Source organism: Providencia sp. (assembly GCF_003533305.1).
In the GTDB taxonomy this organism is placed as follows: domain Bacteria; phylum Pseudomonadota; class Gammaproteobacteria; order Enterobacterales; family Enterobacteriaceae; genus Providencia.
In genome coordinates this window covers 36491-94161 of record NZ_DOEH01000001.1, presented here as the reverse complement: position 1 = coordinate 94161, position 57671 = coordinate 36491, and the positions used below count along the sequence as shown (strand labels likewise).

Here is a 57671-nt window from a genome sequence, read left to right as displayed (position 1 = left end):
TATGCAGAAGATTGGTTAACACTGGAAAAAGCGAAATTAGCACGTTTAACATTATCAAATAAACACGTTGATTCTAATTATCCGGTATTAACTTCTGAATTAGTTTTGTTAGATAGTACAGTGGCGAGTAAAGATGAGGCTATCAAATTACTAACGGATAATTTAGAGGTAAATCATCGTACAGATTTAGGTACAGATGTTGAACACGCTATTTGGCAACGTGAAGAGGTTTTCAGTACGGCGTTAGGTTTTTCTATTGCGATCCCACATTGTAAATCACTTGCTGTTAAGCACAGCAGTATTTCCGTTATGCGGTTATTAAAGGATTTATCTTGGGGGGATAATGTTGATGTTAGATTAATTATTATGTTAACTATTAATGAGAATGAAGAAAATCAACATATGCGAATTTTTTCGGTTCTTGCTCGTAAGTTAATGCATGAATCTTTTCGTGAAAAAATAATGAGTGCAAAGAATCCTAATGCAATCGTTGAACTATTAAAATATGAATTAGGATTATAAAAAACATTTAAATTAAATATTATTGTTTGATTTAGAAAATTAACAATATTAGTCCGTAATGTAAATTCTTTAAATTTAAAGGATAGGAATAACTTTGCTTAAAATTGCACTGGTTATTCTTATTTAAATGAAAACAATTGAATGGAGGCTGTCCTAACTAACGAGTAATAATTAAAACACATAAATGAAAATTAAATATAACAACACACATAAATATAGGAAAAATTAATGAAACATTTTACTTTAGCTATCTCTACACTTATTTTTTGTTCTGCTGCTAATGCAACATATGTAGATTATCGTCATGAATGGTTAGGTGATGAACATCGCCACGAAGATAGAATTAAAATTGGGCATAGTTTACAAAATGGCACTTATTTTAGCCTTGAAGGTAAATGGAGAAGTAAAGATGGCGGCTTTATGGAAAATTTATCTTCAAAAGGTAATGAGGTTGAAGCGGGTTATAAATATAAAGTAACTAAAGATTTTGTATTAACACCTTCTTTTGCTTTAGATTCTGGGGAAAAAGATACTGCATATAAATTTAGTGTTAAAGCAGCCTATAACCTGACGGATGATTTTAATGTTGGAACACGTTTACGTTACGGTGTTAGACATTTTGATAATTCAAATAAACCTGCAAAGGATAATCAACATTATTGGCAAAGTAATTTTTATTTAGGTTATAAAATACAAGATGTTTCTTTGAGTTATGATTTTGAATATAAATTCGATACAGATTACCCTGCCTATAAAGGTAAAGAAAAAGATTACGCACATAACTTAAATGTTTCGTGGATTGGTAATAAAACATGGGTGCCTTACTTCGAGTTAGGTTATGTCTCTTATGATGATGGTTCTTATGTGAAAGATGGAAAAACCTATCGCGATGCATGGCAAATGCGTTATCGCGTTGGCATTGCATATAATTTCTGATAGAAATAGGTCACTATAAAAGGGAATAAACATGAACAATAAAATTAAATACGGTCTTGCCCTTGCATTAATTTCGACAGGAAATATGGCGATTGCAACGACCACCGATAATAAAGCCTATAATTATACCGTTGCATTTATGCCTGATATTCATTTTCATGATGTTTATGGGCAATTTTCTGATGGTTCGTTTGATGGTTTGAAAAATAGTAAAAGCGGTCAGAATGCGGTTATTCGGTCGATGTACGCGCAGTTGACATCGACCCGTTTATTTAACGAAAACTATTTTGCACTACGTGCCGCCCTTGAAGATGCCGGCAGCAAAGGAATAAAGTTGATCGCATTACCGGGGGATTTTACGGATGATGGTCAGCCAATTCATTTACGTGGTTTAGTTAAAGTTTTACAAGAGTACGAACAAAAATATGGCATGCGCTTTTTTGCTACGCCAGGGAATCATGATCCTAACCGTCCATTTGATATGCCCGCAGGAAAAGAGGACTTTTTGGGTGTAGAGGGGAAAACTCAGCGTATCTTTAGTTTAGGTGCTAGCGAGTGTACGGGGTATCAAGGTAAAACAGCAGTTATTGATACAGGTGCTGAATTACCAACTATCTGTAGCGAAGAAATGGTTTACAGTGGCTATGGTAATGTAATGGATGCCATGAAATCTTTTGGCATCAATCCATTGCCAGCCGATATCTATTGGGAAACTCCTTATTCTGATTATGGCTCAAAAGGTTATAGTTATGACGCTGCTGTAAAAGCCAGTGATTTTAGCCAAAGACAGTATGAAATTTGTACACAAGGAACTGGTGGTGAATATAAGCAAGCAGGTTATGGTCCTTGCTTTAATGTCGCTGATAGCAGCTATCTTGTTGAACCTGTTCCCGGTCTTTGGTTGATGGCTGTTGATGCAAATGTGTATGTGCCTTCTGAAAAAGCAGATATTAATAACCCAAAGGCTGCCAAGAATTTTGCAGGTTCAGGAAACGCGGGCTACAACAAAATGCTAACGCATAAACAGCAAACTGTAGAGTGGATGACTTCAGTTGCAAAACGTGCAAAAGAGCAAAATAAAACGTTGATTACATTTAGCCATTTCCCAATGGTGGAGTTTGATAATGGTGCTGCGGATGACCTTGAAACTATTTTTGGTAAAGGTAAATTCCAATTAGAAAGAGCGCCAAAAGAAGATACCAGTCATGCAATGGCTAAAACCGGTATTGGTGTGCATGTTGGCGGTCACATGCATTTTAATGATACTGGTGTGCGCAAATATCCCGATGGTAGCTTATTGTTTAATATCCAAGCTCCATCAATGGCAGCGTATGTTCCGGCATATAAGATTCTGAATTTTAAAAATGCCAATGAAATCGATGTGCAAACTGTAATTATTGATAATGTGCCGCGTTTTGATGAATTATTCGAGCACTATCAACAAGAGTGGGATCATTTAAAACAAACCAATTCTCCACATCTTTGGAATAGCGATATTCTTAAAGCAGATAATTATTATGATTTTACTAACTGGCATATTACGGAATTAACACGTTTACGTTTTCTGCCAGAAGAGTGGCCATGTGAAATTCGCCAAATGTTATTTAGTATGAATGGCGAAGAGATGTTGATACTCAGCCAGTTAGAAAGCCAAAGTGCTTATAATGAAGTATTAACGGCACCGTTAAGTCAAAATCATGAAATATGTGCTAAAGGTGTGAACCCTGAGAACATCGATATCACGCAGGTTTATTTAAATAAAAATGCAGATGCATGGAAAAAGGCTAGCCAAAAAGCGGCATTAGTTGCTAATAAAGCCGGTTTTAAATTAAATGATTTTGCGAAATGGAATGGGTTCGACCTTGCAGTTGATTTTTACCGGTTACGTAATGCCGATGAGTTGGCGTTGCAGGATATTCCTGCGGAGCGATTGAACCAGTATCAGTTACTGACGGGAACATTATTAGCGTCATTACCGAGCTCAACGAATAAGATTAATGCAGATAGTACGTTTGAAAATATTTTTAAATTACGTTTTGGTAGTATTTTCACTGTAATAGATAAATATTTGCAAGGTAATCCTAGCCGTGATTTTTATATCAATGTTGAAACTGGTGAGATCACGCCGCTTAATTTGGGTAAAGTTAAGAAGTGATTAAAAATAAATAGCTTAACGCATTGATAAGTAAAATTAAATATGTAATTAAATCATCGGTTGCAATACGTAGCCGATGATTTTTTTTAGCCGTTTATTTATGATATTTTTAAAGTAGAATAGTCATTAAGCAATAAAATATTATCAAAATTTAATTTAAGGATTATTTTATGGAAACCCCTTTATTAAAGCGACCACAAATTGCTGATTGTGATGTGTTTTGAACGTGAATACATCACCATAGATAGCGTTCTTCTATGGTACTACTAAAGTTATTAAAAGGTTTGTTACCATGAATAAAAAGCATTGGTCGAAATACGAATTACTGCATGAAGTTGTACAAAATCCGAATATCCATATTAAAGGGCAACATAGCTATTATAGTGATTGCTGGGATGATGGTTTTGAACAATCAGTGGTTCGCTATTTACAAGGTGACGAGCAAAGTCGAGATTGGCAACTTGCATGGGATGTCGATCAACTTTATATCGGCGACTATGTCTGTATTGGCAGTGAAGCGGTCATTTTAATGGGCGGCAATCATACCCATCGTATGGATTGGTTTTGTTTATATCCATTTTTAGAGCATATTGAAGAGGCTTACATTGGCAAGGGCGATACCGTGATTGGTGACGGCGCTTGGATTGGTATGCGCGCTTTTATTATGCCAGGTATTAAAATTGGCGAAGGTGCGGTTATTGCTGCCAATAGTGTGGTTGTTAAAGATGTCGAGCCATACAGTATTGTGGGGGGAAACCCTGCTAAGCCGATTAATTATCGTTTTTCTGCCGACGTTATTGGCGAATTATTGCAGCTCAAAATTTATGATTGGCCTGAAGCGAAGTTTACTGCGTTAAAACCGTTTATTTGTAGCTCAGATTTTATAGCATTAAAAACGGCCAGCCTTGAATATGATAAAAAACTCAATCTGTAAGTTGTTTTAGTTTATTTTTTAAAGGGTTATTTTTAATAACCCTGAGGTTGTTGACAAAGCGGGATAAAAACGTGGTTTTTCCCGCTTTGTGTTATCAGCCGAAAATCAATGAATTGATTTTCCTAATTTATTTTCAAAACCTATTAGACTTGCCGCCAAATAAAATATGTTCGACAGTAGTCTGAGGGTTATTTTTAATAACCGTAAATTATGCTTCTTCAGTACGAATAAAATTAACCAGCGTTGGTGATGCAATTCTTTGGTAATCTTCTGTATTTAAAATTACAGAGCGTTCTAATGTGCCAGCGTTGAAAGCGAGTTCATCAAAACGACCAAATAAATGCGGGTCTGCAATAAGTAACAAAGAAGGGTGGAAGCTAAACGGCGGTATTGCGCCGAAAACACATTGTGTTAACTCATCCACTTCTTTGGGGCTGGCTAATGACGCTCTTGTTCCACCGATTGCTATCGCGATCTTACTTAGGTCAGCCTGCTTATCTGCGGGTAAAACGGCTAGGACGTGCTGACGTATGCCATTACCTTTTACATGACAAACCAATCCTTTTGCACCTTGTCCTAGTTGTGTACCACGAATTTTAGCCACTTCTTCTGATTTGCCTGCCGTCGGGTGTTCCATCACACGATATCGAGCACTATTTTTATCGAGTAACTGAGTTAATTGCATAAAAATTGAATTTTCTGACACGACTATTTCCTTTGAAATCGACATCCTATAATTGGAATGATACCAATTTCAATTTGATATACAACTTGATAGAAAGTGATGGCAAAGGTTGAGTAAGTGAGACTTGAAAATTAAAAAGTAGAAGATAAAAATAATGACAATGAACTAGCAGGTATTTGCAAAATAAATGAATGCGGTAGATTGGTGTATACGTTCATTGAAATAGTCAAAATAAAACTCAAAGTGGGAAACATTAGCGTCATCCCACTGAGTCAATAAGCTTAGGCTACCAATATTAGGCAGCCGAGTGATTATTGATGGCGCTCTTTTAAGCGTTTAATAATTGCGCTTAAATCAAGATCTTGATCTTGTAATAAAACCATTAAGTGATACATCAAATCTGCGGCTTCATTAGTTAACTCTGCGCGGTCATTAACGGTAGCAGCCAATGCGGTTTCCACACCTTCTTCACCGACTTTTTGGGCGATACGTTTAGTTCCACTAGCGTAAAGACGGGCAGTGTAAGAGCTCTCAGGATCAGCCGTTTTACGCTCTTTGAGTATGTTTTCAAGCTCAAAGAGAAATCCCCAGCCACTTTGCGCTGGAGCGAAGCAGCTTTGGGTTCCATTGTGACAAGTTGGACCATCGGGTAGCGCCAACGCTAGCAATGTGTCGCTGTCACAATCGGCGACAATATCGACTAAATTGAGGAAATTATTCGAGGTTTCACCTTTTGTCCATAAGCGCTGCTTGCTTCTGGAAAAAAATGTCACTTTACGACTGTCTAAGGTGACTTGTAGCGCTTCACGGGTCATATAGCCCAACATCAATACATCACCGGAAGTTGCGTGTTGTACGACAACAGGCATCAATTCATCGACTTTTTGCCAAGCAAGTTGGCTGCATTGTTCTGTAGTTAACATACTCTAATTTGAACTCCATTTTCGGCTAGGTATTGTTTTAAGTCACCGATATTGATGATCTGTTTGTGGAAAACGGAAGCGGCTAAAGCGCCATCGACACCTGCATTGGTAAAGGCATCAAGGAAATGCACTTTTTCCCCTGCGCCCCCAGAGGCGATTAATGGTACTTGGCAAACTTCACGAACTTTTTTCAGTTGTACCAGATCATAACCTTGGCGTACACCGTCTTGGTTCATCATATTTAAAACAATTTCACCCGCGCCACGTTGTTGTGCTTCTTTTACCCAATCTAACGTTTTCCAACGGGTCTGTGCTGTGCGTTTTTCATCACCAGTGAATTGGTAAACGAGGTATTCGTTAGTGGCTTCATCAAACCAGGTGTCGATACCGACAACAATGCACTGCACGCCAAAGCGATCGGCTAAGCGAGTGATCAATGTGGGGTCAGAAAGCGCAGGAGAGTTGATAGAAATTTTATCTGCACCAAAGGAGAGAATTTGTGCGGCATCTTCAACACTTTTAATACCACCTGCAACACAGAATGGAATATCAATCACTTCTGACACTTTAGCGACCCAGCTTTTATCAACGACTCGGCCATCAGAGGATGCTGTAATATCATAAAATACTAGTTCATCCGCACCTTCCTTTGCATAACGCTGGGCAAGGGGAACGATATCACCTATGATTTCGTGATTGCGAAACTGAACACCTTTGACGACTTGTCCATCGCGGACATCCAAACAAGGAATTATGCGTTTTGCCAACATTCGATTGCCTCCGCAACAGTAAATTTACCTTCAAGTAAGGCTCGCCCAACAATCACGCCTGCTGCACCCGATGGAGGGATTGCTGCGATATCAGCTAAATTACCAATACCACCTGAAGCTTGAATTTGGATATCTGGAAACTTTTGGCTAATTTCTTGGTATAAATCCACGTTAGAACCACTTAAGGTGCCATCTTTGGATATATCGGTACACAGGACATGTTTTAACCCATAAGGACGATATATTTCAATGGCGTCTTCAAGGGTTAAATTTGAGTTTTCCTGCCAGCCGCTAATCGCAATTTCTTTTATGCCCTTATCATTTATGCGGACATCCAGCGCCAAAACGATAGCTTCACCGCCATAACGTTCAAACCATGTTTTGACCAGTTCGGGTTGAGTTACTGCGGTCGAACCAATGACGACACGTGTTGCTCCTGCGTTTAGTAATGCTTTTACGTCATCTTCAGTACGAATACCGCCGCCGACTTGCACAGGTACGGAAACACCGGCTAATAATTTCTTTAATAATGCAATTTGGCGTTTTTGCGGATCTTTAGCACCAGTTAAATCAACCAAATGCAGTAGTTTTGCGCCTTCTTTTTCATATTGCTGTAAGCGAGGCAGTGGGTCAGTGCCATAATCGGTTTGTTTGGCGTAATCCCCCTGATGCAATCGAACGACAGTGCCATCAATTAAATCTAATGCAGGTATGATCATGAAAATTACATCTCCAAAAAGTTTTGAATCAAGCGTGAGCCAGCGGCACCTGAACGTTCTGGGTGAAATTGCACACCGTAGAAATTATCTTGATTTACAGCACTGCTAAACGGGTTGCCATATAAGGTTTGCGCAATAGTATTCGCTGAAATAGGCATCGAATAACTGTGTACAAAATAAAAATACGCGTCGTCATTGATGCCTTTAAACAAAGGATGGCCTGCTAATGCTTTTACTTGGTTCCAGCCGCTATGGGGGACGGGTAAACCATTGGCATCCATTTTTTGTACTGGGCTATCAATTAAACCGAGCAACGGGATTTCCGTTTTTCCTTCTTCACTGACACTACCCATTAATTGCATCCCTAAGCAAATGCCTAAAACCGGTTGAGTGAGTGCTCTGATTAATGGAATTAATTCACGTTCAACGAGTTTTTCCATTGCGGCACTTGCAGTACCAACACCCGGTAAAAAGACTTTATCGGCTTGTAAAATCGTGTTGGTATCACGACTGACAATCGGATTGTAGCCTAAGCGTTTTACCGCATAAGCGACAGAGGCTAAATTGGCACAACCCGTATCAAGGATGACCACGTTCATTAAAGCACCCCTTTAGAGCTTGGTAAGGTATTCCCTTCAACACGGATAGCTTGGCGTAAGGTACGGCCAAACACTTTGAATAGGCTTTCTGCTTTGTGGTGATCGTTTTTACCCTTGGTTTTCAAGTGTAAGGTACAGCCCATCGCATAAGAGAGTGAACTAAAGAAATGTTCAATCATTTCAGTGCTTAAATCACCCACACGTTGATATTTAAATTCGGCTTTATATTCGAGGTGTGGGCGACCTGAAATGTCTAATGCGCAGCGCGCTTGGCATTCATCCATAGGTAAGACAAAACCAAAGCGAGCGATACCACGTTTATCACCAAGCGCTACTCTTAATGCTTCACCTAAAGCAAGGCCCGTATCTTCTACACTGTGGTGGTCATCGATAAATAAGTCACCATTGACCTTAACATTTAAGCGAAAACCGCCGTGGGTAGCGATTTGATCTAGCATGTGGTCAAAGAAGCCAACGCCAGTACTGATTTCGCTGCCACCTTCTTGATCTAACCATACTTCAACCACGATATTGGTTTCTTTCGTGGTACGCTCAACGCGTGCATAGCGGTTAGGTTTAGTCAGCTGATTCGCGATGGCTGTCCAATCAAGTTCGGCTGCATTATAACGTAGCCCTTTGATCCCCATATTTTTAGCAAGTTGAATATCTGTTTCGCGATCGCCAATCACATAACTATTTTCGGTATCTAAAATGGCTTCGGCTAAATATTTCTCAACAAGTTGCAGTTTAGGTTTGCGACACGCGCAATTATCCGCAGGTTTATGTGGGCAAATCAGCACTTCATCAAATTGAATACCTTGTGATTCAAAAACCTGCATCATTAAGTTATGAGGCGGCTCGAAGTCAGCAGTTGGAAAACTTTCAGTTCCTAGTCCGTCTTGATTGGTGATCATCACCAAGCGGTAATTGGCTTTTTGTAGCGCGAGTAAACTTGGAATAACTGCTTTTTCAAAGGCCAGTTTACTGAGGCTATCGACTTGAAAATCGGTAGGTGGCTCAGTAATTAATGTCCCATCACGGTCGATAAAAAGAATTTTCTGGTTCATGAGTTATTCCTAATTAACAAAGTGCTTCAATAGCTTCAATAACACGGACATTTTCTGTCTCTGTCCCGATAGTAATACGCAGGCAATTAACTAGCCCCGGTTGTTTACTTTGATCGCGTAAAATAATGCCTTTATCCCAAAGCGCTTTAAACACTTTCGCGCCATCGATAAAGCGCACCAGAATATAGTTGGTTTCGCTTGGATAGACTTTTTCAACGACTGGTAAATCGCGTAGGGCTTCAGATAGCGCGATTCGATTTTGTGAGATAATGGCTACGCGGCTTTTCATGGTATTGATACCATCACTATCTAAAGCTTTCGCTGCTATCATCGCTACAGGCGTTGATAATGGGTACGGGGCTATCACTTTGAGTAAGATCTCGATTACTTCTGGAGCGGCTAAGGTGAAGCCACAGCGTAAGCCTGCTAAGGCAAATGCTTTTGATAAAGTTCTTAAAATCACTAAATTTGGATAATTAGCTAACCAGCTAGTCACACTATATTGAGGACAAAATTCGATATAAGCCTCATCAACGACCACTAAAGCGCGTCCTGCTGTCATTTCTAATACTTCGAGTAGCGCTTTATTATCGATGATATTGCCCGTCGGGTTATTTGGGCTACAAATATAAATTAATTTAGTATTGGGTAAATTTTCACGGATGGCATCCACATTTAAAGACCAATCGGGCAGCGCCATTATTTTCTTTTGCTCAACGCCAAATGTTTCTGCACTTACGCTGTACATGCCGTAGGTCGGAGGGCAATACATCATGGCATCTTTACCCGGCTCGCAAAATGCACGAATGAGTAATTCGATAGATTCATCGGCTCCACGGCAGACCAAAACTTGCTCTGGGGTTAAACCGGTGTAAGCCGCATAGTTTTGGATCACCGCAGCAGGTTGGCATTCTGGATAGCGGTTCAGATTACGCTCATTAAATTGAAAATCAGGCGCGGTTGGATATTCGTTAGCGTTGAGCCACACATCACCATTCCCCCCAAGACGGCGGGCCGACATGTATGGCGTCATGACTTTGACATTTTCGCGAGCAAGGCTGGCGGCATTAAAATTTTGGCTCATCACTTATTCCTTATTTTGTTTTTTTAGTTCGGTGACTCGTAAGGTAACGGCATTTTTGTGAGCCGTGAGTTGCTCCGCTTGTGCTAGTGTTTCTATCGTTGTTGCTAACCCTAATAAACCTTGAGCTGAAAGTTTTTGTACTGTCATTCGTTTCATGAAATCAGCCAATCCAAGGCTTGAATAGGTTGAGGTATAACCATAAGTTGGCAGTACGTGGTTTGTGCCTGACGCATAATCTCCGGCGGATTCAGGCGACCAATCACCCACGAAAACTGACCCTGCATTAGTGATAGAATCGACTAAGTCATCAGCATTACGTGTTTGTAATATCAAATGTTCAGGACCATAACGATTGCTGATTTCAACACATTGCTCAATTGAATCCGCAATAATCACTCGACTAGCGCTAAGAGCTTCTCTGGCAATCGCAGCGCGAGAAAGCTGAGCTAATTGTTTTTCTGTTTCGTCGATAACACGTTGCGCGAAATTTTCATCATCGGTAAGTAATATCACTTGTGAATCAGGGCCATGCTCCGCTTGTGATAATAAATCTGATGCGGTAAAGGCTGGATTCGCTTGGCTATCTGCGATAACTAAGACCTCTGAAGGACCTGCTGGCATATCAATGGCAGCGCCGTCATGGCTTTGGCTAACTTGGCGTTTTGCTTCAGTCACATAAGCATTTCCTGGACCGAAAATTTTATCCACGGCTGGAATGCTTTGGGTTCCGAACGCCATTGCAGCAATGGCCTGCGCGCCACCCACATGGAAAATTTCGGTGATGCCACACAATTTTGCAGCATATAAAATTTCATCGGCAATCGGTGGCGGCGAGCAAAGAATAATTTTACGGCATCCTGCAATATTGGCGGGTGTACCAAGCATCATAACGGTAGATAATAAGGGGGCAGAACCACCGGGAATGTATAATCCAACAGAATCAATAGGACGAGTGACTTGTTGGCAAACGACTCCTGGTTGCGTTTCAACCGTAATTGGGGACGGTATTTGCGCTTCATGAAAACGGCGAATATTATTGATTGCCGTTTTCATAGCGACTTTAATTTCATCACCAAGGCGTGTTTGGGCTTCGTCAACGGCTTCTTGCGTCACACGAACAGTCGAAATATCTGTTTTATCAAAGCGTCGGCTAAGTTCTTGTAGGGCGATATCACCCTCTTTGCGTACTTGGTCAATTATCTGGCTAACTGCCGCACTGATGCTGCCTGATGCGGCAATAGCTGGGCGCATTAGCAGGGTGCTTTGCTGTTTTTCGCTGCAAGTTGACCAGCGGATTGGTTGATTGAATCCCAGTTCCATGGCGTGTTTACTCCATCATCTTTTCAATTGGTAACACAAGAATCGAGCTTGCCCCTAATGATTTGAGTTTTTCCATTGTTTCCCAGAACAAAGTTTCCGAGCTAACCATGTGCATAGCAACACGATTTTTGTCACCCGCCAGCGGCAAAATAGTTGGGCGTTCAGCGCCAGGTAGTAAAGCAATGATGTCATCGAGTGTTTCACTTGGCGCGTGCAACATAATGTATTTAGATTCACGTGCTTGGATAACACCTTGAATACGTGTCATCATGCGGTCGATAAGCTGTTGTTTATCTGCTGACATTTCACCATCACGCTGGATTAAGCAGGCTTTTGAACGATAAATCACTTCAACTTCTTTTAAACCGTTTGCTTCAAGAGTCGCCCCTGTGGAAACAAGGTCACAGATAGCATCTGAAAGGCCTGCACGAGGTGCAACTTCCACTGAGCCGTTGAGTAGGCAAGATTTAAATTGAATTCCTTTTCCGTCAAAGTAACGTTTTAACAGGTGTGGATAAGAGGTAGCTACGCGAGAACCATTTAAACATTCAGCTCCGGTATAGTTGAAATCTAATGGAGCGGCTAATGATAAGCGGCAAGCGCCAAAATCAAGACGGCGTAATGTTTTATACTGTGGGTTATCACCCTGTGCACGGCGGTTGAGTAATTCTTCTTCAAGTACGTTTTCACCGATAATACCGAGGTCAACAACACCATCCATGACTAAGCCTGGGATATCATCATCACGAACACGCAGTAAATCAATAGGCATATTTTCTGCATAAGCAATCAAACGTTGTTGTTGTAAATTAATTTTGATCCCGCAGCGTGACAATAACTCTCTTGATTCTTCACTAAGACGGCCTGATTTTTGAATTGCAATTCTTAAACGTGTTTTATCCAACATAATTACACCCTAAATCCCTTAAATATCTTTTTGATTAATAATAAAAAAACCCTCGGAAGATTATCTTCCGAGGGTTTTCTATTTTCGCATTTCAGCCACCGGAAGAGTCGTTGATCGTCTTCCAGCACACATCGCCTAAAAGACTAATCAGGATGATGGTGATGATGGTGGTTGCGTGAAATACGAGTCATAATAGCTTCCGTTATATAATTAGTTAACTGCTTAAAAATTCAGTCGAGTTAAATACTCATTGGTATTCAACCTATCCGATTTTAGCCTATGAATGCAACTCTTTTTTTTAAAATAACCAATAATAGTTATATAAAGTACTTTTATAGTGATTAATCTCATAGAAAATAGGTTCGGAAGTTTAATGATTTTCAGCTAACCTAGTAAATAAACGTAGTGTCATTATTAGCCGATTTAGGGGCAACTAAATGAAAAAAGTAACGATAATTGGTTTAGGTTGGTTAGGTTTGCCTTTGGCAAATGCATTATTAGCGCAAGGTGTTTGCGTTTCAGGAACCAAAACAACCTCAGATGGGGTTGATGCGGCGCGTGCTGTCGGTGTTGATTGTTATGCTTTAAAATTAACGCCTAACTTAGAATGTGATACTGAAGATTTAGAACAATTGATGGCACAAAGTGATGCTGTTGTTATTTTATTGCCCCCTTCTAAGGTGAATACTGCAACCTATATTGAGGCAATAGAACAGCTTGTTGATAGTGCAATTGCGTTTCATGTGCCCCGTATTATTTTTACCTCATCGACTTCCGTTTATGGAGATGTACAAGGGCTAATTGATGAAGATTCACCACTTGAAGGCGAAACTGAGTCGGCAAAGGCATTAGTAGGCGTGGAGCAATGGCTGCATGATTTACCTCATATTTCTGTAGATATTTTGCGTTTAGCGGGGCTTGTGGGGGAAAATCGTCATGCAGGGCGTTTTTTAGCGGGTAAAAAAGGATTAAAAGGCGCAAACCAACCTGTGAATATCGTTCATCAAGATGATGTGATTGCGGCAATTTTGTTGTTGCTTCAGCAGCCGACAGGTGGACATATTTATAATCTTTGTGCGCCAGTTCATCCAAGTCGGTCTGATTTTTATTCCCAAGCAGCTCAGTCACTTGGATTAGAATCACCTGAATTTATTATGGAAGATAATGAGCCAGAAGGTAAGGTTATTAATGGTCATCGAATTTGCGAGGAACTGGGTTTTGAGTATCAATATCAAAACCCAAGCACGATGAATATGACGCTATAATTAATTACTTAATCGGTACCATGACAATTTTTTGGAATAGTGGGCGAGTGGTCAACTGCTGATACCAACGTTCCAAATTGTTGAAGGCAGGGCGCTCAGTGACAATTTCGTGCCACGGATAAAACAGTGGCGCGATAGCAATATCCGCAATACCAAATTTTTGGCCGCTGAAATAAGGTTGAGTAGCTAACGCATCATCTGCTATTTGTAATAATCGATTAATGTTTGCATGAATGATTTTTGCTTGCTCAGGGTCTCTATCTGCCTCTGGGACACGCACAATTTTATTCATCATCTGTTTGATATGATCAAATAAATTCACACCAGCCCAATCCATCCACTGATCAGCTGCTGCTTTTTCTTGTATATCTTGAGACAACAATAAGTGAGCGCGATCAAACTTTTCCGTAAGATAACGTAAAATTGCATTGGATTCCCACAGCGTAAAGCCATCATCCTGTAGAGTCGGAATAGTGCTGTTTGGATTCATTTTTTTATATTCAGGTGTCTCTAGCCCGCCAAATGGGCCACCTACATCTTTTTGATTATAAGCAATATTGAGCTCTTCTAAACACCAAAGTACTTTTTTGACGTTTGATGAGTTAGTGCGACCCCATACAGTTAACATGTCATTCTCCCTTAATTTTATTTTGTCATTTACCTTACCTAAGATAGATGAAATTCCATTATAGGAACAATCTTTATTTGTTGCTGATGGTCAGAGAATGCGGAAAGCTTTACTATTAGAAAGAAATTTATAATTGTTGGAATAATTTGATTTAGTAAGCTTATTTTATCGCAGCGAAGTTTTTATCGTTTAGTGATTTCCAGCAATAGTGTTTAACTGATTAAAATTCGTAAAGGAATAACCGATGAGTAGAGAAATATTGTCCCTTAAAACCCGTTATGCAAGGGTTGGGTTTGGTCTTTTAGTTGCTGTGAGTGGCAGTGTATATGCGGCTCAGGCTCCGGTTGCTCCACAAGTTGATGTAAAAGCGTTTGTATTGATGGACTACAATAGCGGTAAAATTTTAGCGTCTAGTAATCCTGATCAACGTTTAGATCCGGCAAGTTTGACGAAGATAATGACTAGTTACGTCATTGGTCAGGCGGTTAAAGCTGGGAAAATCACACCTCAAGATATGGTAACAGTAGGGGAAGATGCATGGGCGACGGGTAATCCTGTGCTAAAAGGTTCCTCTTTAATGTTTCTTAAGCCAAAAGACCGTGTTTCAGTACTTGATTTGAACAAAGGTATTGTTATTCAGTCGGGTAATGACGCGAGTATTGCACTGGCTGATTATGTTGCAGGTAGCCAAGATTCATTTGTGAGTTTGATGAATCAATATGTTCAGCAAATAGGATTGAAAAACACACACTTTAAAACAGTACATGGCCTTGATTCTGAAGGACAATACAGTACTGCACGTGATATGGCGTTGCTAACCCAAGCGATGATCCGTGATGTGCCAGACGAATATATCCTGCATAAAGAAAAAGAGTTTACCTTTAATAAAATTAAGCAACCAAATCGTAACCGTTTGTTATGGAACCAAAACTTAAATGTTGATGGTGTAAAAACAGGCCATACTAATGGGGCTGGTCACAATTTAGTGGCTTCGGCGACGGATGGACCGATGCGTTTGATTTCCGTTGTACTTGGCGCACCGAGTGACCGAGTTCGTTTTTCCGAAAGTGAAAAGTTACTGACATGGGGTTTTCGCTTCTTTGAAACAGTCACACCAATTAAAGCTGACGCCACACTAAAAACACAAAGAGTTTGGTTTGGTGATAAATCTGAAGTGGAACTTGGTGTTGAAAGTGATGTGTCCATCACTATTCCGAAAGGGCAGTTACAAAACCTTAAAGTTGATATCAAACTTAACAATGATTCTTTAGAAGCGCCATTGGCTAAAAACCAAGCGGTGGGAACAATTAATTTTATTTTAAATGATGAAATTGTTGAGCAGCATCCTTTAGTGGCTAAAGAAGCCGTTGAAGAAGCCGGTTTCTTCGGTCGTATGTGGGATTTTGTGATGAAAACCATTAGTGGCTGGTGGAGTGCTATTTTTGGGTAATGACTGATTTTGAGTTTTAGCTCAGTAAAGCGAATAAAAAATGCCTATAATATTGAAATGAATTCAAATTGTTATAGGCATTTTATTGTTAGATAACTGAATATCTTATTACTCGCAGAATGCTAACTTGATAGCTAAGCCACCTTGTGATGTTTCACGATATTTAGCATTAATATCTTTACCTGTTTCATACATGGTTTCGATAACTTTATCGAGGCAAACACGTGGGTCGCTGACACGACGTATCGCCATACGTGCTGCATTCACAGCTTTAACCGCTGCAATTGCATTGCGTTCAATACAAGGCACTTGTACTTGCCCGCCAACAGGGTCACAGGTTAAACCTAGGTTATGTTCCATACCAATTTCTGCGGCAATACAAACTTGTTCAGGGCTTCCCCCCATCAATTCTGCAAGACCCGCAGCGGCCATTGAACAAGCGACGCCTACCTCGCCTTGGCAGCCCACTTCAGCACCTGAAATTGACGCATTCATTTTATATAATGAACCAATCACCCCAGTGACTAAAAAGTAACGCGTCAATGAATTTTCATTTACTGGACGGATAAATTTGTCGTAGTAAGCCAGTACGGCAGGAACAATTCCGCAAGCGCCATTGGTTGGCGCGGTGACAACTCGTCCCCCTGCCGCATTCTCTTCATTGACGGCGAGAGCGTACATGTTGATCCAATCAATAACAGCCATTGGGTCGGTATTAGTGCTATCGCTAGTTACTAATTGGCGACGCAAAGCAGCTGCGCGGCGAGGAACACGAAGAGGACCGGGTAGTAAACCTTCAGTCGTCACGCCACGCTCTATGCCTGCTTTCATTACATCCCAAACAGCAGATAAATATTGATGAATGTCGTCTTTACTATGCAATGCGAGCTCATTTTGCATCACAAGAGCTGATAGTGATAAACCCGTTTCTTTACAGTGTTTTTGTAGGTCAGCCGCATATTGGTAGGGATAGGGAACCTGTACGGCATTATCATCTGTTTTACCAAAGTGATCTTCATCTACAATAAAACCACCCCCTATAGAGTAGTAGTTCTTTGTATATAAAATGTTATCACCACTAAACGCGGTAATTGTCATCGCGTTTTCGTGTAACGGTAAGTTAGTTGAATGAAAATTCATTCCACCGGAAATTGGAAAATCGACTTCATGTTGCCCTTGGGCGAGTTGAAGTTTACCAGTTTGTTCTACATTACGCATAAATGCAGGTATGGCATCAATATCAACGGTGTCAGGTAGGTTGCCAGCAAGGCCCATAATAATTGCCATATCCGTGGCATGACCTCGACCTGTTAAAGATAAAGAGCCATAAACATCGACAGCAACACGAGAAGTTTTTGTGAGTAAGTTTTGTTGAATTAAATCTTCTACAAATTGTTTGCCCGCTTTCATTGGGCCAACAGTATGGGAGCTTGAAGGGCCGATACCGATTTTGAAAATGTCAAATACGCTGATCATGGTACGTATTCCTATGCTGTGAATCTGTAGTTAAGTATCCCCGTGATACTTGAGTTACAGGGGCGGCTTAGCAAAGCTAGATAAGAAATGTGAGAATATTTGTGGCTTAGATTAGTTCTGCCTGCCGTGCCGGCCTACACTTCAATTATCTAATTGCTATTAGATGCTTAAGATGTAGGCGGCAGGTTTGGTTCAAATACTGCTAAATTCTTTAATTAGAAAAACAGTTTGTAAATCGCAGCTGAGATAGCCACACAACCCATAATGACGATAAATACATTACTAATTTTGCCTGCATATTTACGCATTGCAGGTATTTTATGGATAGCATACATCGGCATTAGGAACAGTAGGATTGCGATAACAGGGCCACCAAGGCTTTCGATGATATCAAGTACGCCAGGATTCAGTGTTGCCACTATCCATGTAGTGACGAGCATGAAGATTGCTGTGCCGCGGTTTAATTTACGGATATCAATGGTTTTACCTTTTGCACGATAAGCGCGTTCAACTAAGCCATTAAAACCTTCTCTAGCACCTAAATAATGGCCAAGGAATGATTTAATGATAGCGATGAATGCAATAATCGCAGCGGCAAATTTAATGAATGGTTGATCAAAGTAGCCTGACAAGTAGTCAAGAATACTAATGTTTTGTGCTTTTGCTTGTGCAAGGTCCGCTGAAGATAACGTAAATACGCAACTGATGACGAAGAACATGACTGTCATCACCATAAGTATGTGCGCAGAAGCAAGAATACGTGAGCTTTTTTGTTCAGCGTAATCACCGTATTCTTCACGTTTAGCTACAGAGAATGCAGAGATAATTGGTGAATGGTTAAATGCGAATACCATGACAGGGATTGTCAGCCAGATAGTGATCCAAATACTTTGGGCGCCCGTATGTTTAGCTGCTTCTGCAATACCTTCAAATGTCAGGGTATCAAGTACCGCGCCATTCCAATATGGGATCATATACAAAGAGAAGGCAACTAAAACAGCAATGAATGGGAAAACTAACATGCTCATGACTTTAACGATATATTTTTCGCCAAAGGACACGATAGCCATGATCCCACCAACTAAAATTAATGCTAATAACCAACGTGGTGGTGCGGTAACACCTAATAATTCAGTTAGGAATTTGTGCACGTTATTGGTAATTGATACACCATAAACAAGCAAAATAGGATAAATAGCGAAGAAGTAAAGTAAGGTAATCCAGTTACCAGCAGTACGGCCAAAGTGCTCTTCAACAACTTCAGTAATATCGCCGTCTGGTTTTGAGCCAGAAAGAACAAAACGGGTTAAACCACGGTGAGCAAAGAAAGTCATTGGGAAAGCTAAAACTAACATAACCAAAACAGGGATTAATCCACTCATACCCGCATTGATAGGCAGGAACAGTACACCAGCACCGATAGCTGTACCGTATAAACCAAGCATCCATACAGTATCCGTTTTACGCCAAGCGCGAGGATCTCCAGAAGCTTTTGTATCGATGGAACCAACTTTAGTTGTATCCATTATAGTCTCCAAAATAAAAGTCAAAAATAGTTTTTATGTCTAACGATGTATCATCGCAAGAATGTTTTAATCTTTTGGTTCGAACAATTAATCGCCAAATTAAAAGTAGATTTTTCTACATAACAATCTGATTGAAAATAAAACTGAAAAAGAAACTAAATTCATTTTCAATCAGTTTTGTAATTTTATCAGTAAAGTTTAAATCTGGTTTTTGAGGGTGTGAATCTACATTTTACCAGAATAAAATGCCGTGATCACTATCTCAGAAGAGAAATATACCCCATGTTTACAGACTTACATTATATTTTATAAAAATGTTAATGAAATTTAACTTATGTGTTTTTTTAAGACGTTTTTATATTTAGTTAGCAGTTAGGAAATTGGATATTTATTAATAGAATTAAATTCTGTTTGAGAAATGTTCTTATATTAATGACTTTAGTTATAGTGTTTAAATTATCATCTATTTATATGGAAATACTTATTTTTACTTACCAAAAGCGATTAAATTTAATTTTAAATTAAATTTAACATATTGATTTAAAAGTAAAATAATAGTGTTTAAATAATGATTTAGTGAGTGATTAATTAGTTCAGTACATTATGCTGTCATTAGTATATGTTAATTATTTACTCGTCTTGGGATAACAATAAAGATGACTTTCTTCGCGTCGAAAAAAATAATTAAAAAGAGTAACAAAATATTTGTTAATAAAATGTTTCAATAATTTATTTAATGAATTGATTTTTTTTCAGATGAAGAATAAAAAGAAAAGAAAAGTTTGATTTAGCGCAATATTAAAAACATTGAAAGTACTGGTAACAGATACCTACCAGTACCTTCAATTTAATCATTAAGGTTGGAACCAACCTTTACGTATTAATGTGCTAAATATTAGACGGTAGAGATTTGTCAGTGGTGCTTGGATTTTATAACCGCCAATTGACCAAACAATTTGAGCTAATCCGCAAGCAATAATAGCTAGAATAAACGCGCCAACCATATCAAGTGGCCAGTGAACACCTAAGTAGATCCTTGCCCACGCAATTACGATTGCAGGAATAAGCATGACGAGTCCGACCCATGTTCTTAGCCAAAATAAGAAGGCTAAAGCGAAAGTAAACACAATGGTACCGTGATTACTCGGAAAAGAAGGGGTTGAGTCATGAGCTAAGAAGTTAGTGCCAAATCCCATGACAAATGGACGATCATGGGGAGCGATAAAGCCGGCAATCCAAGAAACTACCAAGCCAATGACGATAGCAAAAGCGGCTTTACAAGCAAAAGCCCGCTGGCGAGTCATATTTTGTTGGGCACCCCAAAACCAGCAGGCGGCAGTAAAGAGTGGGAATATGAGGATTAAGCGTTTAGCGATAACCGTAGCGATGGCAATCGTGCCGCTTGCTGCCTCTGGTGTGGCATTGATCAGATTAAAAAGATCCAGATTTATTTGTTCTAGCACGGTTCAGTACCTCGGGCTATAAATAGATAGTAAGACATTGGTGTGATGTACAGTATAGGTGCGAAAGATTAAAGATTCTGACATGCTAGGTAAAGCACCTTTATCCTAATATTAGCAATTAATGGCAATACATTGATGTTTTGTTCAGGATCTACTCAATTAATATTTATTCAATATTCTCAATTTACAAGGAAAAGCCTGTGTGGTGGCAAAAATCAATACAATTAAGTGCAAAAGAAAGAGGATTTCATTTGATAACCGATGAAATTCTAGCTCAGTTATCTGAGCTCAAATCGGTCAACATTGGACTTCTCCATATTTTTATTCAGCACACATCCGCATCGTTAACCATTAATGAAAATGCAGATCATACCGTTAGGCAAGATTTTGAGTGTTTTTTTAATCAAGCGGTGCCTGAAAATGAACCTTATTACAAACACGACTATGAAGGCAGCGATGATATGCCTGCTCACTTAAAAAGTAGTCTGTTAGGGGCTAGTTTGACAATTCCGATTACTCAAGGCCAGTTAAACATGGGAACTTGGCAAGGAATATACTTGTGTGAACATCGTAATTTTGGGGGGAAACGAAGGCTAATAGTTACGTTGCAAGGAGAGTAGAAGGGGAAATTTATTAATAGAAATAAAAAACCCGATAGCATTAAACATAGAGTTGGCTATCGGGCTCGTCAATATGGGGACATTAAAGAAAAGCAGTGGCATAAATTAGGACTCCATCTAAAAAGGAAAGTTCTCACCAAAGTGAAATAAAAATGAAATTAGTTATTGAAATAGGATAAATAGCACAAAAAGAACAAAAAAAGTCACCGTAGCTATCAAATAGCGAGTATGACTTTTTTTGTTGGGTAGAAAATTAAGCGATTAGTCGTGATAATTATTTGTACAGATCGAGATGTTCTTTTGCATAAGCTTCGAAATCTGTGTAGCCACCGATAGGTGTTTCATCGATGAAAATTTGAGGAACGGTTTCTACTGGTTTACCGACGCTTTTAGACAAGTCTTCTTTAGAAATACCTTCAGCTTGAATATCCACATAGCGGTAATCAAAATCTTCGCGCTCATTTTTGAGTTTTTCAGCCAGTTCTTTCGCACGAACACAATATGGGCAGCCAGGGCGACCAAAAATGACAGTGTACATAATATCTCCTTTGTATTTTGGACTCAGATTTTAATCGTAACGGCTAATACTATGCCTACATCAGTTAAGAAATAAAAGTCGAATTTTCCTTTCATACCGATAGGGATTACATATAATTCAAGAGTAAACTGAGGATTACTGAAAATAACGCCCTGTAAAGTCTAAAAAGGAGGGGAAATGAGTAAGAAGCCCCAAAATATGATGCGCTCGTTAGCTGACATGCCAAAACCCGTTATTGTGCTAGAGGCTGTGGGGATTATTTTGTTAATTATTGTTTTATTGGTGACCAATGATTATATCACTTTGCCTGAGCCGATGATGCAACAAGGGGCTATTGTGACTTTGATTATGGTTGGTGTTGGTTGTTTAATTCCGGCAATGATTAATATAATTTGGCGCGCTGTGCATGGATTAAGCTTTCTTGGCATTGATAATCAGTCATCTTCAAAGACTCATTTGAAAAATACAATGATAAATGATGAAAAAAAGGATGAAAACGGTAAGTAGTGCTCGTTTTGCTAGCGTTTAAAGGGGGGATGTGTGAAAATTATCCGCTTTTCTGTTGGCACTTGCGGTATCATAGTTAGCAGATAAATATTACATCAGTTTTTACTTTGAGTTGAAGAAGGTTATTTCCCATGGATTCTATTTGTTACCCAGACATCTCACAGCTTCGTGCATGGCTAGACGAGCTCAAAACGTCTTATTTTGAGTGTGATTCGTGTTCTGCGTTACATTTACCGCACATGCAAAATATCGAAGGTATATTTGATGCGAAGCTAGATATTTTAAATAATGTTCTTATTTTATCAGCTTTAGCGGAATTAAAACCTACTGCTATCATCACGTTAGTGGCTAATATTAGCCAAATTAACGCAAGTTCGCTGACTGCTAAAGTTTTTCTTGAAATTAACAACGAAAACCTACCAAAATTAGTTGTTAGCCAATCATTTTCTCTTGAGCCTGGTATGACTTACCGTCAATTTTGTCATTTCTTACAACAAGCGGAAGATCAAATTGCTGCGATTGTCTTTGAAATTTTCAGCAATAATCTGTTGTATTCAAATCATGATGAATTTGAAGAAGAAGATAATGGGGAAAATGAAAGCTTAGAACCTGATCTTGACGATAAACCTTCGGTTATTATTCACTAAGTGTGATTGTGTTATTTTTGATACGGCTTGTTTATGACCGCTTGTTTATAATGCTGCCATTTTGCTGAAAACTAAACCTTGTAAATTTTTGCACCTACAAATAATTTGCCATTAATATTATACATTGTGAAAAATATGTACTGTGAAAAATACATGGCAAGAGAATGTCGTTCATGCCAATGGCTCGAGTTATCGCCGGAACAACAAATTGCCCAAAAACAAGATAATCTGCAGAATTTACTGCCGTACCTCGGGCCATCTATTTTTCTACCTCCAGTTGTAGGCTTACAAGAACGATTTCGTAATAAAGCTAAAATGGTGGTGAGTGGTAGCGTTGAAAAACCAATTTTAGGTATTGTTAATCGAGAAGGTAAAGCGGTAAGTTTAATTGACTGCCCTTTGTATCCGAAAGAATTCACGGCTATTTTTTCATTGCTCACGTCTTTTATTCTTCGTGCGGGTTTGACGCCCTATAATATTGAGCGTAAGCGTGGAGAATTAAAATATCTTCTTCTTACGCAAAGTTGGCATACGGGTCAATTTATGTTGCGTTTTGTTTTGCGGTCAGAAAAAAAATTAGCCCAACTTAAAAATGCGTTGCCTTGGTTGCAGGAACAACTCCCTGAATTATCGGTGATCACCGTTAATGTTCAACCTGTTCATATGGCGATACTGGAAGGTGAGCAAGAAATTATGCTCACCGAACAACATGTTCTACGTGAAGAATTCAATCAAGTTCCATTGTTTATTCGCCCACAAAGTTTTTTCCAAACCAATCCTGTTGTTGCTGCAAAGCTTTATCAAACGGCAAGAGAGTGGGTTAGGGAATTAAAAATTACCAGCTTATGGGATCTATTTTGTGGTGTGGGCGGTTTTGGTCTGCATTGTGCAGACAAAGAAACTAAATTAACAGGGATTGAAATTAGTGCGCCAGCCATTGCTTGTGCGCGCCAATCAGCTGCTGAATTAGGTTTACAACATGTTGAATTTCAGGCGCTTGATTCGACTAATTTTGCGACGAATCGTCAAGATATCCCACAATTAGTTTTAGTTAATCCCCCAAGGCGAGGGATTGGTAAAGCGTTATGTGATTATCTATCCCATATGCAGCCTGAATATATTCTTTATTCAAGCTGCAATCCACAAACGATGGCTCAAGATCTCGAACATCTTACGGGCTATCAGGTATGTAAAGTACAATTATTTGATATGTTTCCACACACGGCACATTATGAAGTGCTGACGTTATTAAAAAAAACAAATTAACCAATATCTAAAGACTATTGGCTATTAATAAAAAATCATATGGCAGTTTCTAGCGGAATTCTAATTTTAGTCACTGTGTTTTTTGTTGTATGAATAAAGCTATCGGCTGGGTTTTTATTATAACTTTTCTTTAAAATATTTTTTAATTTTATTACTTTTTTGCTAAAAGTATTTTTTTCTAATTCATAATTGCTATTAATTAATAGTGCGTTAGTTTTAACATTAATTTTAGCTATATTTTTATTGATTATTGTTACCATTCTATCAATATTCATGTCTTTAGACGTGATTTTTATATTGTGATTGAATCCATAAATTACACCTTTAATTATGTTTTTTTCTAGGTCATGGCGGGTTAATTGTAGTTTATAATTTTCTGATAAATCTAATTTTGCTTTATCTTTGATTAATGTTTTTTTATGTGATGTTGAACATCTTTAAGGTTTACTTTTGAAGGTGTTATTCGATTATTACTTCCTGATTTTGATTCTATTTCTTGTACATATACGACTGGCTCATCTAGGTCATTTTTATAAGCCTTACCTTCCTTATTAAAGTTATTTAAAACTCTCTCAAGAATCTTAATAAATTTTCCCTCATCATTAGTAGTGATAATTCCTTCATTAGGTTCAAAGAAATTATATATTGGCTTATTATATTTATCAAAATTTACAGATATTGCCATGCAGTGTTCTTTAACTTCAAATAAACAATAGTATTTTTTATTGTTACTTATCTTTCTTTCTATGTTTTCTTTTATTTTTGATATGGATATACACTCACCAGTATAAGAATTATTATTTTTATGATTAATTGGTTTAGTATCATCATTTATCAGTCCAGCATTTAGTTTCTTAGATGCCATTTTCAAATCAATGTATTGAGCGATAGCTTGATAAGCTATTTTTAAAAAACATTTTATTTCATCATTTGTTAGTATTTCATTTTTTTTTATTTTATTTTGAATTTCATTTTCGACTCTAATTTCAGGTAAGTGATTGAATTGTGAACTTCTTGATGATTCAATATATTCACCATATTTAGTAGATTTAGGGTTAGTCACACTGTCGAAGAAAAAATAAATATAATCGATTACTTCACTTTCATCAATTAAATGAATAGGGTTATTATAAGTATCTTTTATTTTGTTTTCTGTTATTATTTTTTTGATGAAATCAAAATTAGATTGATTTTTAGTTCTTATAGGTAAATTAAATTTATTCACATCTTCATACATTTCGTTGAAATAGTAAGATTTATCATAATCACTTTGATTATTTATACTTGTTGATATTAACTGGTCAAAATTAGCGTTACTAAATAATTTTATAGAATCTAGATAGTATTTTCTAAAAGTGTTTTTATTTTCATTTATACTATTTATGCAATTAAAAGAACCATTTATTTCATTGATATAATCTTTACCCTTGTTATTGTTTTCATACATAATAAAAGCATTTGATAATCCATGGCAAATGCCACGGGTTATGATACTTATATTGGCTATATTTGTGATTTTATGTGAAAACCGATGCGGAATTTCCTTTGCGATATAATTAATAACAGGGGCCTGACGAAAAGGTATATTGTACTTTAATATATTATTCATAATAATTATTCTCGGGATATATAATAATTATCTAATGTTACTTATAATCAATAAGTAATCTTTCAAAAAACAATGAAGTCATTCAAAATGAAAATTATTAATTTAATTTAGAGTTAAAGTTATATAAAATAAAAAAGCTCAGTTTTTACACCAAGCTTTCTGTTAATTTAATATACTATGTTAGCGGCTAATTGCGCTGTTCAAAGGCGAGGGCTTTGCGTTCAATAATACGCATTACAATAGTTAAGAGTGCATTCACCACCAGATAAATAATACCAGCGGCAACAAAAGCGGTGACATCCCACGTTTGACCAAATACTTGGCTACTGTAGCCCATGATATCAAGCATGGTGATCGTACTGGCTAATGACGTGCTCTTGAATATCAGTACCACTTCATTTGAATAGGATGATAGCGAACGCTTAAATGCATAAGGTAGGATAATACGCATTGTTTGCAGTTTACTCATCCCTAGAGCTTGGCAAGATTGCCATTGTCCTGAAGGGATAGCTTTAACCGCACCATGAAACAGTAATGTGGAATAAGCTGCACTGTTTAAGGCAAGTGCAACCATCGCACAAACCCAAGGGGTTGAAATAAAGTCCCATAACATTGGGTAATTCTGCAAAGATTTAAATTGGCTTGGGCCATTATAAATTAAGAAGAATTGAACCAGTAACGGTGTTCCCGTAAATAAGGTGATATACACTTTAACAGCTTGGGAAACAACGGGTGTTTTAAGGGATAAAATTAATGTGAACAGTATTGCCAATAAAAATGCGACAAATAGCGCACTAAATGTTAGTGATAAACTCGTCGGCAATCCCGGTAGAATTTTAATAATCAAATCTATCATTTCGATTCACTCCGCTCAAAACGAGTTGTGCGCAGTTCAATACGTTTTAGGACTAACTGGCTAACAATAGTAATTGCAAGATAAATAAGCCCAACAATCGCATACCAAGTAAAAGGTTCATTGGTACGATTAACGATAGTTTTGGTTTGTAACATTAAATCGTTAACACTAATCAGTGAAACTAAAGCGGTATCTTTAAGCAATACAAGCCATTGGTTACCAAGCCCCGGAAGGGCATGACGCCACATTTGCGGCATAATAAAGCGGAAAAATATGGTGCGTTTATTGAGACCAAGTGCAAGCCCCGCTTCCCATTGACCATAAGGAACTGCTTTTAAAGCCCCCCTTAGCGTTTGTGAAGCATATGACGCATATAGCAAGGCTAGAGCAATAACGCCACAAGCAAATGGGGTATAGTCGAAGTTACCACTATCAGCAAAGAAAATACTGGGATCAACTTGCAGAGTTGTTTGCCAAAAGCCGAGGTTAATCGCGATGCCATCGCCTAATAGGTTGATTAGTTGTAAGGTACCGAAATACACAAATAGCACGACTAATAATTCAGGTAAACCACGGATCAATGTGACTGTACAAGTGCCTAAAAATGCAACAGGCTTAAATCGTACAGATTCCCATGCAGTAAATAGCATAGCTAGGATTAATCCAAGTACCAAGGCAGAAACAGCAAGGCCGACGGTTATTCCGGCGGCGCTTGTTAAAAATAGAAAGTTGCTCATTAATAATTATCGATTATTGCTCAAACCATTTTTTATAAATAACGTCATAAGTGCCATCAGCTTTCACTTCTGCTAATGCCTTATTCATTTTGTCTAGTAGCTCTTTGTTGCCCTTACGGACGGCAATACCTAAGCCAATACCAAAGTATTGTGGATCTGTCACTTTATCGCCCACAGCCGCTAAGTTTTCATTGCCTTTTGTTTTAAGCCATTCATCAGCAACAGCAGTATCACCAAATACAGCATCAATACGACCATTTTGCAGGTCAGAAACTGCGGATTGGTAGTTATCATAAGGAACGGTTGTCATGCCTTTGTGTTGTTCCATGATGTATTTTTGATGGGTAGTCCCATTTTGTACACCAATTTTCTTATCTTTAAGCTGATCAACGGTTGAGATCTTTTCTTTTACGGCAATAAATTCCGCAGAGTTCGGGTAGTAAGTATCAGTAAAATCAACTTGTTGTTGACGCTCTGGTGTAATATCGATACCTGCCATTAACGCTTCAAAACGACGGAATTTCAAGCTTGGGATCAAACTATCAAAAGCTTGGTGTGTGAAGGTACAGTTGGCATTCATTTTTGCACATACGGCATTTGCAAGGTCAACATCAAAGCCAACGATTTGATTTTTGTCATTAAACATTTCAAAAGGTGCATAAGTTGCTTCAGTTGCAAAGCGGATAGTTTCTTTTTCCGCAGCAGTTGCAGATAGGGTTACAGCGCCTAGCAGCGCAGCTAATATAATTTTTTTCATCGCTTAATCCTAAATCTATTAGTGAGACAGATAGTTTGCAAATGCTTGAGTTTGAGGCGCCGTAAAATGGCTTGCATCCCCTTGTTCAACGATATGGCCGTTTTCCATATACACCACACGGCTAGCGGTTTTACGGGCAATCTCCACTTCATGAGTGACGATAACCTGTGTAATACCTGTTGCAGATAATTCACGTATAATATCAACAACTTGCGCTGTAATTTCTGGGTCAAGCGCCGCAGTTGGTTCATCAAACAATAATACTTGAGGTTCCATCATCAAGGCTCTAGCAATCGCAACACGTTGTTGTTGACCGCCCGATAAATGAAGTGGGAATCGCTCAGAAAATTGGGTCAAACGTAGGCGCTCTAGCAATTTATTTGCTTTAGCTTGTGCTTCTTGTTTGGATAGTTTCAATACACGACATGGCGCTTCAATTAGGTTATCCATTACGCTTAGGTGCGGCCACAGGTTGTATTGCTGAAAAACCATGCCGACATTTTGACGTAGTTCGCGGATAGCTTTTGCATCTGGCGCGGATGTAAAGTCGAAATGTTGCCCCACAATGTTCAAGTTACCTGAACGTGGCATTTCTAATAAATTCAATACGCGCAGCAAGGAGCTTTTACCAGCGCCACTGGGTCCGAGTAATACCATGGTTTCACCTGCTGAGCACTCAAGATTAATATCAAAGAGTGCCTGATGTGAACCATAGAAACAGTTTATGTTTTTTAATTGAATGCTCATGCTTACCAATAATATCCTTTTAAACTAGTTGAGATATTAATCCTGTAAGCATATTTATGCAATATTTTATGCATAAAAATTTAATTTTTACGCTGAAATTAGTCTTGCTTTGCGGTTAAATTCTCTATTTGTTGCTGCGCTGCAAGTTGTTTGTCCCGTTCGTAGGCAAGTTCACTAATACGTTGAGCCATTCCTTTAAAAATAAATAAATGGGCTGGCATCATGGCAAACCAATATAATAGGCCACAGAATCCAGCAGGGTGCCACCATGCTCTGACATCAATAGAGCGTCGACTTCCGCTATCATGAATTGTAAAAGTTAGACGACCTAATCCGGGGGCTTTCATACCAAATAAGAGACTTAACTGCTTATTTGGCTCGAGGTGGATCACTCGCCAACCATCAACTTCATCACCTAATTGTAAGTTTTCACGGTCAGGACGGCCATATTTGACTTTATTCAGCATCATGTCATCCATAATCGCACGGGTCTTCCACAGTCCATTAGCGTAAAAATAACCTTCTTTTCCACCAATTTGTTGTATGACATGCCATAAAGATTCAGGTGTTGCTGTTGTGCCGAGTGTTGCTCCGGCTTGTTTTGGATAAAAACCATAGCCCGGACGCCAGCGTTTTTTAACTTCAGGATCGTAACCCCAATCTGCGTTATCAATCGCGGCTGCTTCTTCGGCTAATGTGGTTCTCACCGCATCATCAAAAGAAACTAAATTTTGTGGGATGAGTTCACGCAAGGCTTTGTCATCAGCGGGAAGATCGTGCTGTAGTCCTTGAATAAGTTCTTTCGCAATAGAAGGAGGTACCGACGTAATCAGGCTAATGAAATGCACTGAGATCATGCTGACAGGGATAGGAAGCGGGATCAACAAACGGCGTTTACCACTGACCTTGATAAAACGTTTAAAGAGCTCTTGATAGCTAATGTACTCAGGACCAGCTGCGTCATAAATTTTGTTGTCTGTTGGCTCAATTTTAGCGATTTGAGTTAAGTAATGAAGAATGTTTTCGAGTGCGATAGGGGATGACTTGGAACGCACCCAGCGTGGTGGTGTCAAAATGGCTAGGTTGTACACCATATCCCGCATAATTTCGAAAGCCGCTGAGCCGGAGCCAACAATAATAGAGGTACGAATTTCGGTTACTGGAACTTTGCTTTCTCTTAGGATATCACCAGTCAGTTTTCTGGCAATAAGATGAGGAGAATAGCTGTGTCCATGTTGCAATGCACTGAGGTAAATAACCTGCTTAACATTTGAGCTATCGAGTGCTTGCTGAACATTACGTGCCGCGGTGCGTTCACGTTCAATCAGGTTTGCTTGGTCTGCCATGCTATGAACAAGAAAGTAGACTATGTCTATTTCATTCATCACATCTTTAAGGGTTTCAGGATCATGTAAATCAACATAGACACAACGCGCATCTTGCCATCCTTGAGATAGCATCCAGTCAATGCGCCTAGCAGCCGCAGTCACTTCATGCCCTTCATTAATCAATTTAGGGATAAGGTTTTGCCCAATATAGCCGCTAGCGCCTAACACTAAAACACGTTGTTGGTTAACCATGTTAATTTCCTGTTTCATATAAATTAACGGCTATTGTGACTGAAATTCTACTTATGTAAAGAATGCCATAAGAATTGGCGTAATAAGACTGAGAACGAAGCCATGAACGATAGCGGCAGGCACGATTGAAACACCGCCACTGCGCTGTAATACAGGCAGAGTGAAATCCATCGAAGTTGACCCACAAATACCAAGGGCAGTGGACCGATAACGGTTAATAATCAGTGGAATAAGCATAATTGCAGCGAGTTCTCGAGCAAGGTCATTAAAAAATGCCGCACTTCCCATTACTGGGCCGTATGCATCCGTCAGTACAATGCCCGTTAATGAATACCAACCAAAACCAGAAGCTAGTGCGAGCCCCATTTTAATCGGAATTCCCAGTATTAATGCTGCAATGACACCACCAGCAAGTGCGCTGACACCCATCACGAGAGCGATAGTTGTGCCACGACGATTGATTAAAATTTGTTTAATACTCATACCACTATTACGCAATTGAATACCCACAAGTAACAATAGGAGCATAAGGGCTATTTGGCTCCCTTTATCGGCGTAATGTAGAAATTTAAAACCAGTTAAACCGACTAAAAAACCAACCAGTAACACAACACATAATTGTAAGGATTCCAGTACCATCTTGAGACGAGATGGTGGTTTTTCTTGTTTGTGTTGCGGTATTTTCCATGGGTCGAGTTTATCTAGTATCAACAAAGCAATAAGATTAAGTGAAAAAATACAGCCAAAAAATGTAATGGCATAAAGTAAGATAGATATCAGATGAACGCTTAAGTTTTCAAGTAACGCGAGGGTAATTCCCATTAAAAATAAAATTACATACACCATCGAGTTAAGAGAACGATGAACAACATGAAGTATTTTTTTATTTTTAATAGAAATAAAGTAACCGAGTGTTAACGGTAGAAGAATAATGAGTAATCCTGAGTACATGGTTGCGTCCTTATAATCTATCCTATTAACAAGGGGTTGTGGCTTCAATGCTATTGATCACAAGTCTTTAATGACGGATATAATTTAACGTATGGTGCTAAAGCATTTTTTTGTTATAAACGTTTTTTTATCCGCTTGCTAACATAAAATAGGACAAAAACACTAAAAAATAAAGTTTAACCATTTTATAACACTACAAAAATATGCTCAACTTAGTTCGCTATAGTGTTGTGAAGATTTTTTATTTTGTGTGTGTGCTTATAGTAATAGATAAGGTTAATGAGTACGCTGTATTGAAGACTAAAATAGCAAGGAGAGGGATATGTATCTGGAGCGAGTAGAGATATATGGATTTAGAGGGATTAATCGACTCTCTTTAGTATTGAATAACAATACTGTGCTTATTGGTGAAAACTCGTGGGGTAAATCAAGTTTGCTTGATGCACTTGATATTCTGCTTTCCCCTGAACATAAAGATTATCAATTTAATCAACATGATTTTCATCAACCTACGGGCAATGATGAAAACGATACGCGTTTTCGCTCATTCCAAATTGTACTCAAATTTTGTGAAAGACACCAAGGCCGTCACCAATCCTTTAGATTTAAAAATTTATCATCTGTTTGGGTTGATAATAGCGATGGTTTAAAACATATATTTTTCCGTGTTAGCGCTGAATTAAAAGATGACAATAGCGTCACGATTGAGCGTAGTTTTCTAAATTCAGGTGGCAATAAATTATCATTAGATAATGTTGGCAAATACATTAAAGAGATTGTGCGTTTATATCCGGTGATCCGCTTACGAGATGCACGTTTTTTACCTAGTTTGAATCCAGAAACGATTGTTACAGGGCAAAAAGAAGTACGCGATGTGGTTAACAACCAAATAAAAGAGTTAACCCACGCACTGGTGGATAACCCTGAGCGTTTGAGTGATGAAGATCTCAGTGATGGTATTGATGCGATGCAACAATTACTGAGTCATTATTTTTCAGGTCAAAGCACCCACATGTTTAAACCTGATAACACACTTATTAATATTGAACCTCGTAAGCGCGGTTGGAAAGCGCTAGATAATATTAACCGCCTCGTTGCTAAACCAAACCAACGTAATATTCGATTGATAATACTCGGGATGTTTTCTTCGTTATTACAGGCAAAAGGAAATATCGTACTCGATAAGTACGCGCGTCCTTTAATTATTATCGAAGATCCGGAAACACGATTACACCCGATTATGCTGTCAATTGCTTGGGGCTTATTAAATCTGTTTTCACTACAAAGAATAACAACAACCAATTCAGGTGAGCTTTTATCTCAAGTTCCCGTTGAGAATCTTTGTCGTCTGGTACGTAATTCCAATAAAGTCTCGGCTTATCGTTTAAGTGAAAACGATTTGAGTCCGGAAGATCTGCGTAAAATATCATTTCACGTTCGTTTCAATCGTCCATCATCACTTTTTGCCCGTTGTTGGTTATTAGTTGAAGGTGAAACCGAAATTTGGTTGATGAGTGAATTTGCAAGGCAATGTAACTACTATTTTGAAACAGAAGGTATCAAAGTGATTGCTTTTGCACAAAGTGGTTTGAAGCCATTATTAAAATTTGCAAATAAAATGGGAATTGAGTGGCATGTACTCACGGACGGTGATGAAGCAGGTCGAAAATATGCAGCAACAGCGATGCACTATGCAAGTCAAATGAATGATCCCGACAGAGACCGACTGACGATGCTACAGGCACCCGATATGGAACATTTCCTATATCGTGAAGGGTTTAAAAGCCTTTATCATGAGATAGCTGAAATCCCTGAAAATGCCAAAGTCTCACCTCGGCGTGTGATTATCAAAGCGATATCTCGCACATCAAAACCAGATATGGCATTAGCAACAGTAAATCGCTCAGCAGAATTGGGACCAGATTCGATTCCATTACAGCTAAAAAGTATGTTTTCTAGGGTGGCTTGGTTGGCACGGGGTAAAGCTTATTAGCTTATGCTCTTCATATACTCTTCATACTTCAAGCCACATGGTTGTTGACGTGCGTTCAGCTACCCGAATCACATACTTGTGTATGCTCATCGGGATAGCTTCGCTTGTCGCTTACATGTGACTTGAATTATTTTGAGTATGACTATTTTAAATAGCATGGCGTATTGAACTAAAAGCAATTGATAATTATAACTTTTCAGATAAAGACTAATTATTAATCAATAGTACGTTTAACTAATCGATAAACTGTCTGATATATCATCGTTTTTTTAAGAGAGGGCGCCGCGCTCTCTTTTTGTTATAGGAATAATTTTTTAATGAAGGTGAAAGCAAGGAAAAAATGGCCAATTTATATATTGGTTATTTTGATTGTACTCGGAGCAATGGGGTTCTTTTTTAGCAATGATCAAAAAGAAGTTTTTCAAACTGTTGATGTAACACGAGGTAATCTGGATAAACAGGTATTGGCAACGGGCAAATTGGATGCCGTGCGTAAAGTTGATGTCGGGGCTCAAGTCAGCGGTCAGCTACAAACACTATACGTTAAAGAAGGGGATCAGGTTAAAAAAGGCGATTTGCTGGCGGTAATCGATCCGAAAAAAGCGCAAAACGACGTCACTGAAGCGCAAGAAACTATTCATGAATTAGAAGCTAATTTAGCACTGGTTCAAGCCGAATTAAAACTGGCACAAGTGACTTACCAACGTCAACTTAGCCTTGCTAAATTGCAGGTGGTTTCCAAACAAGATTTAGATAAAGCTAAAACCGATGTTGAAGTTAAAAAAGCCCAAGTAGCGACTTATCAAGCGCAAATTAAACGTAATCAAGCCACATTAGATACGTCGAAAACAAATCTAAATTACACCCAAATTACGGCGCCAATGGATGGTATTGTCACTTTTATTAAAACCTTACAAGGGCAAACCGTTATTGCAGCGCAAGAAGCACCAACGATTTTAACACTCGCTGATCTCAATACGATGTTAGTGAAAGCGGAAGTTTCTGAAGCCGATGTGATTTATTTAGAGCCTGGGCAACCCGCATCTTTTACGGTACTCGGTGCGCCGGATAAAAAATTTACTGGCGAATTGAAAGATATTCTTCCAACTCCTGAAAAAATTAACGATGCAATTTTTTACTATGCCCGTTTCGAAGTACCGAATCCTCAGCACTTATTAAAATTACAAATGACTGCCCAAGTTACTATTGAGCTGGACTCACATAAAAACGTTCTTTTGTTGCCTCTTTCAGCGTTAGGTGACGAGATTTCAGCGCAACTTTATGAAGTCGAAGTGCTTAATGGTGATAAAACTGAGAAAAAGCAGGTAGAAATTGGCAATCGTAATAATGTGTATGTCGAAGTGGTCAAAGGGCTAACCGAAGGTGAAAAAGTGGTTGTTGGGCGTAGTGGTGCGGAGAATTAATTATGTCGGCATTACTTGAGCTAAACGCTATTACCCGCCGTTATCCCGCAGGCGATAGCGAAGTCACCGTACTTAAAGATGTTTCTCTAAAAATTAGTGCGGGCGAAATGGTTGCAATCATTGGTGCATCCGGCTCGGGCAAATCAACCTTAATGAATATTATTGGTTGTTTAGATAAACCCTCTTCGGGTGAGTACTATGTTGCCGAACAAAATACGGCAGTTTTAGACAATGATAGCCTTGCAGAGCTTCGTCGAGAATATTTTGGGTTTATTTTCCAACGTTATCATTTGCTTAGCCACCTAACTGCCGAACAGAATGTTGAAATTCCCGCGGTTTATGCAGGTGCGGGAAAAGCGCAACGGCGTGAGCGTGCAGAACAATTATTAGCACGCTTAGGGCTTGAGGAGCGTATTCATTATCGACCTAGCCAACTTTCAGGCGGGCAACAGCAACGCGTGAGTATTGCCAGAGCCTTAATGAACGGTGGGCAAGTGATATTGGCAGATGAACCAACGGGCGCGTTAGATAGCCACTCGGGTGAAGAGGTGATGAAAATCCTAAAAGACCTCTGCGCTCAGGGACATACTGTTATTATCGTTACCCATGATCCTAAAGTGGCACAACAAGCCGAGCGGATTGTGGAGATAAAAGATGGTGAAATTATTAGTGATTCAGGGATGGCATCGACTCATGCGATTGAGCCGTTGCCAAAACCACCGGTAAGAAAGCTCACTTTTGGGCAAGTTTTTGGGCGCTTTAACGAAGCGCTTTTGATGGCATGGCGCGCAATGGTAGTCAATAAAATGCGCACTTTGTTAACGATGTTAGGGATTATTATTGGTATTGCTTCAGTGGTCTCTATTATGGTGATTGGTGATGCGGCCCAAGGTATGGTACTTAATGATATAAAATCTATTGGTACTAATACTATCTCTATTTATCCCGGTACCGATTTTGGCAGTGATGATGCACAAAATCGGCAATCACTTAAAGCGTCGGATATTACGGCGATTGCTCAACAGCCCTATGTTCATGCGGTTTCTGGTACGTTAGATAGCTCAACAAGACTACGAAAAGGTAATTTAGACGCTTCTGCTCAGCTTTCAGGTATTGGTCGAGACTATTTTAGTGTTCATGCCGCTAAGTTTACTGAAGGTATGAATTTTACGCAGGATATGGTTGATAGACGGGCCCAAGTTGTGGTTATTGATGCGAATACTAAGCGTCGATTTTTTCCTAAACAAGAACGTGTTATTGGGGAAACGTTATTAATTGGTAATATGCCAGCAACCGTTATCGGGGTATTGGAAGAGCAAAAATCAGTTTTTGGCTCAAATAAAACATTATCTATTTGGTTACCCGATACCACTGTGAATAGTAAAATTTTAAATCGCCCTTATTACGATAGCATTGTGGTGCGAGTGAAAGATGGTTTTGATGCGCAAATGGTTGAGCAGCAACTGACACGGTTGTTAACATTACGCCATGGTAAGAAAGATATTTTTACTTATAATCTTGATACCTTTGTAAAAACTGCAGAAAAAACCACGCAAACAATGCAGCTATTTCTTACCTTAGTTGCCGTTATTTCGCTGGTAGTCGGTGGTATTGGTGTGATGAATATCATGCTCGTATCGGTCACAGAAAGAACGCGTGAAATTGGTATACGGATGGCGGTAGGTGCTCGAACAAGTGATGTAATGCAGCAATTTTTAATTGAAGCTGTTTTAGTTTGCTTGATGGGGGGTTTGATGGGGATCGGTTTGTCTTATGGTATTAGCTTGCTCGCGCAGATGGCTTTACCTGGCTGGACATTCTCTTTTGACCCAATTGCCTTATTAAGCGCTTTTCTGTGTTCTACTGCTATTGGTATTATTTTTGGATTTTTACCTGCACGTAGTGCGGCAAGATTGAATCCGATTGATGCCCTGGCCAGAGAATAATTAATATAATTGATATACTCCTCTACATTACCCCCCCCTAATGTAGAGGAGTATAGTTTAAGCAGTTTTGAGTCGATTTAATATCTGGCCTTTCTTGTCAATATAAATGTCGTTACTGGCATACCCGTCAATATAAATATAGTTACTTGCATATCCGTCAATATAAATATCTTTACTTTTATGTTTTTGGTATTCATCCATTGATGCGTTGATCAAACTAATAGTTGTATTTACGTCATTAAATTCTGAATAGAGAGTGTAATTTTTTGTTTTTGTCATAAGCTCGAGTTTGATTTTATCATTTTTTGGGTCGTAATCGACAAATTTTAATTTAGCACCGTTATATAGAGTCATATCTACTTTATCTTCGGCTAAATGTTTTTTAGTCAAAATCTGTATTTCTTTTTTGTTTATAGAGGGCAAATATGGTTTTTTTGAAAGTTCGTTTCTTTTCTCCAAATAGATCACACTGCCTATAGCTTGAGAAATTAGTGTTCTTTCAATAAATGGAAAGTTAGCAGTAAAGGTGAGAGGGGGAATAAAATTACCAGCTGTAATTTCTTTTATTAAATCAATTATTTGAGTTTTATCATTCGTTTGTAGTAAACCTTTATTAGGCTCAAAGAAACTAAAAATATACTGTTTTTTTTGTTCATCATATCTGCCACTAATTGTCATTGCATGACAATTAGTTAAGAACAAAAGAGCAGAAGTTATTTTATTATCTTCAATAGTGGAAAGATGATTTTCTATTTGTTGTAGCGTGACATCAAGTGTCTTATTATATATTATATTGTTATATGATAAAGAAGAAACCTTATTACTATAGGTTATTCCTATATCTGAATTAAATATGGCAGTTTCATATGAATAATGTAATCTACAATAATGATAGGCATATTTCAAAAATAATTTTATCTCGCTCTCAGTTAAACTCACCTTATCCTGTATTTTTTTATAAATAATAGGATCGACTTTAAATATTTCAGGAAAAGAGCTTTCTAAACCAAGCTCTATTGTTTTGTAAAAATCATAAATGACTTTTCGTTCTGTTTCATACTCTATGTTATAACTATCAGATCTTTTTACTTCATGTTTATTGTTATCTAGACAACGCATTATGTATTCAAGATTTTCTATATCTTGAGGTTTATCTGGGAGTTTTAATGAGTCAACCTTAACTGCCATATATTTATAGAAATGTTGAGGCATTTGATTTATTTGAATATTGAAAATATCAGTGCAACGAGATGCTAATACTTTTGAAATGCATTCTTTAATAGATTTTTGTGTATATTTTTCTATTTGTTCATAAGGTGATTTAGTGAGAGATACTGGTTGTAGACAATTATTTAGTTGGTTTATAGACTCAGCGCCTAAACCATGAAGTTCATAGGCAGCAAAGGTATGCGCTAACCCATAGCACGTACCTCCTTGGCAGACTTCTGAAATATTTGTTATGCTTTTTAGTTGATTTCCTAGCTTATTCATCACATCTTTATTTTCCTCTACATAACTTAGCAAGTTGCTTTGATGAAATGGAATTGAGTAATTTGTAGTATTAAACATATTGATTTCCTTAATTGTGGCTAATTATATTCAGCAGATTAACAAGGCATCAATTTTCATTCTTTCAAAAAACATTTATCATAAGTCCCCTGTCGTTGAAATTTTACAATCTGTGTTTGTTGTACAAAAAATCAGATACTTTTGGTGTTATTTGCCTTAAGGAATAGTCTTAATTTTGGGCAACCGCCATTTTTGTAAAATTCTGCTAATCAAATGCACGAAATTCAACCTATTCATTTTTAATCTTATTTTTTTCGTTACTACGTGTTTCCACGGTCACTTAAATATCCCATAATAAAAAAGTTATCTGAAAAGATAAATTCTACTTGCGATTAGGTATCGATCATGGATATTATTTGCATGTAGAATAAATGAAACCTAGTTCCATATAATGGAACTTATACTTAGCCAAGTTAAAATAAAGCAAAGACAACCACACAGCAGGTGCAATATATGGCGAATAAAGTAGGTGAAGATTATTCTTTGGCTCGAGTACCACAAAGTGCTCGTAGACCATTTTATGAAGTGTTGATTCTGCGAATTGGCGCACTAGCTTGTGTTTCACAAGTGATGTTAGGTGCAGCTCTCGGTTACGGATTAACTTTTTGGCAGGCGTTTTGGGCAACCATGCTAGGCTCGGTTATTTTACAAGTCGTAAGCTGGGGACTCGGGGCGGCTGCATGCCGCGAAGGAATGTCAATCAGTCTACTTTCTAGGTGGTCTGGATTTGGTAAGTTGGGCTCAGCATTAATTGGAGGTGCAATTGCAATCTCCTTAATGGGATGGTTCGGCGTACAAAATGGCTTCTTTGCGGACGGAATGTATAAAGCGACTAATGTGCTAACACCAGGGACTTGGTCACTTATTACAGGTATTGCGGTGACGATTATCACAGTATATGGATACAAATTTTTATCTATTACTGCCAATATTTCAACGCCGCTATTTTTATTTGCACTCGGTTGGGCAACCTATAATTTATTATCGGGTCATGACATTAGCACTTTAATTAATGCCACTGAACCTGCCGGACCACTTATGACTATGCCTGCCGCAATCACGATGGTTGCAGGTGGGTTTATCATAGCGGCTGTTACAACACCAGATATTAGCCGCTTTATGAAAGGGCCTAAAGATGTGTTTTGGATGACGCTCATCGGCACATTTTTTGGTGAACTTTTAGTCAACATGATTTCTGTTTTAATGGCACTGGCACTACGCACGAGTGAAGTCTTTGACTTAATGATGGCGCTAACAGGCTTATTAGGCGCATCAATTGTTATCTTTTCTACAATAAAAATGAATGATATCAATCTTTACTCATCATCTTTAGGTTTTTCAACACTCTTAAATGCCATTTTTAACAAACGTTTTGATCGTCGCTATCTGACATGGGTTATCGGTATTTTCGGTACCATTGCTTCAATGTTAGGGATTTTAGATAACTTTATCGGTTTTCTAATTTACTTAGGAATCGCGATCCCACCTGTTGCAGGCATTATGGTGGTTGATTATTACCTATTAAAACGCGATAGAAAAGAACTAGATATAACCCGAGAGCAAGGAATTTTACCACAAACTTGTGAAGCCTATAACCCAATAACGTTGTTTGTGTGGTTACTTGCTGTCATCGTCGGTTGGGTGACTTCTGCACTGGGTCCATTTAATACCGACTTTGGCGTACCTGCATTGAACTCATTACTGACGGGTGCCATTGTTTATTGGTTAGCAATGCGTTGGCAGGCCAAAATGAAGGGTGTAGATTCTGTTCATTTTCGTAAAGTGACGAATACTGAAGGGTAGAGCGATGAAAGATAATACAGTTAAAGTTGCTCTTGCTCAGTTTAACTCTGAATTAGGTAACAAGCAGAGTAACTTACAGCGTATGGCTGAATTTTGTCAGCAAGCCGCAGAGCAGGGAGCAAAACTTATTTGTTTTCCTGAACTTGCGACTACGGGTTATCGCGGTGATTTACTGTCAACTAAACTGTGGGATCTCAGTGATAGCGCTGGAAGCGAAACTTACACTTTGTTTAGTACCCTCGCGACACGTTTAAACATCACTATTGTGAGTGGATTTGTTGAGCGTGGCGACTATTTGGGTGAAGTTTATAATTCAGTTGGTGTATGGAATCCAGGTTGTGATGGGGTAAGCGGCGTATTTCGTAAAGTTCATGCTTTTGGCATGGAAAAGCAGTGGTTTAGCGGTGGTAATAGCTTCCCAGTATTTGAGACGCCGATTGGTAAAATTGGTGTCATGATTTGCTATGACATGGGTTTTCCTGAAGTTGCCCGCATTCTAACCTTGCAGGGGGCTGAACTCTTATTAGCGCCTTCTGCTTGGTGTGTTCAAGATAGCGATGTCTGGGATATTAATAGTGCATGTCGTGCCTTAGAAAATGGCACGCATTTACTTGCCGTTAATCGCTGGGGCCATGAAGGGGATTTACACCTTTTTGGCGGCAGTAAAGTTCTAGGGCCAAGAGGACAAGTGCTTTGTGAGGCGAGTCGTGATGGTGAAGCGTTATTGATTGGTGAAATTGATTTTCGTTCTCAAGCGCATACTCGTTTAAACGTGCCTTATCTTAGAGATAGAAAGCCGCAAAGTTATGGCTTATTGGCTCAGGACACTAAATTATGAGCATTTTATCGAGTGTAGTTGATGTCTATCAGTTGTTTCTGCGTTCAGGTAATGAGCTAACAGTTACAACACTCGTGAATGAATTGGGTATGCCAAAAAGTTCAGCTTCACGTTTGTTAAAGCAAATGGCAGAGCTAGGTTTGTTAGAAAAGAAGAGTAATGCCCCAATTTATCGACCGGGCTTATTAATCATGGAGCTAGCACATCGCGCTCGAGGCATGAATCCACTTATTGACATGACATTAGAAGCACTTGATGAGTTGACTAAAGATAGTGGATTTACCAGTTATGTTTCAGCGCTTGATGACGACAAAGTCAGAGTCGTACATGCACGTATTGGTAATAGTATGCTGCAAGTCATTACGCAGCCAGGCACACGGTTACCAATTATCGGAACATCGACAGGCCGTGCATTATTATCACGACTACCTGCCGATAAAAGAGCTGAAATTATCAGCCAGCAGCCGGTAGATGCACAAGCGAAGTTAATTTCACAATTGGCTTTAATTGAAGAGCGTGGCTGGGAGTTTTCAGTCAATGAATCTGTTGCTGGCGTCGCTTCTGTCTCCAGTACGGTATTTGATCCTTCACAGGATACGCTATATGCCCTTTGTTTGAGCTTACCTGAATCACAAATGGATCAACAAATTATGAACCAATTAGCGGTTAATCTTTGCTATAAAGCCTCCTATTTAGGCTGCATGGTAGGAGACCCTTATTGGTTAAAACGTAGTATCAAGTAGTTGTTTTCATCAGTAATGCAATTCGTTGTTATCAATATCATTGTTGTTCTAGCAGTACCTATAATTAAAATTAAATTTCAAAGTGCGTGAATTACGCCTTCACCAGGAAAAGTAAACCTTAGTTTTTTGGAATTAAGGTTTATTCAGGGCGAAAGGATTTAGGTATGAATTTTTGAATTCAATACAAGAGTCTGAGTAGCCCAACATTTATCTAAAAAAATAATTAGAATTAAAGGAAGTACAATGAGTCTAAAGCAAACCCTTTGCGTATACGAGCTAATCGATTGCGCTGATGTCAAGGGAGAGGACATTGTTGCATTATTTCAGTCATTCCCCGCGATCCAAGCTACTTCAACAACGGTTAAAGATGCCAAAGGTCAAAGCGATTTTATCCGTATTGTTATTCCCGGTTCTCAAGGGAAATCTCAAGGCAAAAATGCACCTACGATGGGAATTATTGGCCGCTTAGGTGGAATAGGCGCAAGGCCGTCGCGTATTGGTGTTGTTTCTGATGCTGATGGTGCAATCGCCGCGATTACAACCGCGTTAAAATTAGCTAAAATGCATGAGAAAGGTGATGTGCTAAAGGGTGACGTGATTATTACCACGCATATTTGCCCTAATGCGCCAACTCGCCCTCACTCTCCCGTTGATTTTATGGACTCACCTCTTGAAGATGAGACTATGAATATAAATGAAGCGATAGTTGAAGCCGATGCAATTTTATCCGTGGATACCACTAAAGGTAATCGACTCATTAATCATAAAGGCTATGCGTTATCACCAACGGTGAAAGAGGGCTATATATTGCCTGTTTCAGAAGATCTGATCCGTTTGATGGAATGGAGTAGTGGGCAAAAAGCCGTCACTTTTCCGTTATCTATTCAGGATATAACGCCATACGGTAATGGGCTTCATCACATCAATAGTATTATGCAGCCATCAGTTTCAACATCGGCACCGGTTGTTGGTGTAGCTATCTGCTCAGAAACTGTAGTACCGGGATGTTCAACGGGTGCGAGTCATGAAGTTGATATTGCTACAACGGTAAAGTTTATGATTGAAGTTGCTAAAGAATTTGGTGAAGGGGCATGTACCTTTTATGATGTGGAACAATTTAAGTTGTTGACGTCGTTATATGGCAATATGACTCACTTTCAGGCTTCAGGTTCTTCTTCTTCCAATAAATAAATTTTAGCCCGCCATCATAAAATAATAGTCACAGTTAATTAAAATCTTTATTAATAGTATAGGTATAATTAACTGTGCTTTATTACCATAAGTTATTAGTTCGCTTCAGAATTATTTTCTTCAAAACTGTTTTCATTATTGTCTTCAATAGGAATAATAAGGTTTGCGTGATTACCTTTTGGACCAATATTAACGCTAAAATTAACTTTTTGACCTGCTTTTAGTGTTCTGTAACCGTCCATTTGGATACAAGAATAATGAGCAAAAATATCTTCGCCACCTTCAGCTGCACAAATAAAACCAAAACCTTTAGCGTTATTGAACCACTTAACGATGCCTGTTTCCATATTTTATCCTTTCAATTGCAAATGATTGTTTTACGGATATGTATAAAATACACTCAGTCACTAAGTATAATTACAGATGCTTATTGATTGCAAATCATACTGCCGTAAATTGCCTTTTAAGGTCAAGTGACGAAAGTAGATAATAATTAAAAATGAGTAAAATTAGCTTAAATGGCAAATGTTATACGAGGTAATATGTCATAAAATGATATATTATTTGGCGTGTGAGTTGATTTCATTTGCATGCTACACTAGCTATAACAAAAAAAAGTAGCTGCTAAATCTATTCGCCTAGGCTTTATTGAACAAATCATTTGTTTGATAGAAATCATTGATAATAAAGACTATGCTTAAATTGAAATTCAACACTGAGTAAGACGGCTGAGCAATAAAGTAATGAGCGATTTTTTAGGAACATTTAAAACGGACGTCATTTTTAAAGATGAAGTCAAGCAAACGCTGCAACCACCATCAATGTATAAGGTTCTATTAAATAATGATGATTACACTCCGATGGATTTTGTTGTCGAAGTGTTACAAAAATACTTTTCTTTTGATGAAGAACGCGCTACACAGATAATGTTAGATGTACATTTTCAAGGAAAAGGAATTTGTGGAGTATTTACCGCAGAGGTTGCTGAAATGAAAGCGGCGCAAGTGAACACATTTGCTCGCGAACATGAATACCCTTTGCTTTGCACTATAGAAAAGGTCTGATTCCGCTAATATCAATTTTGGGAGGCGCTTATGCTCAATCAAGAACTAGAGCTTAGTCTAAATGTCGCTTTTACTAAAGCGAAAGACAGTCGACATGAATTTATGACTGTAGAGCACCTATTGCTGGCTTTATTGAGTAATGTCTCTGCACGTGAAGCATTAGAAGCTTGTAAGGTTGATCTTGTCGCTCTTAGGCAAGAACTAGAACACTTCATCGCGCAAACTACGCCACTGTTACCTGAAAATGATAACCGCGATACCCAGCCAACACTTAGTTTTCAGCGTGTACTGCAAAGAGCCGTTTTTCATGTTCAGTCATCGGGTCGTAATGAAGTGACTGGGGCAAACGTGCTTGTTGCTATTTTCAGTGAACAAGAATCTCAAGCTGCTTACTTACTGCGTAAACACGATGTGAGCCGGCTAGATGTGGTGAATTATATTTCTCATGGTTCAGTGAAAGGCGATGAGTCTCAGGCGTCAGATCAAGACTTATCTAATAACAGTGCCCCAAATGAAGAACAGATGGTCTCAGAAGACCATATGGACAACTTTACGTCTAATCTTAACCAACAGGCTAAGAAAGGTAATATCGACCCGCTGGTGGGACGTCAGGCTGAATTAGAGCGAACAATTCAGATTCTATGCCGTCGTCGTAAAAATAACCCGCTGTTGGTCGGTGAGTCTGGCGTGGGTAAAACGGCAATAGCGGAAGGGCTTGCATGGCGCATTGAGCAAAACGATGTCCCAGAAGTCATGAAAGACTGTACAATTTATTCATTGGACATCGGTTCATTACTCGCGGGCACCAAATATCGTGGTGATTTTGAAAAACGCTTCAAAGCGCTACTAAAAATGTTAGAAAAAGATCCTAAAAGCATTTTATTCATTGATGAGATCCACACTATCATCGGTGCAGGTGCAGCTTCAGGCGGTCAGGTGGATGCGGCAAACTTGATTAAACCGCTGCTGTCTGGTGGTCGTATTCGTGTTATTGGTTCAACCACATATCAAGAGTTTAGTAATATTTTTGAAAAAGACCGAGCATTAGCGCGTCGCTTCCAAAAAATAGATATTGTTGAGCCAACCCCAGAAGAAACAGTTCGAATTATTACTGGGTTAAAACCTAAATATGAAGCGCACCATGACGTGCGTTATACCGCTAAAGCAATTCAAGCGGCAGTGGATCTCTCCATTAAATATATTACGGATAGGCATCTTCCTGATAAAGCGATTGATGTTATCGATGAAGCAGGCGCTCGCACACGTTTAGTGGCGCCAAGCAAGCGCAAGAAAACCATCGGTGTACCTGAAATTGAGACTATTGTGGCGCGTATTGCTCGTATTCCTGAAAAAACAGTGTCATCAAGTGATAAAGATAAGTTAAAGACCTTAGACTCACGTTTGAAAATGCTCGTTTTTGGGCAAGATAAAGCCATAGATGCTTTATCTGAAGCAATCAAAATGAATCGTGCCGGTTTAGGGTTGGAACATAAGCCTGTCGGCTCATTTCTTTTTGCAGGGCCAACTGGGGTGGGTAAAACTGAGGTTACAGTTCAGTTAGCAAAAGCGTTAGATATTAAATTATTGCGCTTTGATATGTCTGAGTACATGGAACGTCATACGGTGAGCCGGTTAATTGGTGCACCTCCGGGGTATGTTGGCTTTGATCAAGGTGGACTACTCACTGATGCCGTGATTAAGCATCCACATTCAGTTGTTTTACTGGATGAAATAGAAAAAGCGCATCCTGATGTGTTTAATATTTTATTACAAGTGATGGATCACGGAACATTGACGGATAACAACGGGCGCAAAGCGGATTTCCGTAATGTGGTTGTTGTGATGACAACTAATGCAGGGGTTCAGGAAACGCAACGTCGTGCTATTGGCTTTGCTGATCAAGACAACAGTACCGATGCTATGGCTGAAATCAAAAAAACGTTTTCACCTGAATTCCGTAACCGCCTTGATGGCATTATCTGGTTTAATACATTGACTCAGGATGTGATTACGCAAGTAGTTGATAAATTTATTGTTGAGCTGCAAGCGCAGTTAGATGATAAAGGTGTTTCTATTGAAGTTAGTAAAGGTGCTCGTGCGTGGTTATGTGAGAAGGGTTATGACAAAGCGATGGGAGCCCGACCTATGGCACGCATTATTCAGGATAACCTGAAGAAACCGTTAGCAAATGAATTACTATTTGGTTCGTTAACTAATGGTGGCTCTGTAAGTATCGGGCTTGATGAAAAAAGTAACACACTGACATTCAGTTTCAGTAGCGTAAACAAGGCCTTTCCGGAAGACGCGGTATTCTGACGAATAGACCACAGGTGTGTGGTGCATTTTGCACACCACCTGTGGCAGTTTCAGGCCTTGCTTGGCGATAAATAATTAACGGCTACGGAAAATGATACGGCCTTTGCTCAGGTCATATGGTGTTAACTCTACAGTCACCTTGTCGCCTGTCAGGATGCGGATATAGTTTTTACGCATTTTTCCAGAAATATGGGCAGTCACGACGTGACCGTTTTCTAGTTCAACACGGAACATTGTGTTTGGCAGGGTATCTAAAACTGTGCCCTGCATTTCAATATTGTCTTCTTTGGCCATCTAATCCTCTAAAGTATAATAACCGTGGTTTTTATCGGGCAAGATAATGCCCAAAAACTCGCACTAAGTAAAGAAATGTCGCATTTTAAGGCGATCTTTCTTTGGTAGTGAAGTAATGAAATTATTGTAAAACCAAAATTCATTATTTGAAAAATGGCAGTATTTCAATCGATTGCGGTAACTAACGATTGTGGTAACCAACAGTCAGTGTCAATTGCTTTGTCTCGCCACCGATAAAGAATATGTAAAAAATCCCGACGGGATATTTCTTTTGCACCCATTGAGGCGGTATGGTGGTTAAGTACCTGACAATCAAAAAGTTGCCCATTATAGCGCAAAAAATGAAAATAGAATGTAATAAAAGCAAATTTGGATGCATCATTCATTCTACTGAACATTGATTCGCCACAAAACAGGTGGCCCATGCTTACGCCATACAGGCCTCCGACTAGTTTATCGCCGTACCACGCCTCGACCGAATGCGCTAATCCTTCTTTGTGTAAAGCCAGATAACCCGCGCGTACTTCAGGTACAATCCATGTGCCTTCTTCACGGACAGCGCAGGCTTCAATCACTTCTTTAAAAGCATGATTCAGGGTAATTCGATAAGTCTGCTTTTTTAAACTTTTTTTCATCGAGCGACTGATGTGCAAATCGCCAACCATTAGAACAGCTCTTGGGTCAGGAGACCACCATAAAGGCATCTCTTCTGGATTGAACCACGGAAAGATACCATCATAATAAGCCGCTTGCAGTCTTTTCGATGAAAGATCGCCACCAATGGCTAATAATCCATTGGGTTCCCGCATCGCTTCAGACACGGGAGGGAACAGGTATGAATCATCATCTAACTGATACATGATGTGCCTCAGTGCGCTTGTTGAAGCACATGACGCTGGCGAAATTGATAATAACGACCTTGCATTTCAAGCAGCTGTTGATGATTGCCTTGCTCAACGATTTCACCGTTATCCATAACGCAGATGCTGTCCATTTGTTCTAGTCCTTGCATTCGATGCGTGATGACAATCAGCGTTTTATCGGCACATTTCTCTTTTAGCAATGCTAAAATTTGTTGCTCAGTATTTGCGTCTAATCCTTCCGTTGGTTCATCCATTAATACCAGTGGAGTATTATGCAATAATGCGCGGGCAATGCCTAAGCGCCTCTGTTCACCACCGGAGAGCTGGCGTCCGCCTTCACCCATCCAAGCATTTAATTTCAATGTGTTATCTAATAAATTCTCTAATCCAACTTGTGTTAATACTTCATTGAGTTGTGCATCAGAGGCTTGCTCATTGGCCAACAATAAATTATTACGCAAAGTATCACTAAACACATGGACGCGTTGTGGAACTACCGACATCACCGAGCGTAGTGCTTCTTCACTAAATTCGCTAATTGGTTGGTCATTCAAGGTGATGGTTCCACTATCTACATCCCACGCACGAGTAATGAGTTGCAGCAAAGTGGATTTACCACAGCCGGTTTTACCTAGTAGCGCGAGATGTTGGCCTTTTTCTAATGAGAGCGAAACGTTTTTCAATACCGCAAAAGGCTGCTGTGGATAAGTAAACGAAATATTATCAATAACAAGGCGTTCAAGTTGAGTGATTTGTTTACCATTAGTCGGGAACGTCACTTCAGGCTTGGCTTTCATTAATTGCGAGACTCTAGTCGCGGACGCAATAACTTGTCCCATATGTTGGAACGCAACGGCAACTGGGCCTAGCGCTTCAAAAGCGGCGAGGGCACAAAACACAAACAGGGCAATCAGCGCACCGGGCTGTGTGTTACCGCCGACATGTTCAGCGGCCATCCACAGCAATACAGTGGCAGTTAAGCCTGATGCGAACAAAATAATGGCTTGTGATAATCCAGTTAGGCTTGCTTGCTGCTGTTGGCGTGCTTGCCATTTATCTTCAATTTTCGATAAACTTTGACGAAAACGTGCCGTTGCACCAAATAGGGTTAACTCGGCTTGTCCTTGCAGGGCCGATGTCAAAATAGCACGATAATTACCGCGTAATTCTGTTAATTCCCGGCCAATAGGCTTTCCTGCAAGATAAAACACAAAAGGCATCGTGAATAATAAAAATAACATCACGCCACCCAAAGTCCACGCAAGGCGAGGATCAAGATAACTCAATCCAAAAATAAGGACAAAGGTAACGAAAAAGGCAGTAATAATGGGGGATAATACGCGTAAATAGAGGTGATCTAAGGTTTCAACATCAGCCACTAAACGATTAAGTAGCTCGCCTTGGCGAAAACGACTGATACCACCCGGGGAAAGCGGTAATACCTTACTAAATGTAAAAACGCGTAAATGTGCCAATACTTTGAAAGTGGCATCATGACTGACTAAACGCTCACCATAACGACCCGCGGTGCGAAAAATTGCAGCACCTCGAACTCCAGCAGCAGGAAGCATATAGTTAAAATAGTAGAGACCTGGAAACCCTGCGATTGCTGTACCCGCTAAAAACCAGCCGGAAAGGGTTAAGAGTCCGATACTGGCAAGCAGAGTCACGATCGCAAGTATGATCCCTAAGGTAATTAAAAACCAATGGCGGCGGTAGAGGGCTAAGAAGGGGAATAAAACTCTCATTATCAAAGCTCCTCACTACGATGGGCAAGTAATTGGGCAAAAACACCTTTAGATTGGCTTAGCTGTTTGTAATCACCACGTTGAATGATTTGGCCATTAGCCATCACCCAAATTTGGTCGTAATTGACGGTTTCTTCCAATAAATGTGTCACTAAAATCGTGGTTTGATGTGCTGATAGCTGATTCAGTGTTTGCATAACACGTTGTTCACTGTGAGCATCAAGGCTGGCTGCGGGCTCATCAAGTAGTAATAAATGCGAAGGTTTCAATAATACACGAGCTACTGCAACACGTTGCGCCTGACCAACTGAAAGCCTTGCCGCATAGTCGCCGAGTCGTGTATTTAGCCCATCAGGTAACATTGGGATAAATTCAGAAACATAAGCCTTATCAATCGCCTGCTGAACTTCTGATTCAGTTGCATCAGGTTTACCTAAACAAATATTTTCGATTAAGGTTTGTTCGGGTAAATGGGGATTTTGTCCAACCCAACCGAGCAATGCTCTCCATTTATCGGGGCAAAGTTGATTTAATTCAATTCCGTTAACGGTAATCGAGCCCTTATACGGTAAAAAGCCAAGTAATAAGTTAAGCAATGAACTTTTACCTGCGCCACTTTGACCAACCAGAGCGATACGTTGTTGAGGTTTAATATTAAAGTCTAAAGGCCCAGCAAGAAGAACGCCATCATGAGAGTAAATTTCGAGTTGGTTCGCCTCAATTTGAATGGGCTCATTATTTAAAATTTTATCTCCCTGTGGTGGTCTTTCTTCTCCTTCACTATTTAGTAAAGTGACTAACGTTTCAGCGGCGCCAACGGCTTGTGCTTTCGCATGATAGTATGTACCAAGGTCACGTAAGGGTTGAAAAAATTCAGGAGATAAAATTAAGGCAAGAAAACCTGCAAATAAAGTAACTGGCAGACCATAGCTACCAAAATTTATTTCACCGAGATAGGAAAAACCAAAATAAACCGCGACAACGGCTATCGATATTGAAGCGAAAAACTCAAGCACACCGGATGACAAGAATGCCATACGCAAGACTTCCATGGTTCTTGAACGGAAGTCTTCTGTTGATTCCTGAATTTGTTTTATTTCTGCTTTTTCACGGAAAAACAGACGTAAAGTATCTAACCCTCGTAGTCTATCCAGAAAGCTACCACTTAGGCGGCTAAGCGCAATAAAGTTGCGGCGGTTTGCATCTGCTGCACCAAGACCAACTAATGCCATAAAGATAGGGATCAATGGCGCGGTAACAAATAGGATCAGTGCGGCGGCCCAGTTAAAAGGAAAAATAGCAATTAGGATCATAATGGGAACGATCCCGGATAAATACATCTGGGGAAGGTAGCGAGAATAGTAATCTTGCATATCTTCTATCTGCTCAAGAATAATGGTTGCCCAGCTACCTGCGGGTTTACCTTTTACCCAAACAGGCCCAAGTTCTTGCAGTTTATCAAGCACTAGGGTGCGAATTTCTTGGCGTACAATTTGACCACAGCGAAAGCCGGCGCGTTCTCGAACATAAGTGAGAATAGCACGCAGAACAAAAACAGTGATTAATAGAATAAAGGGCGTTAATAGTTGTTCCCGTGGGGTATGTACCATAATCAAAGCTTGTAATATAACGGCTAAAATCCAAGCTTGAGCGATAATAAGTAAGCCACTCACAACGCCTAAGAGCATCGAAATACGTAACCAACGTTTAGCAGGGACGCTGTGCTGCTTTAACCAACGTACCAATTCAATCTGTCTTGATTTATCCATAATGATTTAGTTTGCAGGTGTCATTTTAGAGTAATTGAGTACTGCCAGATTCAGCGCTCGTAGGGCTAAACCTAACAGAGTTTTCTTATATCATAGCAGCTTCCTAACGATATGTTACATAATAAAAGCAGGTTATTTAAATCGTCAATTGTTTGTTATTAACTTGTTTTATAAAGGTAAAATCCAGTAATGGCTTTATTTAATGATAGGGTAAAGATAGTTAAGGATCTTAGTATCTTATTATCGTTATCAAAACATAAATTCAATGTGAGAACATGAGCAGGAATGAGAGCAGAGGTTGTGGTTATCGAAAAGACGCTATCAAAATGGCTTAACATATAGTTAGTGATAACGTTTAGTTAAGCCATTTAAATTTACAATTCAAAAAGCTATTTAAAAATTGTTATTTAACACCGATCTGTTGCCATGGTTTTGTGGTTAGCTTGAATTGCCCTTCTAAGAGCTTATTCCATACCTCATCACGTTCTTGCGTGCTATCAAACGAATTTGTTTGCGTATCCACTAGCGTCCATGTATCCGTCGTTTCTTGCCAGACATTACATTCAAATGAGGTGCCCGACGGATATGCTTGGCACATGACAATATCGTCTTTATTATCTTGATTTACATCAGCCATGAAACCAAGGCACATATATGGGCTGTAATAGGATGTACAAAACCATGCGCTACTAATATCATTTCCCATTTCAAACCAACTAGTTGGTAGTTCAGGGCTGCCTTTTGCTATGATTAATACTTCTTGTAAGGATTTTTGCTTTTCTTCTGAATAAGGGTTTGTATCAAATAATTTTTTATATTCAGGATTTTTATTCAGTTGATTAAATGCTTCTTTTCCTTTGGTACCTAAGTTTTTGAAATCATAAGCAAGGGAACTATCAATTTTAATTTTTCCATTTTCAATACCCGCAATAAGGCTGTTGACTGTAATAGCTTTAAAATCAACGAGTGGGCTGTTAATTGCTAAAATAATGGTAATTAAGCCAAGGAGTCCAACCTTGTTGATAGCACCTAATGACAGCATCCATTGTTGCCTTTTACGCAAAATAGCAATGCTATAAGCCAGTATTATGAGGGCTAAGAATAGTGCGATAGTAAAGGCGTAGAGACGATCAACGCTCCAACTGTATTGGTTTATACGGGTAAAAATGCCGTATAGCGAAAGTACGGAAAAAATATTTAACAAAAGAATGCTGGTTAAAACAAAACCATTTAGCCCTATAGGGAATTTGTATTGATTGCTCCCATCGCCATAAACAAAGTTAATAAAAACAATATTAAGAGCAATAAAACAAAGCATCGTTCCAGAGCCAAGACCTGTCGAAGGCATTCCGGAAACAATAGAAATCACTAAGCCCACTAAAAAAACAATTGCGACGATATTTAAAAGGGGTAAGAAAAAACGCGCAATATAGCTAGCAAAATTACTCAGTTGTACGTCTAAAACTGAACGTAAAAAGACCAAACTAATATTAAAGCCGAGTGTGAATCCTACCCAATAAATTATTTCACCATCGAGTAAATTGCTTAGATAGCTTAGGTTCACAATACCAAATAGAAAACTGGCGAGTTTGATTATGGCAGTAGGGAGCCCGCCAATAAACGACGCTAAAATACCTAAAAAAGTATTTTTAATGTAAAAACCCATCAAACAGCTGTAATCAATTTTCCAAGAACCTGTCATTTGACGCATTTGCATCCATGGCAGTAAAAAGAAAAATAAAATTGTTAAGGTGATAAAGGCGACTAGTGGTGTTGCGTCAGAGGCACTGTCAATACCTTGCGCATTCCATATGGTTATCCATGAAGTAAGCGCAATCGCAATAAAAACATTGATATAAAAAGCAACAGATTTTGCGTTAGTGATGAGATAACTGACTATTGATGGAACATATATGGCCAACATCATGGGTAAATAGACAAAAGCTGGGCCGAATTCACTCGTTACGCGGATGGAGTAATCCATTGAGGCATAAATAACAATGCCTTGTACGATGGAAAGAATCGCAACAATTAGATAGGAATAGATACGGATAGATTCCCGTTGTAACTGCTGAACCATATAATTTCCTTGTTTGATATAAAATTGTTATTAGAAAAAGCATAGGATGTTAGTTGACTGAACTATATAAACTTTCTCTTAAAAATGGCTGTTCACAATATTTATAATAGGCGATATGAATATCGTGAGACTAAATTTCTATTAAGGCATAAAAAAAGCTTCAACCTAACTGAGCAAGATTTTCTCAATTGAGTTTGAAGCTTTAAAATCAAATGTGCCAATTTCATGACACAAATTAAATTAGTGATTATTTTTTGTCGGCAAGTCCATCAAGGTAACGTTCTGCATCAAGTGCCGCCATACAGCCTGTACCGGCCGAGGTAATGGCCTGACGATAAATATGATCCATGACATCACCTGCTGCGAAAATGCCCTCTACGGACGTCTGAGTCGCATTGCCTTGGGTGCCTGACTGTACATTGATATAGCCATTAGATAAATCAAGTTGGCCATCAAAAATACCCGTGTTTGGGCTATGACCAATAGCAATAAAGGCACCCATAACATCAATATCTTCTGTTTCATTGGTTTTGGTGCAGCGTAAGCGCACGCCAGTTACACCCATATCGTCTCCAAGAACTTCATCAAGAGTACGGTCAGTGTGTAGGATGATATTCCCGTTTTGAACTTTATCCATTAAACGGCTAATCAAAATTTTCTCTGCACGGAAGCTGTCACGGCGGTGAATCAGGTGAACTTCTGATGCGATATTCGCAAGGTATAAAGCTTCTTCGACCGCAGTGTTACCACCACCGACAACGGCGACTTTTTGGTTACGGTAAAAGAAACCATCACAAGTTGCACAAGCGGAAACGCCTCGACCTTTAAACGCTTCTTCTGAAGGTAATCCGATGTAACGAGCCGATGCTCCTGTCGCAATAATTAATGCGTCACAGGTATATTCGTTTTCATCACCGAATAAGCGGAACGGACGTTGTTGAAAATCAACTTTGTTGATGTGATCAGAAATAATTTCAGTTTCGAATTTAGCCGCGTGTTCGTGCATACGCTCCATGAGTCCCGGACCTGTTAGGCCTTCTGGGTCACCCGGCCAGTTTTCAACTTCGGTTGTGGTGGTCAATTGGCCGCCTTTTTCGACTCCCGTGATTAGCGCTGGGCTTAAATTCGCTCGTGCGGCGTAAACGGCTGCCGTATAGCCTGCGGGGCCTGAACCTAAAATGATCAACTTGCGATGTGTTGTTGTGCTCATGAATTCCTCTTTTATTCTAAAAAAAGCATAACTGCGATTGTAGGAGAAATGGATAATTAACAAAAGTGATTTAAATGCCTCGTCAGTTCCATAGCACTTATTTCTCTGATAGGTAATGCCGAATAAATGTAAAAAAGTGTGTCAAAAAGTAGGGGGCATCACGGAACAGAATTTTTAGGAATTATCTTGAATTGTTGCCGCGAAACGTTTTCCCAGATAAAAAAGCGAAATCTTGTACTGATTTTTATTCATTTTCTTTGACAATCGGCTGCGCATTTGCGAAAACATCTATGTAAGAGTTAATTATCTAGTGGGTCAATGGAAATAACGCCTTTTTGTCCTTGCTGGAAAATTAACTTTACACTACTTACGAATGATAAATTTTGAATACCAAGTAATGATTGTGAACGCTAATTACATTCACGTGAGTTTCAGCATTATGAATAAAATTTGTGCCTGAACACGAATACCTATGTTGAAAAGTATGCCGCGGATGGTGCTGTTTTATAGATATAGAAAATAACAATTAGAGAAAGAGAGATTAAAGAGATGATTGATAATAAAAAGCGTCCTGGCAAAGACCTTGACCGTATCGACAGGAATATATTAAACGAATTACAAAAAGACGGACGTATCTCTAACGTAGAATTATCTAAACGCGTAGGGCTATCTCCAACTCCATGTTTGGAACGTGTGCGTCGTTTAGAAAGACAAGGGTTTATTTCTGGATACACTGCGTTACTGAATCCACACTACTTAGATGCTTCACTGTTAGTGTTTGTTGAAATTACACTGAATCGTGGCGCACCTGATGTTTTTGAACAATTCAATACAGCGGTTCAGAAACTTGAAGAAATTCAAGAGTGTCACCTTGTTTCAGGTGATTTTGACTACTTGTTGAAAACGCGTGTGCCCGATATGTCAGCATATCGTAAACTACTAGGTGAAACATTGTTACGTCTGCCAGGCGTAAACGATACTCGTACCTATGTGGTTATGGAAGAAGTTAAACAAAGTAACCGTTTAGTGATTAAAACTCGCTAATAGTGATTTTGATAGACTCATTTCAGCACAGCAATCAGCTTTGTTGTCACCCGCAGTTTCAACGCTGAGTTTACTCAGCGTTGTTCCGTTCTAAATCCCCATTATTTTGTATTTAAATTCTGCATTTGGGTATAAAACTAAATTTTGCTGACATTTTTTTACATCTCTCTTTAAATAAATAGTAAGTATTGATTTCAATTTGTTGATTTTAAAGCTATAAATTTTTAGGAGTTTTGATGCTAAATAGAAATTGAATCATTATTCGTAAGATGAAATACTGAATCCAATCGTATCTATGGTGGGCTAATTTACCTGAATTGCTGCAAAGCACGCATATGATGGTGATTAATGCTAGAATAACCATAATTAAGCAAAGAACATCAGTCAGTAAAGAAATAATAATGAGCCAAGAATATACAGAAGATAAATACATTAAATTTAAAAAACTCAGTAGCGGAAGACGGCTATTAGAGGTCATTTTGCTTGCAATTTGCCTAAGCGCTATTTTTCTCATGGTCGCTTTACTGAGTTTTAGTCCCTCAGATCCGAGTTGGTCTCAGACAACATGGAATGCACCTGTAAAAAATTTAGGGGGCAGTGTTGGTTCTTGGAGTGCTGATATTCTATTTTCGGCCTTTGGTATTCTTGCTTTCGCAATCCCACCGTTATTATTACTTGGTTGCTGGGCCATTTTTCATTATGAAAGCCAGCGTCGTTATGTCGACTTTTTTTCTTTGTCATTACGCTTAATTGGCGGATTGGCACTTATTTTATCTTCTTGTGGTCTCGCTGCTCTTAATTTTGATGATTTACCTAATTTTGCCTCCGGAGGCGTGATTGGTAGCGTATTTAGTACCGCAATAAAGCCATGGTTTAATTCTTTAGGTGCCACATTAGCATTATTATTTTTATGGTCGATTAGCTTTACGTTGTTTACTGGTTGGTCATGGCTGACTATTGCCGAAAAAATAGGCGCAGCCATTTTACTGCCAATTACGCTAATAACGAATCGTGCTCGAGGCGATGATTTAGAAGATTATAATGTTGAAGTTACGGAAGATGCGTTGCAACGTGCTCAAGAAGCTGAACTGCAAGCTAATTATGACGCGGGCCTTATCGATGACGATGACGTACTATTTTCGGCACCGACCGTTGCTGAATTGGTGAGTGAAGAGGGAATATCACAAGTTACGCTTGAACCTATTGTTAATGCTGAGCCTAGCTCCGCGGCTGACGAAATTGTGTCTTCAAAAGAAAACGAGGCTCAAGGCCAAATCCCTTCGTTCTCTGCGGTGGAAGAACATAATACTTATCAGTTTGAAGTGCCTGATGACTATTCACCTCAGGTATTTCAATCGCAAACACAACAACCACAATCATATCAGTCACAAGAAAGCCCGCAGCAAGCTGAAAATAGGTACCCATCGTTCTCAAATCATGACGAGCAGCCTATTGATAATACTGAGCCGCCATTATTTGCGGCCGTTGATGAATTTAATCAGCCATATAATCAATTTCAACCGCAAACAAGTACTGATCCAATAGCGGTGCCAGAGCCTACAACGACACCAGAAAAAAATCATTTTGCCAATGAGATAACGAATTCAAATACTTTTGCTTCGCCAGCATCATCTTCTGCCTTTGCATCTGCGCCTGTTGTGAGTGATGTCGTGCCAGAGATAAACATGCAATCAGTGACTGACCGCTTAGCGAATCCAGCTGCATTAGCCGCAGCAGGTATTTCTATTTCAGCCCTTGATCGTCACGCGCAAATTAAGCAAAACGCTGAGCCTGAATTGCCTCGCCCAAATCCAGTGCGATTGCCAACTCGACGCGAACTATATGGGATAAACATTCCGTCGCAACGTGACGCTGAACTTCAACGACGTCAAGAAGAGGCTTCACAACGTGAGCAAATATATCAGCAATGGTCTTCAAGTGACGAAGACGCACAAACATTGAATGATGAGAGTGAATCAGAAGATTTATTGCGAGCACAATTTTTGCAGCAGCAACGTGATCGCTATGGTGAGATAAATGAAACCGATTATGAAGCACAACCGCTGGTCTCTGACGCTGTAAATCAAAATGAACCTACAATTGATACTTCAGCTGCTGAAATATCAGTAACACCGTTTACTCAACCTGAGATTGAACATCGTTGGGCATCTTCATCTTCTGCGTTTTCAACCGTGACACATACAATTCCTGCCGCAGAAACATTGATAGATACAATGGCAATCAAAGATGCAAACACAATCGATAATAATGTGTTTTCTGCTCAACTCGAAGATGAAGAACACGACATAGAGCCAAGAATCGATTTGAGTAAATCATTCTCTGTGCTTGATAGTTTTTCACCGGTTGAAGATTTGGTTAACGATGAACCCGTCGATCCGTTATTTATGCCGTCGTTTAGTGCCGTAATGGCAGATGAGCCTCAAGTGAATAGTCAAAATAATGTTGATTTTGGGATTGGCAATCAGTCAACTCAGGCACATACTTTTGCGCAGCCACAGCAGCCACAGCAGC

Annotated in this window: 51 protein-coding genes and 1 other annotated feature (1 of these 52 cut by a window edge); of the genes, 21 read left to right on the top strand and 30 right to left on the bottom strand. The window is 39.1% G+C overall.

Translation table 11 applies throughout. The features are described 5' to 3' along the window. From DD649_RS00390 to DD649_RS00375, 4 genes are all read left to right on the top strand, one after another. A protein-coding gene (locus DD649_RS00390; protein WP_294101253.1) for an HPr family phosphocarrier protein crosses the window boundary here: on the top strand, nt 1–522 show its end. It extends 1035 nt beyond the left edge of the window; only the last 522 of its 1557 coding nucleotides appear in the window; its start codon lies beyond the left edge, outside the window; it ends in the stop codon at nt 520–522. Between the two features lie 228 nt (nt 523–750). Next, the gene (locus tag DD649_RS00385) at nt 751–1458 is read left to right on the top strand and encodes an oligogalacturonate-specific porin KdgM family protein (RefSeq protein WP_336428545.1); all 708 of its coding nucleotides are present in this window, start codon (nt 751–753) and stop codon (nt 1456–1458) included. Nucleotides 1459–1489: 31 nt separating this feature from the next. Next, entirely contained in the window at nt 1490–3613 is a 2124-nt protein-coding gene (locus DD649_RS00380; RefSeq protein ID WP_336428543.1) for a metallophosphoesterase, read from the top strand. Between the two features lie 292 nt (nt 3614–3905). Then, the gene (locus DD649_RS00375) at nt 3906–4547 is read left to right on the top strand and encodes a CatB-related O-acetyltransferase (RefSeq protein WP_294101247.1); all 642 of its coding nucleotides are present in this window, start codon (nt 3906–3908) and stop codon (nt 4545–4547) included. A gap of 208 nt (nt 4548–4755) precedes the next feature. Here DD649_RS00375 and DD649_RS00370 read toward each other — a convergent pair whose 3' ends face one another. The 9 genes from DD649_RS00370 to hisG all read right to left on the bottom strand — a co-directional run bounded on the left by DD649_RS00370 (nt 4756) and on the right by hisG (nt 12621). Further along, nucleotides 4756–5253, bottom strand: a complete 498-nt coding sequence (locus DD649_RS00370) for a YbaK/prolyl-tRNA synthetase associated domain-containing protein (protein ID WP_294101245.1) — start codon at nt 5251–5253, stop codon at nt 4756–4758. A 290-nt stretch (nt 5254–5543) separates the two neighbouring features. Next, nucleotides 5544–6155 carry a bifunctional phosphoribosyl-AMP cyclohydrolase/phosphoribosyl-ATP diphosphatase HisIE gene (gene hisIE / locus DD649_RS00365; protein ID WP_294101243.1) on the bottom strand — a complete coding sequence of 204 codons (612 nt, stop codon included), beginning with the start codon at nt 6153–6155 and terminating at the stop codon, nt 5544–5546. After that, nucleotides 6149–6925, bottom strand: coding sequence for an imidazole glycerol phosphate synthase subunit HisF (gene hisF, locus DD649_RS00360; RefSeq protein WP_294101240.1), 777 nt, complete (start codon nt 6923–6925; stop codon nt 6149–6151). The genes hisIE and hisF overlap by 7 nt, the downstream gene beginning before the upstream one ends. Next, a complete protein-coding gene (hisA, locus tag DD649_RS00355; protein WP_294101237.1) occupies nt 6907–7644 on the bottom strand; it encodes a 1-(5-phosphoribosyl)-5-[(5-phosphoribosylamino)methylideneamino]imidazole-4-carboxamide isomerase in 738 nt (245 codons plus the stop codon). The genes hisF and hisA overlap by 19 nt, the downstream gene beginning before the upstream one ends. 5 nt (nt 7645–7649) lie before the next feature. Further along, nucleotides 7650–8243 carry an imidazole glycerol phosphate synthase subunit HisH gene (gene hisH, locus DD649_RS00350; RefSeq protein ID WP_294101235.1) on the bottom strand — a complete coding sequence of 198 codons (594 nt, stop codon included), beginning with the start codon at nt 8241–8243 and terminating at the stop codon, nt 7650–7652. Beyond that, on the bottom strand, nt 8243–9310 hold the full coding sequence (gene hisB, locus DD649_RS00345) for a bifunctional histidinol-phosphatase/imidazoleglycerol-phosphate dehydratase HisB (RefSeq protein WP_294101232.1): 1068 nt from the start codon (nt 9308–9310) through the stop codon (nt 8243–8245). The genes hisH and hisB overlap by 1 nt, the downstream gene beginning before the upstream one ends. A 13-nt stretch (nt 9311–9323) precedes the next feature. Further along, entirely contained in the window at nt 9324–10394 is a 1071-nt protein-coding gene (hisC, locus tag DD649_RS00340) for a histidinol-phosphate transaminase (protein ID WP_294101229.1), read from the bottom strand. 3 nt (nt 10395–10397) lie between these two features. After that, nucleotides 10398–11714 (bottom strand): histidinol dehydrogenase, encoded by a 1317-nt coding sequence (gene hisD / locus DD649_RS00335; protein WP_294101226.1) that lies wholly within the window; start codon nt 11712–11714, stop codon nt 10398–10400. Between the two features lie 7 nt (nt 11715–11721). Continuing rightward, nucleotides 11722–12621, bottom strand: coding sequence for an ATP phosphoribosyltransferase (hisG, locus tag DD649_RS00330; RefSeq protein ID WP_294101224.1), 900 nt, complete (start codon nt 12619–12621; stop codon nt 11722–11724). A gap of 40 nt (nt 12622–12661) precedes the next feature. Continuing rightward, nucleotides 12662–12789 (bottom strand) — a sequence feature (His leader region). 269 nt (nt 12790–13058) lie between these two features. On the opposite strand from hisG, the gene DD649_RS00325 reads away from it, so the two are divergent. Next, nucleotides 13059–13886, top strand: coding sequence for an SDR family oxidoreductase (locus DD649_RS00325; protein ID WP_294101222.1), 828 nt, complete (start codon nt 13059–13061; stop codon nt 13884–13886). Nucleotides 13887–13890: 4 nt separating this feature from the next. Here the strand turns inward: DD649_RS00325 and DD649_RS00320 are convergent, their stop codons facing one another. Further along, complete coding sequence (locus DD649_RS00320; RefSeq protein WP_294101219.1) at nt 13891–14514, bottom strand: glutathione S-transferase family protein; 624 nt, start codon at nt 14512–14514, stop codon at nt 13891–13893. Between the two features lie 244 nt (nt 14515–14758). Between DD649_RS00320 and DD649_RS00315 the strand changes: the two genes are divergently transcribed. After that, the gene (locus DD649_RS00315) at nt 14759–15964 is read left to right on the top strand and encodes a serine hydrolase (protein ID WP_294101216.1); all 1206 of its coding nucleotides are present in this window, start codon (nt 14759–14761) and stop codon (nt 15962–15964) included. 108 nt (nt 15965–16072) lie between these two features. On the opposite strand, the gene DD649_RS00310 is transcribed toward DD649_RS00315, so the two are convergent. The 3 genes from DD649_RS00310 to ybjG form a co-directional block, all read right to left on the bottom strand. Continuing rightward, complete coding sequence (locus DD649_RS00310) at nt 16073–17440, bottom strand: L-serine ammonia-lyase (protein ID WP_294101213.1); 1368 nt, start codon at nt 17438–17440, stop codon at nt 16073–16075. Between the two features lie 215 nt (nt 17441–17655). Beyond that, nucleotides 17656–18966, bottom strand: a complete 1311-nt coding sequence (locus DD649_RS00305) for a serine/threonine transporter (protein WP_294101208.1) — start codon at nt 18964–18966, stop codon at nt 17656–17658. An 854-nt stretch (nt 18967–19820) separates the two neighbouring features. Then, a complete protein-coding gene (ybjG, locus tag DD649_RS00300; protein WP_294101324.1) occupies nt 19821–20429 on the bottom strand; it encodes an undecaprenyl-diphosphate phosphatase in 609 nt (202 codons plus the stop codon). A gap of 200 nt (nt 20430–20629) precedes the next feature. On the opposite strand from ybjG, the gene DD649_RS00295 reads away from it, so the two are divergent. Continuing rightward, entirely contained in the window at nt 20630–21049 is a 420-nt protein-coding gene (locus DD649_RS00295; protein WP_294101205.1) for a secondary thiamine-phosphate synthase enzyme YjbQ, read from the top strand. Between the two features lie 274 nt (nt 21050–21323). On the opposite strand, the gene DD649_RS00290 is transcribed toward DD649_RS00295, so the two are convergent. Beyond that, complete coding sequence (locus DD649_RS00290; protein WP_294101202.1) at nt 21324–21587, bottom strand: GrxA family glutaredoxin; 264 nt, start codon at nt 21585–21587, stop codon at nt 21324–21326. 177 nt (nt 21588–21764) lie between these two features. Between DD649_RS00290 and DD649_RS00285 the strand changes: the two genes are divergently transcribed. The 3 genes from DD649_RS00285 (at nt 21765) to rlmC (ending at nt 24007) form a co-directional block, all read left to right on the top strand. Continuing rightward, complete coding sequence (locus tag DD649_RS00285) at nt 21765–22094, top strand: YbjC family protein (RefSeq protein WP_294101199.1); 330 nt, start codon at nt 21765–21767, stop codon at nt 22092–22094. 131 nt (nt 22095–22225) lie between these two features. Beyond that, nucleotides 22226–22741, top strand: a complete 516-nt coding sequence (locus DD649_RS00280; protein WP_294101189.1) for a YbjN domain-containing protein — start codon at nt 22226–22228, stop codon at nt 22739–22741. 135 nt (nt 22742–22876) lie between these two features. Further along, a complete protein-coding gene (gene rlmC, locus DD649_RS00275) occupies nt 22877–24007 on the top strand; it encodes a 23S rRNA (uracil(747)-C(5))-methyltransferase RlmC (protein WP_294101187.1) in 1131 nt (376 codons plus the stop codon). Between the two features lie 35 nt (nt 24008–24042). On the opposite strand, the gene DD649_RS20025 is transcribed toward rlmC, so the two are convergent. The 8 genes from DD649_RS20025 to DD649_RS00240 all read right to left on the bottom strand — a co-directional run bounded on the left by DD649_RS20025 (nt 24043) and on the right by DD649_RS00240 (nt 31244). Next, complete coding sequence (locus DD649_RS20025) at nt 24043–24282, bottom strand: hypothetical protein (RefSeq protein WP_336428527.1); 240 nt, start codon at nt 24280–24282, stop codon at nt 24043–24045. 131 nt (nt 24283–24413) lie between these two features. Then, complete coding sequence (locus DD649_RS00270; protein ID WP_294101184.1) at nt 24414–25616, bottom strand: hypothetical protein; 1203 nt, start codon at nt 25614–25616, stop codon at nt 24414–24416. A 187-nt stretch (nt 25617–25803) separates the two neighbouring features. Next, nucleotides 25804–26472 carry an arginine ABC transporter permease ArtM gene (gene artM / locus DD649_RS00265; RefSeq protein ID WP_294101182.1) on the bottom strand — a complete coding sequence of 223 codons (669 nt, stop codon included), beginning with the start codon at nt 26470–26472 and terminating at the stop codon, nt 25804–25806. After that, nucleotides 26469–27209 carry an arginine ABC transporter permease ArtQ gene (gene artQ, locus DD649_RS00260; protein WP_336428523.1) on the bottom strand — a complete coding sequence of 247 codons (741 nt, stop codon included), beginning with the start codon at nt 27207–27209 and terminating at the stop codon, nt 26469–26471. The genes artM and artQ overlap by 4 nt, the downstream gene beginning before the upstream one ends. 13 nt (nt 27210–27222) lie before the next feature. Further along, complete coding sequence (gene artJ / locus DD649_RS00255) at nt 27223–27966, bottom strand: arginine ABC transporter substrate-binding protein (protein ID WP_294101177.1); 744 nt, start codon at nt 27964–27966, stop codon at nt 27223–27225. An 18-nt stretch (nt 27967–27984) separates the two neighbouring features. After that, a complete protein-coding gene (gene artP / locus DD649_RS00250; protein ID WP_294101175.1) occupies nt 27985–28713 on the bottom strand; it encodes an arginine ABC transporter ATP-binding protein ArtP in 729 nt (242 codons plus the stop codon). Between the two features lie 98 nt (nt 28714–28811). After that, nucleotides 28812–30293: a DUF2867 domain-containing protein gene (locus tag DD649_RS00245; RefSeq protein WP_294101174.1), complete on the bottom strand. Its 1482-nt coding sequence runs from the start codon at nt 30291–30293 to the stop codon at nt 28812–28814. A 51-nt stretch (nt 30294–30344) separates the two neighbouring features. After that, nucleotides 30345–31244: a lysine exporter LysO family protein gene (locus tag DD649_RS00240; protein WP_294101173.1), complete on the bottom strand. Its 900-nt coding sequence runs from the start codon at nt 31242–31244 to the stop codon at nt 30345–30347. A 322-nt stretch (nt 31245–31566) separates the two neighbouring features. On the opposite strand from DD649_RS00240, the gene DD649_RS00235 reads away from it, so the two are divergent. The 3 genes from DD649_RS00235 to macB all read left to right on the top strand — a co-directional run bounded on the left by DD649_RS00235 (nt 31567) and on the right by macB (nt 36607). Beyond that, nucleotides 31567–33237 carry a DUF2813 domain-containing protein gene (locus DD649_RS00235; protein ID WP_294101164.1) on the top strand — a complete coding sequence of 557 codons (1671 nt, stop codon included), beginning with the start codon at nt 31567–31569 and terminating at the stop codon, nt 33235–33237. Nucleotides 33238–33554: 317 nt separating this feature from the next. After that, complete coding sequence (macA, locus tag DD649_RS00230; protein WP_294101162.1) at nt 33555–34661, top strand: macrolide transporter subunit MacA; 1107 nt, start codon at nt 33555–33557, stop codon at nt 34659–34661. 2 nt (nt 34662–34663) lie between these two features. Beyond that, the gene (gene macB / locus DD649_RS00225) at nt 34664–36607 is read left to right on the top strand and encodes a macrolide ABC transporter ATP-binding protein/permease MacB (RefSeq protein ID WP_294101159.1); all 1944 of its coding nucleotides are present in this window, start codon (nt 34664–34666) and stop codon (nt 36605–36607) included. Between the two features lie 57 nt (nt 36608–36664). Here the strand turns inward: macB and DD649_RS00220 are convergent, their stop codons facing one another. Next, the gene (locus tag DD649_RS00220) at nt 36665–38176 is read right to left on the bottom strand and encodes a hypothetical protein (RefSeq protein WP_294101156.1); all 1512 of its coding nucleotides are present in this window, start codon (nt 38174–38176) and stop codon (nt 36665–36667) included. Between the two features lie 453 nt (nt 38177–38629). Here DD649_RS00220 and DD649_RS00215 point away from each other — a divergent pair, with 453 nt between their 5' ends. From DD649_RS00215 to DD649_RS00200, 4 genes are all read left to right on the top strand, one after another. Next, nucleotides 38630–39979 (top strand): cytosine permease, encoded by a 1350-nt coding sequence (locus DD649_RS00215; RefSeq protein WP_294101153.1) that lies wholly within the window; start codon nt 38630–38632, stop codon nt 39977–39979. Nucleotides 39980–39983: 4 nt separating this feature from the next. Further along, nucleotides 39984–40817 (top strand): nitrilase-related carbon-nitrogen hydrolase, encoded by an 834-nt coding sequence (locus tag DD649_RS00210; protein ID WP_336428514.1) that lies wholly within the window; start codon nt 39984–39986, stop codon nt 40815–40817. After that, nucleotides 40814–41560, top strand: coding sequence for an IclR family transcriptional regulator (locus DD649_RS00205; RefSeq protein ID WP_294101147.1), 747 nt, complete (start codon nt 40814–40816; stop codon nt 41558–41560). The genes DD649_RS00210 and DD649_RS00205 overlap by 4 nt, the downstream gene beginning before the upstream one ends. Nucleotides 41561–41803: 243 nt before the next feature. Then, the gene (locus tag DD649_RS00200; RefSeq protein WP_294101144.1) at nt 41804–42751 is read left to right on the top strand and encodes a DUF1177 domain-containing protein; all 948 of its coding nucleotides are present in this window, start codon (nt 41804–41806) and stop codon (nt 42749–42751) included. A 95-nt stretch (nt 42752–42846) separates the two neighbouring features. Here DD649_RS00200 and cspD read toward each other — a convergent pair whose 3' ends face one another. Beyond that, a complete protein-coding gene (cspD, locus tag DD649_RS00195; RefSeq protein ID WP_294101142.1) occupies nt 42847–43098 on the bottom strand; it encodes a cold shock domain-containing protein CspD in 252 nt (83 codons plus the stop codon). A 396-nt stretch (nt 43099–43494) separates the two neighbouring features. Between cspD and clpS the strand changes: the two genes are divergently transcribed. Both clpS and clpA read left to right on the top strand, forming a co-directional pair. Continuing rightward, complete coding sequence (gene clpS / locus DD649_RS00190; RefSeq protein ID WP_336428508.1) at nt 43495–43815, top strand: ATP-dependent Clp protease adapter ClpS; 321 nt, start codon at nt 43495–43497, stop codon at nt 43813–43815. A gap of 30 nt (nt 43816–43845) precedes the next feature. Then, nucleotides 43846–46131, top strand: a complete 2286-nt coding sequence (clpA, locus tag DD649_RS00185; protein WP_336428506.1) for an ATP-dependent Clp protease ATP-binding subunit ClpA — start codon at nt 43846–43848, stop codon at nt 46129–46131. 75 nt (nt 46132–46206) lie between these two features. Here the strand turns inward: clpA and infA are convergent, their stop codons facing one another. The 6 genes from infA to trxB form a co-directional block, all read right to left on the bottom strand. After that, nucleotides 46207–46425, bottom strand: a complete 219-nt coding sequence (infA, locus tag DD649_RS00180; RefSeq protein WP_004244560.1) for a translation initiation factor IF-1 — start codon at nt 46423–46425, stop codon at nt 46207–46209. Between the two features lie 164 nt (nt 46426–46589). Beyond that, the gene (aat, locus tag DD649_RS00175; protein ID WP_336428504.1) at nt 46590–47285 is read right to left on the bottom strand and encodes a leucyl/phenylalanyl-tRNA--protein transferase; all 696 of its coding nucleotides are present in this window, start codon (nt 47283–47285) and stop codon (nt 46590–46592) included. Nucleotides 47286–47293: 8 nt separating this feature from the next. After that, nucleotides 47294–49036, bottom strand: a complete 1743-nt coding sequence (gene cydC, locus DD649_RS00170) for a cysteine/glutathione ABC transporter ATP-binding protein/permease CydC (protein ID WP_336428502.1) — start codon at nt 49034–49036, stop codon at nt 47294–47296. A 2-nt stretch (nt 49037–49038) separates the two neighbouring features. Then, nucleotides 49039–50805 carry a cysteine/glutathione ABC transporter permease/ATP-binding protein CydD gene (gene cydD / locus DD649_RS00165; RefSeq protein WP_336428499.1) on the bottom strand — a complete coding sequence of 589 codons (1767 nt, stop codon included), beginning with the start codon at nt 50803–50805 and terminating at the stop codon, nt 49039–49041. A 403-nt stretch (nt 50806–51208) separates the two neighbouring features. Continuing rightward, complete coding sequence (locus tag DD649_RS00160) at nt 51209–52885, bottom strand: DUF4153 domain-containing protein (protein ID WP_294100508.1); 1677 nt, start codon at nt 52883–52885, stop codon at nt 51209–51211. 247 nt (nt 52886–53132) lie between these two features. Beyond that, entirely contained in the window at nt 53133–54095 is a 963-nt protein-coding gene (gene trxB, locus DD649_RS00155) for a thioredoxin-disulfide reductase (protein WP_294100505.1), read from the bottom strand. 549 nt (nt 54096–54644) lie between these two features. Between trxB and lrp the strand changes: the two genes are divergently transcribed. Together lrp and DD649_RS00145 are read left to right on the top strand one after the other, a co-directional pair. Next, entirely contained in the window at nt 54645–55139 is a 495-nt protein-coding gene (gene lrp / locus DD649_RS00150; RefSeq protein ID WP_004918089.1) for a leucine-responsive transcriptional regulator Lrp, read from the top strand. A 401-nt stretch (nt 55140–55540) separates the two neighbouring features. Beyond that, the coding region (locus tag DD649_RS00145) for a DNA translocase FtsK 4TM domain-containing protein (protein WP_294100244.1) at nt 55541–57671 on the top strand (2131 nt) is incomplete at its 3' end.

Coding starts and splice junctions, on each gene's coding strand:
- cspD (WP_294101142.1), bottom strand. CDS start 43,098: ATGGAAACAGGCATCGTTAAGTGGTTCAATAACGCTAAAGGTTTTGGT.
- DD649_RS00245 (WP_294101174.1), bottom strand. CDS start 30,293: ATGGTTAACCAACAACGTGTTTTAGTGTTAGGCGCTAGCGGCTATATT.
- artJ (WP_294101177.1), bottom strand. CDS start 27,966: ATGAAAAAAATTATATTAGCTGCGCTGCTAGGCGCTGTAACCCTATCT.
- hisH (WP_294101235.1), bottom strand. CDS start 8,243: ATGAACGTGGTCATCCTTGATACGGGTTGTGCCAATTTAGCCTCTGTC.
- hisIE (WP_294101243.1), bottom strand. CDS start 6,155: ATGTTAACTACAGAACAATGCAGCCAACTTGCTTGGCAAAAAGTCGAT.
- clpA (WP_336428506.1), top strand. CDS start 43,846: ATGCTCAATCAAGAACTAGAGCTTAGTCTAAATGTCGCTTTTACTAAA.
- DD649_RS00215 (WP_294101153.1), top strand. CDS start 38,630: ATGGCGAATAAAGTAGGTGAAGATTATTCTTTGGCTCGAGTACCACAA.
- cydD (WP_336428499.1), bottom strand. CDS start 50,805: ATGGATAAATCAAGACAGATTGAATTGGTACGTTGGTTAAAGCAGCAC.
- hisC (WP_294101229.1), bottom strand. CDS start 10,394: ATGAGCCAAAATTTTAATGCCGCCAGCCTTGCTCGCGAAAATGTCAAA.
- DD649_RS00210 (WP_336428514.1), top strand. CDS start 39,984: ATGAAAGATAATACAGTTAAAGTTGCTCTTGCTCAGTTTAACTCTGAA.
- hisG (WP_294101224.1), bottom strand. CDS start 12,621: ATGTTGGATAAAACACGTTTAAGAATTGCAATTCAAAAATCAGGCCGT.
- cydC (WP_336428502.1), bottom strand. CDS start 49,036: ATGAGAGTTTTATTCCCCTTCTTAGCCCTCTACCGCCGCCATTGGTTT.
- DD649_RS00310 (WP_294101213.1), bottom strand. CDS start 17,440: ATGATCAGCGTATTTGACATTTTCAAAATCGGTATCGGCCCTTCAAGC.
- DD649_RS00320 (WP_294101219.1), bottom strand. CDS start 14,514: ATGTTAACTGTATGGGGTCGCACTAACTCATCAAACGTCAAAAAAGTA.
- DD649_RS00385 (WP_336428545.1), top strand. CDS start 751: ATGAAACATTTTACTTTAGCTATCTCTACACTTATTTTTTGTTCTGCT.
- DD649_RS20025 (WP_336428527.1), bottom strand. CDS start 24,282: ATGAATATTGATAGAATGGTAACAATAATCAATAAAAATATAGCTAAA.
- DD649_RS00200 (WP_294101144.1), top strand. CDS start 41,804: ATGAGTCTAAAGCAAACCCTTTGCGTATACGAGCTAATCGATTGCGCT.
- DD649_RS00160 (WP_294100508.1), bottom strand. CDS start 52,885: ATGGTTCAGCAGTTACAACGGGAATCTATCCGTATCTATTCCTATCTA.
- lrp (WP_004918089.1), top strand. CDS start 54,645: ATGATTGATAATAAAAAGCGTCCTGGCAAAGACCTTGACCGTATCGAC.
- DD649_RS00270 (WP_294101184.1), bottom strand. CDS start 25,616: ATGAATAATATATTAAAGTACAATATACCTTTTCGTCAGGCCCCTGTT.
- artP (WP_294101175.1), bottom strand. CDS start 28,713: ATGAGCATTCAATTAAAAAACATAAACTGTTTCTATGGTTCACATCAG.
- trxB (WP_294100505.1), bottom strand. CDS start 54,095: ATGAGCACAACAACACATCGCAAGTTGATCATTTTAGGTTCAGGCCCC.
- DD649_RS00305 (WP_294101208.1), bottom strand. CDS start 18,966: ATGGATACAACTAAAGTTGGTTCCATCGATACAAAAGCTTCTGGAGAT.
- DD649_RS00280 (WP_294101189.1), top strand. CDS start 22,226: ATGGATTCTATTTGTTACCCAGACATCTCACAGCTTCGTGCATGGCTA.
- artQ (WP_336428523.1), bottom strand. CDS start 27,209: ATGAGCAACTTTCTATTTTTAACAAGCGCCGCCGGAATAACCGTCGGC.
- macA (WP_294101162.1), top strand. CDS start 33,555: ATGAAGGTGAAAGCAAGGAAAAAATGGCCAATTTATATATTGGTTATT.
- clpS (WP_336428508.1), top strand. CDS start 43,495: ATGAGCGATTTTTTAGGAACATTTAAAACGGACGTCATTTTTAAAGAT.
- DD649_RS00315 (WP_294101216.1), top strand. CDS start 14,759: ATGAGTAGAGAAATATTGTCCCTTAAAACCCGTTATGCAAGGGTTGGG.
- DD649_RS00235 (WP_294101164.1), top strand. CDS start 31,567: ATGTATCTGGAGCGAGTAGAGATATATGGATTTAGAGGGATTAATCGA.
- rlmC (WP_294101187.1), top strand. CDS start 22,877: ATGTACTGTGAAAAATACATGGCAAGAGAATGTCGTTCATGCCAATGG.
- DD649_RS00380 (WP_336428543.1), top strand. CDS start 1,490: ATGAACAATAAAATTAAATACGGTCTTGCCCTTGCATTAATTTCGACA.
- DD649_RS00205 (WP_294101147.1), top strand. CDS start 40,814: ATGAGCATTTTATCGAGTGTAGTTGATGTCTATCAGTTGTTTCTGCGT.
- DD649_RS00285 (WP_294101199.1), top strand. CDS start 21,765: ATGAGTAAGAAGCCCCAAAATATGATGCGCTCGTTAGCTGACATGCCA.
- hisF (WP_294101240.1), bottom strand. CDS start 6,925: ATGTTGGCAAAACGCATAATTCCTTGTTTGGATGTCCGCGATGGACAA.
- DD649_RS00290 (WP_294101202.1), bottom strand. CDS start 21,587: ATGTACACTGTCATTTTTGGTCGCCCTGGCTGCCCATATTGTGTTCGT.
- DD649_RS00240 (WP_294101173.1), bottom strand. CDS start 31,244: ATGTACTCAGGATTACTCATTATTCTTCTACCGTTAACACTCGGTTAC.
- macB (WP_294101159.1), top strand. CDS start 34,664: ATGTCGGCATTACTTGAGCTAAACGCTATTACCCGCCGTTATCCCGCA.
- DD649_RS00220 (WP_294101156.1), bottom strand. CDS start 38,176: ATGTTTAATACTACAAATTACTCAATTCCATTTCATCAAAGCAACTTG.
- hisA (WP_294101237.1), bottom strand. CDS start 7,644: ATGATCATACCTGCATTAGATTTAATTGATGGCACTGTCGTTCGATTG.
- hisB (WP_294101232.1), bottom strand. CDS start 9,310: ATGAACCAGAAAATTCTTTTTATCGACCGTGATGGGACATTAATTACT.
- aat (WP_336428504.1), bottom strand. CDS start 47,285: ATGTATCAGTTAGATGATGATTCATACCTGTTCCCTCCCGTGTCTGAA.
- DD649_RS00325 (WP_294101222.1), top strand. CDS start 13,059: ATGAAAAAAGTAACGATAATTGGTTTAGGTTGGTTAGGTTTGCCTTTG.
- DD649_RS00375 (WP_294101247.1), top strand. CDS start 3,906: ATGAATAAAAAGCATTGGTCGAAATACGAATTACTGCATGAAGTTGTA.
- infA (WP_004244560.1), bottom strand. CDS start 46,425: ATGGCCAAAGAAGACAATATTGAAATGCAGGGCACAGTTTTAGATACC.
- hisD (WP_294101226.1), bottom strand. CDS start 11,714: ATGGAACTGGGATTCAATCAACCAATCCGCTGGTCAACTTGCAGCGAA.
- artM (WP_294101182.1), bottom strand. CDS start 26,472: ATGATAGATTTGATTATTAAAATTCTACCGGGATTGCCGACGAGTTTA.